The sequence below is a fragment of the Streptomyces sp. NPDC058469 genome, assembly GCF_042721125.1.
In the GTDB taxonomy this organism is placed as follows: Bacteria; Actinomycetota; Actinomycetes; order Streptomycetales; family Streptomycetaceae; genus Streptomyces.
Map to the genome: position 1 here is coordinate 1 of NZ_JBHXME010000069.1, position 50,457 is coordinate 50,457.

General features: G+C 69.6%; 49 protein-coding genes. 18 read left to right on the forward strand and 31 right to left on the reverse strand.

What is annotated here, in order from left to right:
• Window positions 1-106: 106 nt before the first annotated feature.
• A complete protein-coding gene (locus tag ACFWP5_RS26985) occupies window positions 107-985 on the forward strand; it encodes an alpha/beta fold hydrolase (RefSeq protein ID WP_384161662.1) in 879 nt (292 codons plus the stop codon).
• An 8-nt stretch (window positions 986-993) separates the two neighbouring features.
• Here ACFWP5_RS26985 and ACFWP5_RS26990 read toward each other — a convergent pair whose 3' ends face one another.
• The gene (locus ACFWP5_RS26990; RefSeq protein ID WP_384161665.1) at window positions 994-1,887 is read right to left on the reverse strand and encodes an NYN domain-containing protein; all 894 of its coding nucleotides are present in this window, start codon (window positions 1,885-1,887) and stop codon (window positions 994-996) included.
• A gap of 195 nt (window positions 1,888-2,082) precedes the next feature.
• On the opposite strand from ACFWP5_RS26990, the gene ACFWP5_RS26995 reads away from it, so the two are divergent.
• A complete protein-coding gene (locus tag ACFWP5_RS26995; protein WP_019058373.1) occupies window positions 2,083-2,235 on the forward strand; it encodes a hypothetical protein in 153 nt (50 codons plus the stop codon).
• Between the two features lie 142 nt (window positions 2,236-2,377).
• Here the strand turns inward: ACFWP5_RS26995 and ACFWP5_RS27000 are convergent, their stop codons facing one another.
• The 3 genes from ACFWP5_RS27000 to ACFWP5_RS27010 all read right to left on the reverse strand — a co-directional run bounded on the left by ACFWP5_RS27000 (window position 2,378) and on the right by ACFWP5_RS27010 (window position 4,717).
• Complete coding sequence (locus tag ACFWP5_RS27000) at window positions 2,378-2,983, reverse strand: MarC family protein (RefSeq protein ID WP_365305195.1); 606 nt, start codon at window positions 2,981-2,983, stop codon at window positions 2,378-2,380.
• 62 nt (window positions 2,984-3,045) lie between these two features.
• A complete protein-coding gene (locus ACFWP5_RS27005) occupies window positions 3,046-3,903 on the reverse strand; it encodes a PHP domain-containing protein (protein ID WP_384161774.1) in 858 nt (285 codons plus the stop codon).
• A gap of 172 nt (window positions 3,904-4,075) precedes the next feature.
• On the reverse strand, window positions 4,076-4,717 hold the full coding sequence (locus tag ACFWP5_RS27010; protein ID WP_384161669.1) for a DUF6758 family protein: 642 nt from the start codon (window positions 4,715-4,717) through the stop codon (window positions 4,076-4,078).
• A gap of 196 nt (window positions 4,718-4,913) precedes the next feature.
• On the opposite strand from ACFWP5_RS27010, the gene ACFWP5_RS27015 reads away from it, so the two are divergent.
• Entirely contained in the window at window positions 4,914-6,146 is a 1,233-nt protein-coding gene (locus ACFWP5_RS27015) for an MFS transporter (protein ID WP_384161672.1), read from the forward strand.
• Between the two features lie 54 nt (window positions 6,147-6,200).
• Here the strand turns inward: ACFWP5_RS27015 and ACFWP5_RS27020 are convergent, their stop codons facing one another.
• Window positions 6,201-6,797 carry a suppressor of fused domain protein gene (locus ACFWP5_RS27020; RefSeq protein ID WP_384161675.1) on the reverse strand — a complete coding sequence of 199 codons (597 nt, stop codon included), beginning with the start codon at window positions 6,795-6,797 and terminating at the stop codon, window positions 6,201-6,203.
• A 502-nt stretch (window positions 6,798-7,299) separates the two neighbouring features.
• On the opposite strand from ACFWP5_RS27020, the gene ACFWP5_RS27025 reads away from it, so the two are divergent.
• Both ACFWP5_RS27025 and ACFWP5_RS27030 read left to right on the forward strand, forming a co-directional pair.
• Window positions 7,300-8,418 carry a magnesium and cobalt transport protein CorA gene (locus ACFWP5_RS27025; RefSeq protein WP_384161678.1) on the forward strand — a complete coding sequence of 373 codons (1,119 nt, stop codon included), beginning with the start codon at window positions 7,300-7,302 and terminating at the stop codon, window positions 8,416-8,418.
• 23 nt (window positions 8,419-8,441) lie between these two features.
• The gene (locus ACFWP5_RS27030; RefSeq protein WP_384161681.1) at window positions 8,442-8,957 is read left to right on the forward strand and encodes a hypothetical protein; all 516 of its coding nucleotides are present in this window, start codon (window positions 8,442-8,444) and stop codon (window positions 8,955-8,957) included.
• A gap of 14 nt (window positions 8,958-8,971) precedes the next feature.
• Here ACFWP5_RS27030 and ACFWP5_RS27035 read toward each other — a convergent pair whose 3' ends face one another.
• Window positions 8,972-9,691, reverse strand: coding sequence for a hypothetical protein (locus tag ACFWP5_RS27035; protein WP_384161684.1), 720 nt, complete (start codon window positions 9,689-9,691; stop codon window positions 8,972-8,974).
• 210 nt (window positions 9,692-9,901) lie between these two features.
• On the opposite strand from ACFWP5_RS27035, the gene ACFWP5_RS27040 reads away from it, so the two are divergent.
• Genes ACFWP5_RS27040 through ACFWP5_RS27050 form a run of 3 tightly spaced genes read left to right on the forward strand, consistent with a single transcriptional unit; the run spans window position 9,902 to window position 12,993 of the window.
• Window positions 9,902-11,233 carry a magnesium transporter MgtE N-terminal domain-containing protein gene (locus ACFWP5_RS27040; RefSeq protein WP_384161687.1) on the forward strand — a complete coding sequence of 444 codons (1,332 nt, stop codon included), beginning with the start codon at window positions 9,902-9,904 and terminating at the stop codon, window positions 11,231-11,233.
• A complete protein-coding gene (locus ACFWP5_RS27045) occupies window positions 11,223-11,816 on the forward strand; it encodes a DUF1003 domain-containing protein (RefSeq protein ID WP_384161689.1) in 594 nt (197 codons plus the stop codon). The genes ACFWP5_RS27040 and ACFWP5_RS27045 overlap by 11 nt, the downstream gene beginning before the upstream one ends.
• Before the next feature lie 43 nt (window positions 11,817-11,859).
• Entirely contained in the window at window positions 11,860-12,993 is a 1,134-nt protein-coding gene (locus ACFWP5_RS27050) for an Mrp/NBP35 family ATP-binding protein (RefSeq protein ID WP_384161692.1), read from the forward strand.
• A 101-nt stretch (window positions 12,994-13,094) separates the two neighbouring features.
• Here the strand turns inward: ACFWP5_RS27050 and ACFWP5_RS27055 are convergent, their stop codons facing one another.
• The 5 genes from ACFWP5_RS27055 to sigE form a co-directional block, all read right to left on the reverse strand.
• Window positions 13,095-13,754, reverse strand: a complete 660-nt coding sequence (locus ACFWP5_RS27055) for a hypothetical protein (RefSeq protein ID WP_384161695.1) — start codon at window positions 13,752-13,754, stop codon at window positions 13,095-13,097.
• 279 nt (window positions 13,755-14,033) lie between these two features.
• Window positions 14,034-14,474 carry a sec-independent translocase gene (locus ACFWP5_RS27060; protein ID WP_384161698.1) on the reverse strand — a complete coding sequence of 147 codons (441 nt, stop codon included), beginning with the start codon at window positions 14,472-14,474 and terminating at the stop codon, window positions 14,034-14,036.
• A gap of 201 nt (window positions 14,475-14,675) precedes the next feature.
• Window positions 14,676-16,475, reverse strand: coding sequence for a trypsin-like peptidase domain-containing protein (locus ACFWP5_RS27065; RefSeq protein ID WP_384161777.1), 1,800 nt, complete (start codon window positions 16,473-16,475; stop codon window positions 14,676-14,678).
• A gap of 791 nt (window positions 16,476-17,266) precedes the next feature.
• Window positions 17,267-18,259 carry an anti-sigma factor family protein gene (locus tag ACFWP5_RS27070; protein ID WP_384161701.1) on the reverse strand — a complete coding sequence of 331 codons (993 nt, stop codon included), beginning with the start codon at window positions 18,257-18,259 and terminating at the stop codon, window positions 17,267-17,269.
• Window positions 18,256-18,957, reverse strand: coding sequence for an RNA polymerase sigma factor SigE (sigE, locus tag ACFWP5_RS27075; RefSeq protein ID WP_019072074.1), 702 nt, complete (start codon window positions 18,955-18,957; stop codon window positions 18,256-18,258). The genes ACFWP5_RS27070 and sigE overlap by 4 nt, the downstream gene beginning before the upstream one ends.
• Before the next feature lie 271 nt (window positions 18,958-19,228).
• On the opposite strand from sigE, the gene ACFWP5_RS27080 reads away from it, so the two are divergent.
• Window positions 19,229-19,927, forward strand: coding sequence for an O-methyltransferase (locus ACFWP5_RS27080; RefSeq protein WP_078652869.1), 699 nt, complete (start codon window positions 19,229-19,231; stop codon window positions 19,925-19,927).
• A gap of 109 nt (window positions 19,928-20,036) precedes the next feature.
• Here ACFWP5_RS27080 and ACFWP5_RS27085 read toward each other — a convergent pair whose 3' ends face one another.
• Window positions 20,037-20,204, reverse strand: a complete 168-nt coding sequence (locus ACFWP5_RS27085; protein ID WP_003966491.1) for a DUF3117 domain-containing protein — start codon at window positions 20,202-20,204, stop codon at window positions 20,037-20,039.
• A gap of 375 nt (window positions 20,205-20,579) precedes the next feature.
• Here ACFWP5_RS27085 and ACFWP5_RS27090 point away from each other — a divergent pair, with 375 nt between their 5' ends.
• On the forward strand, window positions 20,580-21,383 hold the full coding sequence (locus ACFWP5_RS27090) for an enoyl-CoA hydratase/isomerase family protein (RefSeq protein ID WP_384161704.1): 804 nt from the start codon (window positions 20,580-20,582) through the stop codon (window positions 21,381-21,383).
• Between the two features lie 7 nt (window positions 21,384-21,390).
• Here the strand turns inward: ACFWP5_RS27090 and ACFWP5_RS27095 are convergent, their stop codons facing one another.
• Window positions 21,391-21,972 carry a DNA-3-methyladenine glycosylase I gene (locus ACFWP5_RS27095; protein WP_384161707.1) on the reverse strand — a complete coding sequence of 194 codons (582 nt, stop codon included), beginning with the start codon at window positions 21,970-21,972 and terminating at the stop codon, window positions 21,391-21,393.
• The gene (locus ACFWP5_RS27100) at window positions 21,969-22,319 is read right to left on the reverse strand and encodes a DivIVA domain-containing protein (protein ID WP_384161710.1); all 351 of its coding nucleotides are present in this window, start codon (window positions 22,317-22,319) and stop codon (window positions 21,969-21,971) included. Before ACFWP5_RS27100 ends, ACFWP5_RS27095 begins: the two co-directional genes overlap by 4 nt.
• 135 nt (window positions 22,320-22,454) lie before the next feature.
• Between ACFWP5_RS27100 and folP the strand changes: the two genes are divergently transcribed.
• On the forward strand, window positions 22,455-23,315 hold the full coding sequence (gene folP / locus ACFWP5_RS27105) for a dihydropteroate synthase (protein WP_384161713.1): 861 nt from the start codon (window positions 22,455-22,457) through the stop codon (window positions 23,313-23,315).
• A gap of 14 nt (window positions 23,316-23,329) precedes the next feature.
• Here folP and ACFWP5_RS27110 read toward each other — a convergent pair whose 3' ends face one another.
• Together ACFWP5_RS27110 and dapE are read right to left on the reverse strand one after the other, a co-directional pair.
• Window positions 23,330-24,088, reverse strand: a complete 759-nt coding sequence (locus ACFWP5_RS27110; protein ID WP_033286802.1) for a TIGR00730 family Rossman fold protein — start codon at window positions 24,086-24,088, stop codon at window positions 23,330-23,332.
• 76 nt (window positions 24,089-24,164) lie between these two features.
• The gene (gene dapE, locus ACFWP5_RS27115; RefSeq protein ID WP_384161716.1) at window positions 24,165-25,244 is read right to left on the reverse strand and encodes a succinyl-diaminopimelate desuccinylase; all 1,080 of its coding nucleotides are present in this window, start codon (window positions 25,242-25,244) and stop codon (window positions 24,165-24,167) included.
• Window positions 25,245-25,329: 85 nt separating this feature from the next.
• On the opposite strand from dapE, the gene ACFWP5_RS27120 reads away from it, so the two are divergent.
• Together ACFWP5_RS27120 and ACFWP5_RS27125 are read left to right on the forward strand one after the other, a co-directional pair.
• Window positions 25,330-26,316 (forward strand): heavy metal transporter, encoded by a 987-nt coding sequence (locus tag ACFWP5_RS27120; protein ID WP_384161719.1) that lies wholly within the window; start codon window positions 25,330-25,332, stop codon window positions 26,314-26,316.
• A gap of 297 nt (window positions 26,317-26,613) precedes the next feature.
• Window positions 26,614-27,066, forward strand: coding sequence for an ATP-binding protein (locus tag ACFWP5_RS27125; protein ID WP_262055831.1), 453 nt, complete (start codon window positions 26,614-26,616; stop codon window positions 27,064-27,066).
• Window positions 27,067-27,226: 160 nt separating this feature from the next.
• On the opposite strand, the gene ACFWP5_RS27130 is transcribed toward ACFWP5_RS27125, so the two are convergent.
• Both ACFWP5_RS27130 and fdxA read right to left on the reverse strand, forming a co-directional pair.
• Window positions 27,227-28,321, reverse strand: coding sequence for a bifunctional succinyldiaminopimelate transaminase/glutamate-prephenate aminotransferase (locus tag ACFWP5_RS27130; protein WP_384161722.1), 1,095 nt, complete (start codon window positions 28,319-28,321; stop codon window positions 27,227-27,229).
• A gap of 140 nt (window positions 28,322-28,461) precedes the next feature.
• On the reverse strand, window positions 28,462-28,782 hold the full coding sequence (fdxA, locus tag ACFWP5_RS27135; RefSeq protein WP_019058397.1) for a ferredoxin: 321 nt from the start codon (window positions 28,780-28,782) through the stop codon (window positions 28,462-28,464).
• 140 nt (window positions 28,783-28,922) lie between these two features.
• Here fdxA and ACFWP5_RS27140 point away from each other — a divergent pair, with 140 nt between their 5' ends.
• Window positions 28,923-29,990, forward strand: a complete 1,068-nt coding sequence (locus tag ACFWP5_RS27140) for a GNAT family N-acetyltransferase (protein WP_384161725.1) — start codon at window positions 28,923-28,925, stop codon at window positions 29,988-29,990.
• A gap of 17 nt (window positions 29,991-30,007) precedes the next feature.
• Window positions 30,008-30,859, forward strand: a complete 852-nt coding sequence (locus ACFWP5_RS27145; RefSeq protein WP_384161728.1) for a transglutaminase-like domain-containing protein — start codon at window positions 30,008-30,010, stop codon at window positions 30,857-30,859.
• A gap of 131 nt (window positions 30,860-30,990) precedes the next feature.
• Here ACFWP5_RS27145 and ACFWP5_RS27150 read toward each other — a convergent pair whose 3' ends face one another.
• From ACFWP5_RS27150 to ACFWP5_RS27185, 8 genes are all read right to left on the reverse strand, one after another.
• A complete protein-coding gene (locus ACFWP5_RS27150) occupies window positions 30,991-31,605 on the reverse strand; it encodes a response regulator (protein ID WP_384161731.1) in 615 nt (204 codons plus the stop codon).
• Window positions 31,602-32,819 carry a sensor histidine kinase gene (locus ACFWP5_RS27155; protein ID WP_384161734.1) on the reverse strand — a complete coding sequence of 406 codons (1,218 nt, stop codon included), beginning with the start codon at window positions 32,817-32,819 and terminating at the stop codon, window positions 31,602-31,604. Before ACFWP5_RS27155 ends, ACFWP5_RS27150 begins: the two co-directional genes overlap by 4 nt.
• Complete coding sequence (locus ACFWP5_RS27160; protein ID WP_384161737.1) at window positions 32,816-33,556, reverse strand: ABC transporter permease; 741 nt, start codon at window positions 33,554-33,556, stop codon at window positions 32,816-32,818. The genes ACFWP5_RS27155 and ACFWP5_RS27160 overlap by 4 nt, the downstream gene beginning before the upstream one ends.
• Window positions 33,553-34,500 (reverse strand): ABC transporter ATP-binding protein, encoded by a 948-nt coding sequence (locus ACFWP5_RS27165; protein WP_384161740.1) that lies wholly within the window; start codon window positions 34,498-34,500, stop codon window positions 33,553-33,555. Before ACFWP5_RS27165 ends, ACFWP5_RS27160 begins: the two co-directional genes overlap by 4 nt.
• A gap of 168 nt (window positions 34,501-34,668) precedes the next feature.
• Window positions 34,669-37,314, reverse strand: a complete 2,646-nt coding sequence (locus ACFWP5_RS27170; protein ID WP_384161743.1) for a hypothetical protein — start codon at window positions 37,312-37,314, stop codon at window positions 34,669-34,671.
• A 150-nt stretch (window positions 37,315-37,464) separates the two neighbouring features.
• The gene (locus ACFWP5_RS27175; RefSeq protein WP_384161746.1) at window positions 37,465-37,881 is read right to left on the reverse strand and encodes a DUF6113 family protein; all 417 of its coding nucleotides are present in this window, start codon (window positions 37,879-37,881) and stop codon (window positions 37,465-37,467) included.
• Window positions 37,881-38,738 (reverse strand): N-acetyl-1-D-myo-inositol-2-amino-2-deoxy-alpha-D-glucopyranoside deacetylase, encoded by an 858-nt coding sequence (mshB, locus tag ACFWP5_RS27180; protein ID WP_384161749.1) that lies wholly within the window; start codon window positions 38,736-38,738, stop codon window positions 37,881-37,883. The genes ACFWP5_RS27175 and mshB overlap by 1 nt, the downstream gene beginning before the upstream one ends.
• A gap of 23 nt (window positions 38,739-38,761) precedes the next feature.
• Window positions 38,762-38,956, reverse strand: a complete 195-nt coding sequence (locus ACFWP5_RS27185; RefSeq protein ID WP_327401497.1) for a hypothetical protein — start codon at window positions 38,954-38,956, stop codon at window positions 38,762-38,764.
• Between the two features lie 216 nt (window positions 38,957-39,172).
• On the opposite strand from ACFWP5_RS27185, the gene ACFWP5_RS27190 reads away from it, so the two are divergent.
• On the forward strand, window positions 39,173-41,290 hold the full coding sequence (locus ACFWP5_RS27190; RefSeq protein ID WP_384161752.1) for a prolyl oligopeptidase family serine peptidase: 2,118 nt from the start codon (window positions 39,173-39,175) through the stop codon (window positions 41,288-41,290).
• 150 nt (window positions 41,291-41,440) lie between these two features.
• On the opposite strand, the gene ACFWP5_RS27195 is transcribed toward ACFWP5_RS27190, so the two are convergent.
• From ACFWP5_RS27195 to ACFWP5_RS27215, 5 genes are read right to left on the reverse strand one after another with little or no spacing between them, the layout of a single operon-like run.
• Entirely contained in the window at window positions 41,441-42,514 is a 1,074-nt protein-coding gene (locus tag ACFWP5_RS27195; protein WP_384161754.1) for an ABC transporter ATP-binding protein, read from the reverse strand.
• Complete coding sequence (locus ACFWP5_RS27200) at window positions 42,507-43,481, reverse strand: ABC transporter ATP-binding protein (protein WP_384161757.1); 975 nt, start codon at window positions 43,479-43,481, stop codon at window positions 42,507-42,509. Before ACFWP5_RS27200 ends, ACFWP5_RS27195 begins: the two co-directional genes overlap by 8 nt.
• A gap of 9 nt (window positions 43,482-43,490) precedes the next feature.
• Window positions 43,491-44,471 carry an ABC transporter permease gene (locus ACFWP5_RS27205; RefSeq protein ID WP_384161760.1) on the reverse strand — a complete coding sequence of 327 codons (981 nt, stop codon included), beginning with the start codon at window positions 44,469-44,471 and terminating at the stop codon, window positions 43,491-43,493.
• Window positions 44,464-45,387, reverse strand: coding sequence for an ABC transporter permease (locus tag ACFWP5_RS27210; protein ID WP_384161763.1), 924 nt, complete (start codon window positions 45,385-45,387; stop codon window positions 44,464-44,466). Before ACFWP5_RS27210 ends, ACFWP5_RS27205 begins: the two co-directional genes overlap by 8 nt.
• A 54-nt stretch (window positions 45,388-45,441) precedes the next feature.
• Window positions 45,442-47,079: an ABC transporter substrate-binding protein gene (locus tag ACFWP5_RS27215; protein WP_384161766.1), complete on the reverse strand. Its 1,638-nt coding sequence runs from the start codon at window positions 47,077-47,079 to the stop codon at window positions 45,442-45,444.
• Between the two features lie 449 nt (window positions 47,080-47,528).
• Here ACFWP5_RS27215 and ACFWP5_RS27220 point away from each other — a divergent pair, with 449 nt between their 5' ends.
• Both ACFWP5_RS27220 and ACFWP5_RS27225 read left to right on the forward strand, forming a co-directional pair.
• Window positions 47,529-48,554 carry an ABC transporter permease gene (locus ACFWP5_RS27220; protein WP_384161768.1) on the forward strand — a complete coding sequence of 342 codons (1,026 nt, stop codon included), beginning with the start codon at window positions 47,529-47,531 and terminating at the stop codon, window positions 48,552-48,554.
• A gap of 93 nt (window positions 48,555-48,647) precedes the next feature.
• On the forward strand, window positions 48,648-50,378 hold the full coding sequence (locus tag ACFWP5_RS27225; RefSeq protein ID WP_384161771.1) for an ABC transporter substrate-binding protein: 1,731 nt from the start codon (window positions 48,648-48,650) through the stop codon (window positions 50,376-50,378).
• Window positions 50,379-50,457 lie beyond the last annotated feature (79 nt).

Here is a 50,457-nt window from a genome sequence, read left to right on the forward strand (position 1 = left end):
GTGCAAGGGGGCCGGCCATCCGGCGTTCCGCCTCCCACCACCGCGTCAACCCCGGTTACACCCTCCCGTCCCCGTCCCGCTCAGCCTCGCCGGTTAACCTCGACCCATGAGTAGGCCCCCCTCCTTCACCCCGCCCCCCGGCGCTCGCGCATACCCCCTGCGGACCGCTCGCGGTGAGTTCGCCGTCGTGGACTCGCCCGTGGGCGACGGTGTCGAGGCGAAGGGGGCCGCTCTGCTGCTGCCGGGGTTCACCGGGAGCAAGGAGGACTTCAACCCCCTGCACGAGGCACTCGCCGCGCGCGGGTATCGGACCGTGGCCGTGGACGGGCGGGGCCAGTACGAGACGGACGGGCCCGCCGAGGACGAATCCCCCTACGCCCAGGACGAGTTGGCGCGGGACGTGCTCGCGCTGGCCGAGACCGTGGGCGCGCCGGTGCACCTGCTCGGGCACTCCTTCGGCGGGCAGGTCGCGCGGGCGGCCGTACTGCTCGACCCCACGCCGTTCGTGTCGCTGACGCTCATGGCGTCGGGGCCGGCGGAGATCTCTGTCTCCCAGCAGCAGCGCGTGAAGCTGTTGCGGGACGCGCTCGCCGTGATGTCGATGGCCGAGGTGTGGGACGCGATCCAGGCGATGGAGGCACCCGAGGAGACCGAGACCGGCGGTGCGCTGGACGAGGGGCTCGACGACCGGGCCGACCTGCGCCGCCGTTGGCTGGGCACCAAGCCGGCCCAACTCCTCGCCGCGGGACGCCAGTTGTGCGTCGAGCCGGACCGGGTCGCCGAACTGGCCGCCGTACCGCTCCCCGTCCACGTCCTCTCGGGCTCGCGCGACGACACCTGGCCGGTGCCGCTCCTGGACGACATGGCCGTACGGCTGAAGGCGCGGCGGACGGTCATCGCGCGGGCCGAGCACTCACCGAACACGGACCAGCCGGCCGCGACGGCACGGGCCGTAGCCGACTTCTGGGACGCCACCACCCCCTGAAACGGGGATCAGTACTGCGCCTGCAGGTGGTCCCAGAACCCGTCCCGCAGCGCCCGCCGCAGATCGGCCTGGCCGCGCAGGGAGTACTGCAACAGCCCCTCCGCCTCGACCAACAGGTCCTGGTCGACCGACCCCGGCAGATACGGATGCCCGGGCAGCAGGTCGACCAGCGCCTCCCGTCCCCGCGCCGCGAGCCACTTCGCCGCGATCTGCGCGCCCACGAAGCGGACGTCGTCGCGGGTGGGCCGGGTGGCGGCGGCCTCGTAGACGGCGGACGCGCGCCGGGAGACGTACGGCTTGAAGAAATCGAGGTCGAAGGTGCGCTGACTGTCGACCTCCCAGAGGAGCGGCTCCGCCTGGTTACGACCCTCCGGGGCCTCGATGCCCCACAAGTGGACGCGGGCGCCGTACCCTTGCGCCGCCTCGACCGCCGAGACCAGGTCCTCGTCGCCGCCGATGAGGGCCGCGTCGCTGATGGCGCGGTGCCGGGCGAGGGACTCCAGGTCGGAGCGGATGAGTGAATCGACGCCCTTCTGCTGGTTGTTGGCGTTCAGATTGCCCAACCGCACCTTGACGTCCGGGAGTTCGGCGATGGACTGCTGCTCGCCGGTGTGGATGCGGCGCCGGGCACCGTCGTACCAGTAGACGCGCAGCAGCCGGCTGTCCGCGAAGATCGTGCGGGCCTTGTCGATGAGCGCCTCGATGAGGCCCTCGGTGTCGAGATCGAAGGTGCGCCGGTCCTCGGTCCCGGAGACGAGCCGGCCCGCGGCTGCATACAAGTACCCGGCGTCGACGAAGATCGCATGCGTCGAGGGCGTCTTCGCCACTTCGGCGAGCATGCGCTGCAGCAGCTCGTTCGTGCGGTCGATGCGGGCGCTGAGGGCCGCGAGGTCGTCGTTCATCGCCTCCATTGTCCCGGCGGTCACGCTGCGAACACAACCGGTCCCGGTCAGTCTCGCGGCGATCTCTTACCAGTCAGTAATTAGGCGTGCGAAAAATTTCCTTAGCGTAGGGAATGTTTGTAACACGCATCCCGTTGACTACATCAGTAACCAAGTAGTTCTCCTCAGGAGGATGACCAGACGAAGGGAGAAGCCATGCGCTTCGAAATCATGCGTCTCGACGAGGTCGACGGCACCACCGTGGACAGCACCGTCGTGGACGCCGCCTCCGTCAATCGGATCGTGCAACAGGCCGCCGCCATTGGACAGCGCCTGTGGATCCGCCCCGCCGAGACCAAGGCCTCGTAACACTCAAGGCCGCGTAACGCCTACGACATTCACCCGCGACCCTTACGCGGATCGCAACCACACTTCAGAGCCCCGCACGGCACCGACGCCGTGCGGGGTTCTGCGTGTACGGGCTTGCGCGCGTACAGGGCGTCTACGGCGATCAGCTCGCCCGGATCACCTGGGTGATCCCGTTGATGATCTGCTGCACGGCGATGGCGGACAGCATCATCCCGGCGAGCCGCGTCACCAGCACGACACCGCCGTCCTTGATGACCCGGATGATCAGCAGCGAGTACCGCATCACCAGCCACAGCACGACGTGGATGGCGAGGATCGCCGTCCACACCGACACCTGCGTGGCCACACTGTCGGCCTTCTGCACGGCGAGGATGACGGACACGATCGCACCGGGCCCGGCGAGCAGCGGCATGCCCAGCGGGACGAGCGCGACGTTCACGTCCTTGGTCTGCTTGGGCTCGTCGGTCTTGCCGGTGAGCAGGTCGAGCGCGATCAGCAGGAGCAGCAGCCCGCCCGCGATCATCAGCGCGGGCACGGAGACGTGCAGATAGTCGAGGATCTGATGCCCGAGCAGCCCGAAGACGGTGATGACACCGCCGGCCACGCACACGGCCTGGAACGCCATGCGCTTCTGCACCTTGGACGGTCGTCCGGCGGTCAGCGCGAGGAAGATCGGGGTGATCCCGGGGGGATCCATGATGACAAACAGGGTCAGGAAGAGGGAGCCGAAGACGGCGACGTCGAACATGGGTGAGCCACGAGCCTTGCAGAGAGGTGAGCGGAGACAGCCGGACGGGATCGGTTCGGGCGTCAGGCTCCGCCGGTCCCCGGCACCGGGAACGCCCCGGTAGCGCGCCGCGTGATCTCGCCGTACACCTCGGGATCGGTCGTGTACTCCCCGAGCTGCACGCTCTTACGGCTCCCGTGATAGTCGCTGGACCCGGTGGCCAGCAGCCCGAGCTCCTTCGCGAGCCCCCGCAACCGCACCCGCGTCTCGGCGTCATGATCCATGTGCTCGACCTCGATACCGTCGAGCCCGGCGGCGGCCATCTCGGCAATGGCAGCCTCAGGCACGGTGTGCCCACGCTTGCTGGCGCCGGGATGCGCGAACACGGTCACGCCCCCCGCAGCCTTCACGAGCCGAATCGCCTCGAACGGATCGGTCTCGTGCTTGGCCACATGAGCCCGCCCACCGTCGGCGAGCCAGTCCTCGGTGAACGCGTCGTTCACCGTGGGCACAACACCCAACTCGACCAGCGCGGTGGCGACATGAGGCCGCCCGACGGACCCTTCCCCGGCGATCCGGGCAACCTGTTCCCAGGTCACCGGCACACCCAACTCCTGAAGCCGCCCGACCATGGCCCGAGCCCGAGGCACCCGATCGTCCCGCACCAGCTCCCGCTCGGCGAGCAGAGCCGGCTCCACCGGGTCGAAGAGATAAGCCAGCATGTGCATGGACACCCCGTCGATCCGACAGGACATCTCAGCCCCGGTGACGAGAGTGAGCCCCAAAGGCAGAGCCTCGATCGCCTCCGCATACCCACGACTGGTGTCGTGATCGGTCAGCGCGACAACGTCCAGACCGGCAGCGCCGGCATTCCGCACCAGCTCGGCGGGCGTGTCCGTACCGTCGGAGGCCGTGGAGTGACAGTGCAGATCGATACGCACGACACAGACTCCAGGGCGCAGATAGTACGGATGCGGACCACTCAAGGGTAACGGCACCTCCGGGGCCACTTCGAACACCCTGCAGTCGATGCCCTTAAGGGGCGCGGGGAACTGCGCGACCAGCCACAACGCACCCGTACCCGCCGAACAACCGAACCCGGCACCCTAGGCGCTACGGCTCCAGCAAGCGCGGCGAAAGCGCACCACAGGGCACCAGGTCAACCTCGGCCCCCGCATCCCGCAAATCCGTCAACACCAACTCGTCGTACATCAACAACCCCGACTGCTCGGGCCACACCACAGCCCACAGCCACAACCCCAACGCCTCCCCCGCAAACACCGCCCGATCATCCGGCGCCGTGGCGACATGCCACAACGGCGTAGGCCGCCCCGCAGCCAGCAGCTTCGCCTGAGGAGGCTTCTCAACATTCATATAAGGCCCAGGATCCGGCCCGTCGATCCCCGCATACCGCGCCCCGAGCCCAACCCCCAGCTCCTCGGCGACAAGGATCAGCTCGCCGACACCCCCGAGCGGCCCCGGCCCGGAACAGGCCACCGCCGTAGCACGCCCACCGCTACGGTCATCGCCCGCACAGGCCACGCCGGTGAACAGCCATCCGACCGGCAGGGGCCACGGCATCCACACGGGCACCTGCGTGCGATGCACGACAACGCTGAGGGCCTCGACGCTGGGCGGGATCACGGGCTGCAGCGGATGCACCGTCCCGTGGACATCGCACTGCCAGGAATCGGCGAAGAGTCCGGGAGCCCTGACCCGGCCACCACACTTCGGGCAACTGGGTTCGCCCCTCATAGGGCCCCACGGTCCTACCCTCGCACCCGCACGTCAAGGACGATCACCCGTCCGGCCGGAAGCCTTGACGCAACCCTCGTGGAAACCCCTGCGGGAACCCCCACCAGGCGAAACTAGATGTAGCTTGCATTTATTACCCTGCCTAACTTACTATGTGCATATACCAACCATCTGCTCGTCGTGACCAGGAGGAAGCGTGGACAGCGCGGACACATTCGACGCGGGAGCCGGCAGCATCCTGCGACAGCCCAAGGCGGTCTGGGCCACCGCCGGCGCCTCGGTCGTCGCCTTCATGGGCATCGGACTCGTCGACCCGATCCTGCCGTCGATCGCCAAGGGCCTGGACGCCACGGCCGGCCAGGTCTCGCTGCTCTTCACCTCGTACTTCCTGATCACCGCCATCGCGATGCTGGTGACCGGCTTCGTCTCCAGCCGGATCGGCGGCCGCAAGACCCTGCTGCTCGGCCTCGCCCTCGTCGTGGTCTTCGCCGGTCTCGCCGGCACCTCGGGCTCGGTCGGCGAACTCGTCGGCTTCCGCGCCGGCTGGGGTCTCGGCAACGCGCTGTTCGTCTCAACGGCCCTCGCCGTCATCGTCGGCGCGGCGGCCGGCGGCAGCGCCGCGGCGATCCTGCTCTACGAGTCCGCCCTGGGCCTCGGCATGGCCTGCGGCCCGCTGCTCGGCGCCCTGCTGGGCAACCAGAGCTGGCGCTACCCCTTCTTCGGCACCGCGTTCCTGATGGCGATCGGCTTCCTGTGCATCACGGTGTTCCTGAAGGAACAGCCGAAGCCCGCGCAGAAGACCTCACTGCTCGACCCGCTCAAGGCGCTCGGCCACGGCGGACTCGCCTCGGCCGCGGCCTCGTCGTTCTTCTACAACTACACGTTCTTCACCGTGCTGGCCTTCACCCCGTTCGTGCTCAACATGACCCCGTACAAGTCCGGCGCCGTGTTCTTCGCCTGGGGCCTGCTGCTAGCCGTCTTCTCGGTCTTCGTCGCCCCGCGCCTGCAGGCCCGGTTCGGCTCCCTGAAGGTGCTCGGCGGTTCGCTGGTGCTGCTCGCCGTCGACGTCCTGATCCTCGGCTACGGCAGCCACACCACCGCCATCGTCTGCACGATCCTGTCCGGCGCCTTCATCGGCGTGAACAACACCGTCTACACCGAGCTGGCCCTCGGCGTGTCGGACGCGCCGCGCCCGGTGGCGAGCGCGGGCTACAACTTCGTCCGCTGGTTCGCCGCCGCTGCCGCTCCGTTCTTCGCCCCGAAGATCGAGGGGTGGAGCAACATCCACATCCCGTTCGTGGTCGCGGCGGTCACCGCGGCGCTGGGCGCGCTGGTGGTCCTCGTACGACGGAACGCGCTCACCCACGAGGCCGAGGAGCTGGAGCCGAGGCACGCGACGGAGGACAGTGTCACGGTGTTCGCCAACTGACGGATTCCGGCCGGGCGTTGGTGACATCGGTCACGCGCGCGGCCGGTCAGGCGGTCAGTCCAGCGGGACGGACCTGCGGGAGGGATCCCGTAGGTCCGTCCCGTTCGTCAGCCAGCGTTCCTGGAGGGCCTGGGCGCCGTGGACGCGTTTCCAGGCGGCCTCATTCGGGGTCATGGGGAGCAGCGGCAGGAAGCGGACCGGGTCGAGGGGCTCGTCGAGTTCCAGGTCCTCGACCAGGCCGCCCGGCTCGGCGACCAGCACCGAGGTGAACGGGGCGCCGGGCCACAGCGGTTCGCCCACGTCAAGCGAGGCGCCGGGGGCCACGACCACGCCCTCGACCTGCGGGGACGCGGCGAGCACGGCAAGGGGCCGTAGAACCTTGTCGGTGTCGGCGAGGCCGCCGCGGACGGAGAGGACCAGCTCGGCGCGCGGGCCCGCGACCGGGTCGGCGAGCATCGCCGTGGGGTCGCTCATCGGCAGCGCGGACATGCCGAGGGTGGCGTAGCGGACGACGGTCCCGTCCTGGTTGTCGCCTTGGAAACGCAGTACCTCGACGCGGTCCGTGCCCAGGAAAGTGACCGCGGCGCGGGCGTCCGGATCTCCCAGCGCGGTACGCAACCGTGCCTCGACCAGAGCAAGAACATCAACCATGCGGCGAGCATAGAACTCGTCAGTACCGGGCAAAGCAGCGCCTTGACACTTCTGCCGACTGATAGCCTGGGCCGGTCGTTCGGGCAGCACGCAGAAGCGTCGCGATCAAGTCCCGACGCCGTTGAGACTCCCCCACGGGGGACCGGCCGGAGGAGGTGGGGCTGCAATGGACCGAAGTCGGCCTGGCAGTACCACCCGCTCTTCCGGCCGCTGATGTCGTCGCTCTGGCTCTAGCCTCCCCAGACGGCTGCCGCCTCTCGCACTTCTTCACTGTCGCGGAAGAGCACTTCGTTTCTTTTTCCTGATCTGCCTGATCTGTCTGATCTGCTCGATCTGCCTGTTCCGAAGTCAGTGCTTGTATCAGTAGCGAAGCTCGCCACCGCGACGGAGCGGTGCTCCCCGCTTTGTGGACGTGCCAAACATCCGCACTCAGGACGTCCCCATTCCGGGCAGTTCCAACCGTCGTTGGCGCCTTTCGTTGCTCGTCGCGAAGGAGCCCGCCATGTCGATGATCCGCGACCTGCGTGCCGTGGTCCGCCCGTCCCGTCCCTCCCTGCGCAAGGACGGCGGCGCGTACGACACCACCCGCGACCCCGGCACCCCCTCGGCCGTCGTCGACTGCGCCGTGTACCGCGACGGTGCCCGCGTCGACGCCGGCAAGCCGCTGACCCCGCACGAGGCGATGCGTCTGGTGCGCCGCGACGGGGGCTTCGTCTGGATCGGCCTGCACGAGCCGACCGAGGCCGAATTCGCCGTCATCGCCCGGGAGTTCGGGCTCCACCCGCTCGCCGTCGAGGACGCCGTACAGGCCCACCAGCGGCCCAAGCTGGAGCGCTACGACGACTCCCTGTTCACCGTCTTCAAGACCATCCACTACGTCGAGCACGACCAGCTCACCGCCAACAGCGAGGTCGTCGAGACCGGTGAGGTCATGTGCTTCACCGGGCGGGACTTCTTCATCACCGTCCGGCACGGCGGCCAGGGCTCGCTGCGGGCGCTGCGGCACCGACTGCAGGACGACCCCGAGCTGCTCGCCCGCGGTCCCTCGGCGGTGCTGCACTCGATCGCCGACCACGTCGTCGACGGCTATGTCGCGGTCGCGGACGCGGTGCAGGACGACATCGACGAGGTCGAGACCGAGGTGTTCACGCCGGGCCGCAAAGGCGGGGTCTCGCGCGGTGTCGACTCGGCGCGGATCTACCAACTCAAGCGCGAGGTACTGGAGTTCAAGCGCGCGGTGTCGCCGCTGCTGCGCCCCATGGTGCTGCTGAGCGAGCGGCCGATGCGGCTGATCGACCCGGACATCCAGAAGTACTTCCGGGACGTCGCCGACCATCTCGCCCGGGTCCACGAGCAGGTCATCGGCTTCGACGAGCTGCTCAACTCGATCCTCCAGGCCAACCTCGCGCAGGCGTCCGTCGCGCAGAACGAGGACATGCGGAAGATCACCGCGTGGGCCGCGATCATCGCCGTACCGACGATGGTCACGGGGGTGTACGGCATGAACTTCGACAACATGCCGGAACTCCACTGGAAGTACGGCTATCCGCTGGTGCTCACCTTCACCGTGACCGTCTGTCTGACGATCCACCGCACGCTGAAGCGCAACGGCTGGCTGTGACGGGCGTGGATAGGCTGAGCACCATGACCAGCGAGCTGTTCGACCAGGCCCTCGTCGAGGAGGCCACGAAGAAGTCCGGCCTCGTCTGGGTCAACGGCCCGGGCGTCCCGGCCCGCGCCCTGTGGCACGTCTGGCACGAGGGCGCGGCCTGCCTGATCGGCGACGGACCGGGCGAGCAGCCGCTGCCCGGGCTGACCGACGGCGGCCCCGCCGAGGTCACGGTCCGCAGCAAGGACAAGGGCGGCCGGCTGGTCTCCTGGACCGCGAAGGTCGTCGAACTGGCGCCGGACTCCGAGGCCTGGACGGCGACCGTCGCCGAGCTGAAGGGCAAGCGCCTCAACGCCCCCGACGGCGAGGCGATGACGGCACGCTGGGCACGCGAGTGCCGGGTGCTGCGCCTGGAACCGACGGGAGCGACGGCCGACCTGCCGGAGGGGTCACTGGCCGAGGCTCCGTTGCCAACCCCGGCGACTACCCGTCAGCCGATCCCCGCCGGGCTGCCGCGCCTGCTCCTGAAGAAGAAACGCAAGCAGCGATAAGTAAGCAACTACCGCTAGGAAGACGGCAGTTGCCTGCCGTAGTCGACAGTGTCGTCGTCCTTCGGCTGCGTCACCGTGAAGCTCTTGCCCCAGTCCGAGAAGGTCAGGGTGCCCGCGCCGCCCGCGCGGACCAGCCGGAGGGGGTACGGCTTGCCCTCCAGGGAGACGTCGAGGGTGCCGCCGGAGCCGTCGTCGCCGGTGATGCGGATCGTCCGGACGCCGTTCTGCGCGTGGTGTCCGTCCGTCGCGAGTGAGCCGTGCAGGGTCAACAGACCGGAGAGGAGGACGTCCTTGTCCGTGAAACCACTGAACTTCTTGTACGAGGGGTCGCCCTGCGGCACCTTCACGTACTTGCCGTGGAGCGTGTCGCCGGCGCCCGTGTCCCCGTTGCTGTTCCAGAAGTCCGCGTCGGCCTTCAGGTACAGCTGCTCGCCGATCCGCAGCAGCCCGAAGGTCGACCCCTTCGAGGTGACCGACCCGCTGCCGCCGTCGGACTTCAGCCGCATGTCGAGCGTGTACGTCCGCCCGCTGGTGACGACGGTCCCGGACAGCCGTACGGCGTCGGCGGCGCCCGCGGCCGTACGGGACTTGGTCTGGATCTTGTCGGCGGCCAGCTTGCCGACCCCGTTGGTCCCCGCGTCCGGATCCCCGCCGCCGCACCCCGTCAGGACCAGGACACAGACCGCGCCGAGCAGCGCCGCACGACGGTTTCGGACCTGGGGGATCGCAGTCACAGGTGGGTTGCCTTCCGTGCGGGGGGGGCGATGGCGTACGGCAGCGTACCGGGGCCGCGAGGCGGCGGTGGAGCCAGTCCGTCCGGACCGCCCACCAGCGCGGATCACATACGGACGGGCTAGCCTGAAGCCCATCCGAGCAGGCAATTCGGAACATCCGGGAACCAGAGAATCCATCGGCGGATCAGCAGGAAAGAAGGAGGTGCGGCCATGGCAGCCGGCGCTCCCCGGGTCTTCGTGTCGCACCTCTCCGGTGTCGCCGTCTTCGACCCGAACGGCGACCAGGTGGGCCGCGTCCGCGACCTCGTCGTCATGCTCCGCGTGGGCCGGCGGCCCCCTCGGCTGCTCGGCCTCGTCGTCGAACTCTCCACCCGGCGCCGCATCTTCCTGCCGATGACCCGCGTCACCGGCATCGAGTCCGGCCAGGTCATCACCACCGGCGTGCTGAACGTCCGCCGCTTCGAGCAACGGCCCACCGAGCGGCTGGTGTTCGGCGAACTGCTGGACCGGCGCGTCACACTGGTCGAGACCGGCGAGGAGGTCACCGTCCTCGACCTGTCGGTGCAGCATCTGCCGGCCCGCCGGGACTGGGAGATCGACCGGATCTTCGTACGGAAGGGCCGGAGCGGCGGAGCCTTCAGGAGGGCCAAGGGCGAGACGCTGACCGTGGAGTGGTCCGCCGTCACCGGTTTCTCCCTGGAGGAGCAGGGACAGGGCGCGGAGAGCCTCCTGGCCACCTTCGAGCAGCTGCGCCCCGCCGACCTGGCCAACGTCCTGCACCACCTCTCCCCCAAGCGCCGGGCCGAGGTCGCCGCCGCCCTCGACGACGACCGCCTCGCCGACGTCCTCGAAGAGCTCCCGGAGGACGACCAGATCGAGATCCTCGGCAAGCTGAAGGAGGAGCGCGCCGCGGACGTCCTGGAGGCCATGGACCCGGACGACGCGGCCGACCTCCTCTCCGAACTCCCCGAGGACGACAAGGAACGCCTGCTGAACCTGATGCAGCCCTCCGAAGCGGCCGACGTACGCCGCCTGATGTCGTACGAGGAGCACACCGCCGGCGGCTTGATGACCACCGAGCCGATCGTCCTACGGCCCGACGCGACCGTCGCCGACGCGCTCGCCCGGGTCCGCAGCGCCGATCTCTCCCCCGCTCTCGCCGCGCAGGTCTACGTCTGCCGCCCGCCCGACGACACCCCGACCGGCAAGTACCTCGGCACGGTCCACTTCCAACGGCTGCTGCGCGACCCCCCGTACACCCTGGTCAGCGCGATCATCGACGACGACCTCCAGCCGCTCGACCCGAACGCGACGCTGCAGCTCATCGCCGGGTTCTTCGCGACGTACGACATGGTCGCGGCGCCCGTGGTCGACGAGACCGGGTCGCTGCTCGGGGCGGTGACCGTGGACGACGTGCTGGACCACATGCTGCCGGAGGACTGGCGGGAGACCGAGTTCCATCTCGACGAGGGCGAGAACGAGGCAGCGGCATCGGAAGAGACATCGGCAGAGGCGGAGGAGGTGGCGGCTCATGACTCCTGAGCGCGAGTCCACGCGTGAGCGGACACCGGCGGGCGCGACCGCCACCACCCGGACGCGGGCCCGGCTCGACCAGCCGCGCCCGCCCCGGCGCCGGTTCCTGCCCGAGTACGACCCGGAGGCCTTCGGACGGCTGTCGGAGCGGATCGCGCGCTTCCTGGGCACCGGGCGGTTCATCGTCTGGATGACGGTCGTCATCATCGCGTGGGTGCTGTGGAACATCTTCGCGCCGCGGGACGTGCGGTTCGACAACTACCCGTTCATCTTCCTGACGCTGATGCTGTCGCTCCAGGCCTCGTACGCGGCCCCGCTGATCCTGCTCGCGCAGAACCGGCAGGACGACCGCGACAAGGTCAACCTGGAGCAGGACCGCAAGCAGAACGAGCGGTCGATCGCCGACACCGAGTACCTCACCCGCGAGATCGCCGCCCTGCGCATCGGCCTCGGCGAGGTGGCGACCCGGGACTGGATCCGCTCCGAACTCCAGGATCTGGTGAAAGAGCTCGACGAACGCGGGGACGGCCACCACAAGCACGTCGTATTCCCGGCGGAACGGTCGCACGGACGTGACGTAGACGACCGGTGACGGGCTTACCTGGGGCCCCGCGCGGCGCCGTACCATCGACCCTATGGCTACGGAAGACGCGGTGCGTGAAGCGCTGTCGACGGTGAACGACCCCGAGATCAACCGACCCATCACCGAGTTGGGGATGGTCAAGTCGGTGGAGATCGGTGCGGACGGAGCGGTCGCGGTGACCGTGTACCTGACGGTCTCCGGCTGCCCCATGCGCGAGACGATCACGCAGCGCGTGACGGAGGCGGTCCTGGGCGTCGAGGGCGTCACCGGTGTCGACGTGACCCTGGACGTGATGAGCGACGAGCAGCGCAAGGAACTCGCGACCGCCCTGCGCGGTGGCAAGACCGAGCGCGAGGTCCCCTTCGCCCAGCCCGGCTCCCTCACGCGCGTGTACGCGGTCGCCTCCGGCAAGGGCGGCGTCGGAAAGTCCTCGGTGACGGTGAACCTCGCGGCCGCGATGGCCGCCGACGGTCTGAAGGTCGGTGTCGTCGACGCCGACATCTACGGCCACAGCGTGCCGCGCATGCTGGGCGCCGACGGCCGTCCCACCCAGGTCGAGAACATGATCATGCCGCCGTCCGCACACGGCGTGAAGGTCATCTCCATCGGCATGTTCACGCCGGGCAACGCACCGGTGGTGTGGCGCGGCCCGATGCTGCACCGCGCGCTCCAGCAGTTCCTGGCGGACGTGTACTGGGGCGACCTGGACGTCCTCCTCCTCGACCTCCCGCCGGGCACGGGCGACATCGCCATCTCCGTGGCCCAACTCGTCCCGAACGCCGAGATCCTGGTCGTGACGACCCCTCAGCAGGCGGCGGCCGAGGTCGCCGAGCGGGCCGGCTCCATCGCCGTGCAGACCCACCAGAAGATCGTCGGCGTCGTCGAGAACATGGCGGGCCTGCCGTGCCCGCACTGCGGCGAGATGGTCGACGTCTTCGGCACGGGCGGCGGCCAGTCGGTGGCGGACGGCCTGACGCGCACGACGGGCGCCAACGTCCCGGTGCTGGGCAGCATCCCGATCGACGTCCGCCTCCGCGAGGGCGGCGACGAGGGCAAACCGGTCGTCCTGACGGACCCGGACTCCCCGGCGGGCGCGGCACTGCGCGCGATCGCGGGGAAGCTGGGGGGACGTCAGCGGGGTCTTTCGGGACTGTCGCTCGGGATCACTCCCAAAAACAAGTTCTAGAGGTCCCACCAGGGGCGCGGGGCCGTGTCAATGTGCGGCTCCGCCGCGTGGGCGCGACCAGCCACAAACGGCTGGCCGCTCCCCGCTCGCCCCACCTCGCCTCAGGCGGCGTACGTAGTGATGTCCTTGATCACGGCGAAGCCGAGCCCGTACGCGCTCATGCCCCTGCCGTACGCGCCCACGTGCACGCCCTCCTGAGTCGACCCGGCGAGGACCCAGCCGAACTCTGACTCACGGTAGTGGAAGGGCGTCGGCACGCCGTCCACGGGGAGGGACAGGGTCGACCAGTCGTCGCCGGCGAGGTCGTCGGCCAGCACCCACGCCGTCTCGGTCTGCTGCTCCAGCCAGTCGTCGCGCAGGGTGTGGTCCATCTGGCCGGGCCAGGTGAAGGACAGCAGCCCCACACCGGCGAGCCAGGCCGCCGAGGAGACCGAGGTGGCCTCCAGGAGGCCCGTGCCGTCGGCGGTGCGCCGGGCGGGGTTGCCCGCGACGGTGACGACCACCGCGAACTTCTCCTTGTCCTCCGTGCCTTCGTTGCGTACGGAGGGCTCGTCGCCGTGCCCGATCGAACCGTGCTCGACGGCTCCGTCCGCCGCCATGCCCACCTGCATCAGCCAGCGCGGTCCCGTGAAGGCCTCGTCGAGGCCGTACCACGGGAAGGGCGCCAGCAGGTAGCCGTCGACCGTGCGCCGGGCGGAGGGGAGCGGTTGTCCACCCTCCGCGGCCGGCGCCTGCGTGCCTACCCGACTCGTCGTCTCCATGCTCCGGACGCCTCCTCGTTCTCGTCGGACCGGGGCGGCCCGCCCCCCTTCGGGCGACTCGCCCGGTCCGCACAACAACTCGGCAGCATAGCCACCTCGTGCGAGGCAGCCCGGAAAGCGCCCGGCGCGCGAGGCGCACGGGGGCCGTGTTCAGGCCGTACGGAGGTGTGGAAGGGGGTGGAGACGTATGAGACGCGTCACGTACGACGCGATGGGGCGACTGTCCGCTTACGGCTCGGACGGCGTCCGCTTACGGCCCAGACGGCGTCCGCTTACGGCTCAGGTGGCGTCCGCGTCGAAGGGCGGGCGGTCGTCCTTCTCCGGGCCCTCGGGCTTCTTGGTCATGTCGAGACGACCGCTGCCGGAGGAGGAAGACGGCGAGGAAGAGGAGGGGGTGTCCGCGTTCTGGACCGCCTCCGTGACCTCGGCCATCTCCTTCTTCAGGTCGAAGCCGTTGCGGATCTCCTTGAGCCCCAGTTCGTCGTTGTCCAGCTGCTTGCGCAGGAACGTCTTGGGGTTGAGGTCCTCGAAGTCGAAGTCCTTGAACTCCGGACCCAGCTCCTCGCGGATGTCCGCCTTGGCGCTCTCCGAGAACTCTCGGATCTTCCGGATCGTCCGCATGACGTCCTGGATGACCTTCGGGAGCTTGTCCGGACCGAAGACGAGCACGGCGAGCACAATGATCGTCACCAGCTCGAGCGGTCCTATGTCATTGAACACCTGAAGCTCCTTGCGATGTCCTCGGTCCTCGGCCCTCGGTGGTCTGTGCGCGTCTTCCGTGGTCCGGGCCGGGTCCACGGTACCCGCCGATCCCACCCGACCGGTACTGTCCCGGGGGCTACGAGTGGGTGTACACGACCGGTTTTCCGGGTTGTTTGCCTAGTGGGACGGGGCGCGGGGCTCTCACCTGTGACGTTTCTGTCAATCACCGGTCGACGAGCCGAGAACGAGCGACAAGGTCATGTCCTTGCCGCCCCGCCGCAGAGTCAGCCGCAGGTGGTCGCCGGGCCGATGAGCACGCGTCCTGACGATGAGTTCGTCACCGGAGTGGACCCGCTCGCCGTCGACCTCGGTGATGACGTCGCCCGGCTTGAGCCCTGCCTTGGCACCGGGACCGCCCGCGGTGACGGCGGGCCCGTCGCCGCCACCCTTCGTGGCGACACGCGCCCCGTCTCCCGTGTAGTCCATGTCGAGGGTGACACCGATGACCGGGTGGGTCGCCTTCCCGGTGTTGATCAACTCCTCGGCAACACGCTTGGCCTGATTGACAGGAATGGCGAACCCCAGCCCGATCGACCCGGCCTGCCCGCTCTCCGTCCCGCCTCCGGCCCCGTCATCGGCGGACCGGATGGCCGAGTTGACCCCGACGAGCCGCCCCTGCGCGTCGAGCAACGGCCCACCGGAGTTGCCGGGATTGATGGGCGCGTCGGTCTGCAGAGCATCGACGTACGACACATCACTCCCGTCCGACGCCTCACCCCCGGCCGTGATGGGCCTCTCCTTGGCGCTGATGATCCCGGAGGTCACGGTGTTGTCGAGATCAAAAGGCGCACCGATAGCGACGACAGGATCACCCACCCGCACGTTGTCGGAGTTCCCGAGCGGCATCGCCTTCAGCCCACGCACCCCAGTCACCTGCACGACGGCAAGGTCGTACCCGGTGTCGTGCCCGACGACCTTGCCCTTGGTCGTTTGCCCCCCACCGAAGCTGACGGATATCGCCCCATCGCCGCCGGCGGGCTGCACAACATGGTTATTGGTGAGGATGTGCCCCCGGGTGTCCAACACGATCCCGGTACCGGTCCCCGACTCCTCATCACCGCTCACATGCAGCGTCACAACACTGGGCAGAGCCCGAGCGGCAATCCCGGCAACGCTGTCGGGCGCGCGCCCGCTGTCCTCTTTCCCGGCTTGCGGCAACACGATGTCCCCTCCTCCACCGTCCCGCTCCAGGTGCGCTCCTACGACGCCACCGATGCCGCCGGAGAGAAGAGCTAGGGCGAGGGCGGAGGCGGCTAGGAGCGTGCGGGTTCGGGTGCGGTGCTGGTCGGGGGTGGGGGTTGGGGTGACGGGGCCGGTTTGCTGGAGGGGGGCGGGGGAGGTCCAGGGGTCGTAGCGGTGCCAAGGGTTGGGGGGTGGGGTGGGTTCCGGGACGGGAGTGAGTGCGGGGTCCGAGACGGGGGCGGGAGCGGGAGCGGAGGCCTGGTCCGGGGCAACAGCAGCGCGGGTGAGGTCGGGCGGGGTGAGGGGGGTGGAGGTTGAGGCGTCGGAGAGGGGCGGTGCAGGGGGAGCGAGGGGCGCCGGTGTCGTGCCGGAGGGCTCGGAAGGGCCGGGACCTGAGGCGTCGGCGACAAGCGCGGGCGCAGGGGTACCGGGAGGCGCGGTATGGGTGAAGGGCGGTGCAGGAGGAGCAAAGGACGCCGAGGTTGTGACGGAGGCGTCGGCGATAGGTGGTGCGGGACTGCCAGGAGGCGCAGTTTCGGCGAACGGCGATGCCTGAGTGTCGGGAGACGCGGTGTCGACGAAAGGCAGTGCAGGAGTGTCAGCAGGCGCGGGAGCGGTGTACGGGACCGGCGAGACGGGAGTGCCGGGAGCCGCTGTGGGGGCCTGTGGGGCCGCGCCGGACGCAAAAGTGACCGCGGGGTGCTGAACGGGCGGCGCGGGCGCCCAGGGGCCCGGCTCGCCGTACGGCGGGGTGCTGTAGGGGTCGGGGTCATGCAGGGGCTTGGGTCGATCGGCGGTCGGGAGGACCACGCCGGGGGTCGTCGGGAGTTCGGACGCGGGAGGTCCCGGTTCGAAATCAGCGCCGGCGCCTACCGACGCGGCCCCGGTCGGGGAGACCGACGCGGGGTGGTCCACCTCGGAAACACCGTCGGCGTCTACGGCCACGCCGTCGGCCGGGGCCACCGGCACCGGATGACCCAGATGGAAACCAACGTCCGCTGCCGCAAAGCCAGTTGAAGACTCGACCACGAAACAATCCGGCTCTGAGCCACCATCCCCACCCACAACCTCACCGCCAGACGAGGACGCCAACACGGGACGCCCCAACTCGAAGCCACCGTCAACACCCGCGACCCCACCGCCGACCGGGGCCTCCGGCACACGGCGACCCGAGGCGACGTCAGCGTCAACACCGGTAGCCACAACGCCAGTCGGAGACTCAGCCACAGGACGACGCGCCTCGGCATCACCACTCGCACCCGCGACCCGGCCGTCGGCCAAGGCCCCCGATGCAGGAGGCCCCAACTCGAAGTCGCCCCCACCGGAAGCCACCTCACCGCTCAGCCTCTCAACAGGCGGCCGCAACTCGAAGTCCTCGTCACCAGCGCCCCGCAACGCATCCGGAATCGGATCCCCCGGCACCGCCGGACCCCGGACCCAACCCCACCACTTCGCCTTCGTGGACCTCGGTTCCCGCGTCCCCTCGTCCATGGTCCCCCCACAACTGGCCGCGCCACCCCGTACTCCCCGGATTCAACCAGGTTCGCGGGCCGTGGTGCAGGGGCCGGTCAGTGGAGTGGGTGGGGCGGGGGCGAGGGGGTGGAAGAGGGGGACGAGGTGGTGTCGGGGGACGGTGTGCGGAGCAGGCCGGGAGTCATGACCTCGGGGGCCGTGGACCAGGACGCGAGGGCTACCGGCGGGTTCGCGTTCAGCGGGCGTATCAGGGGGGACATGACCGCCGCCCCGGCCATCACCGGCGCGGTGAGCGTGTGCAGGACCTCGTCGTCCTGGACGGCCGCGGGCGACGGCACTCCGGGGAGGAGGGGGGCGGAGACCGAGGTCGGCGGCGCTGCGGTGTCGCCGAGCATCGATCGCTGGCTCGTGCCCTGGGCGAGCAGGGGGCCGACCGCACGGCGACGCCCCGCGTCGGCGGTCGCCGCCGCGCCCGTGCCCTGGGTACGCGCCGGCGTCACACCCGTACCGCCCCGCGCTTCCGCGGCCGTGTCGCCTGGCGCGACCGTGGCCACCCCGCCCAGCGCGATCGCGGCCAGCGACACCGCCCCGGCGGCGACGAACGCGAACCGCATCCCGCGTGAGGCGGAGCGGTCGGCGTCGTGCCGGCTGACGTCATGGATACGGAAGCCTTCGCGGGCGGACCTGGACGAAGGCGAAGACGAAGGCGTCAGGGCCGTGGCGGCATGTGGGCCCGCGGGGACGTAGCCGAACTCGAACGCGTCGAGCGGCCCGTCTCTTTTGACGCCGAATACACCGATCCCGGCGGCGAACAGTCCCCCGGGCGGCTCCTCGCCGTCCGTGTCACCGCCTCCCCCGGGGAGCCCCTGCAGACGGGCCAGGAAGCTCTCGGAAGGGGGCGGTGGGGCCATTTCCGCGAACACGCTCTTCAGTCGGCGCTGCGCGTCGGCCTCCACCTTGCACTTCGTACAGGTGGCCAGATGCGCCAGTACACGCTCGCGCGACTCATGACCGAGCTCCCCGTCCACCAGGGCGGAAAGTCGGTCTCCCAGATGCTGCTCCGCAGGCGTAGGACGTGATCCACTCACGCGGTCGCGCCCCCTCCCCCCAGCGCGGGCACACGCGCCACGAAGGAACGGCGCTCGGCCCGTGCTTCCGGCGAGCGGTGCGCGAGGGCCTTGCGGAGCTGGGAGCGGCCGCGGTGGATCCGGGAACGGACCGTACCGAGCTTGACGCCCAGGGTCGCGGCGATCTCCTCGTAGGAGAGGCCCTCGATGTCGCACAGGACGACCGCCGCCCGGAACTCCGGGGCGAGGGTGTCCAGGGCCTGCTGGACGTCCGCGTCGAAGTGCGCGTCGTTGAAGACCTGCTGGGGCGACGGCTCGCGGCTGGGCAGTCGCTCGGCCGCGTCCTCCCCCAGCGCGTCGAAACGGATGCGCTGCTTGCGGCGGACCATGTCCAGGAAGAGGTTGGTGGTGATGCGGTGCAGCCAGCCCTCGAAGGTGCCGGGCGTGTACGTCGACAGGGAACGGAAGACCCGGACGAAGACCTCCTGAGTGAGGTCCTCGGCGTCGTGCTGGTTCCCCGTCAGGCGGTACGCGAGCCGGTACACACGGCCACTGTGGGTGCTGACGATCTCCTCCCAGGTGGGCGGAGTCCACGCCTGCCCGTCCGCGTCGGTGGAGAAGGTCGCGGTCTGGGCATGGTCAGCGGCGTGGCTGTGGTCAGCAGCGGTGTCGTTCACGGATTTCGGCCTGCCCGCCGATCCGAGAAAGCGCCGGAGCACTCCTCCCCGATCCACAGGTACAGCCGCACCTCCCCTGTCGGCTCTGGTGGTGTCCAGTGGAGCCCCTACCATAGCCACCTCGCCCGTTAGCTCCGGATAAGCGGTTTTACGAGAATTTGATACACGCTCATACCGACCTGGCGGTGGTGTGAGCCGATGCCCGTGACCTTGCTCGACGTCCTGCCCGACAACCTGATCCATCGTCATCCCCCGCTCTTCCCTCCGGCCGCGTCCCCCAGTGCTTTCCTCCCCCCTCTAAACGCCCGGTCCCATCAGCAGGTTCCCGGCACCAACGGATACAGTCACGCCCAGGCAACCACGGGGACAGGAGAGGGTCATTACCGGCAACCGGCAGACGAGCTGGGCGTTCGCCGACGCCTATGTCGCCGAGGACGAAGCACTGCGCTGGGCCCGTGACCGGGCCCGCGAGGCAGGGCTGCGCTCGGTGTCGCCCGGCACGGGCGCCGCGCTGCGGATGCTCGCCGCCACCGTGGACGCGAAAGCGGTGGCGGAGATCGGAACCGGGACCGGCGTCTCCGGGATGCATCTTCTGTACGGCATGCGGCCGGACGGGGTACTGACCACGGTCGACCCCGAGCCGGACCACCAGCAGTTCGCCCGCCAGGCCTTCCGCGCCTGCGGCTTCGCCAGCAACCGGGCCCGCTTCATCCCGGGCCGCGCCCTGGACGTCCTGCCCCGGCTCGCGGACGCGGGCTACGACCTCGTGTTCTGCGACGGTGACCGGCTGGAGTTCCTGGACTATCTCGCTGAATCGTTGCGCCTGCTGCGTCCGGGTGGCCTCGTGGTCTTCGAGGGCGTCTTCGCCAACGGCCGCACCGTCGACTCGGGCCCCCAGCCCACCGAAGTCCTACGGCTGCGCGAACTGCTGCGCGCCGTGCGCGAGAGCCCCGAACTGGTGCCGTCGCTGCTCCCGGTGGGCGACGGCCTGCTGTGCGCCGTCAAACGGTAGACCTGCCGCGGAACACGGTGGACCTGCCGTAGAAATCCGGGAAAGCAGCGACCCCGGCACCGTCTCGGGTGCCGGGGCAGCTGAAGGGGTATGGTCGCGTTCCGCCGCGTCAGCCGACGACCTTCTTGAGGGCGTCGCCCAGTGCGTCGGCCTCGTCAGGGGTCAGCTCGACGACGAGCCGACCGCCGCCTTCGAGCGGAACGCGCATGACGATGCCCCGCCCCTCCTTGGTCACCTCGAGCGGGCCATCGCCCGTCCGCGGCTTCATGGCCGCCATGCTCGTTCCCCTTCCTGAAACCAGCTCATCGTCGCCGACGGCCCCATGGAGGGCACGCGCGGCCCCTAATGAGACACGCGTCACCGGCATCGAACACATTGCTTCCAAGCCATTATCCCGCATCTCAGGACCCGATGACCAACATCAGTCGGCATCGCTTGGGCAACGCGCGCGAGCAAAACCACTCAATTCGCCGATGTGACTGCGATACTCCGCCGCCGCACCGACCCCGGCGGACCGAATCCGGAGCGGAATTCTTTGACGCAGGTCACACGTCCGGTCCGGCCCGTGGACGGTGATCTCCGCCATGCTGTCCTACGGACGTACGGCGTACCGACCGGTACGCCGGAGCCGCGACACCCGAGGGGATACGCCATGGCCGACACCGTGCTCTACGAGGTGACCGACGGACTCGCGACGATCACGTTGAACCGCCCCGAGGCGATGAACGCGCTGAACATCGCGACCAAGGTCGCCCTCCGGGACGCGGTACAGGCCGCGGCGGACGACGACGCCGTACGGGCCGTGCTGCTGACCGCGGCCGGGGAGCGGGCGTTCTGTGTGGGCCAGGACCTCAAGGAGCACATCACGCTGCTGGCCTCCGACCGGGAGGCCGGTACCGGGGCCACGTTGACCACGGTGAAGGAGCACTACAACCCCATCGTGCGGGCGCTGGCCCGGATGGCGAAGCCCGTGGTCGCCGGGGTCAACGGGGTCGCCGCGGGCGCCGGTTTCGGGCTCGCCCTGGCGGCGGACTACCGGGTCGTGGCGGACACGGCCGGCTTCAACACGTCCTTCGCGGGCGTCGCGCTGACCGCGGACTCCGGCATCTCCTGGACGCTGCCCCGGGTCGTCGGCCCGGGCCGCGCCTCCGACCTGCTGCTTTTCCCGCGCACGATCAAGGCCCAGGACGCGTACGACCTGGGGATCGCCAACCGTCTCGTCCCCGTCGGCGAGCTGCACGCCGAGGCGGAGAAGGTGGCCCGGCAGCTGGCGGACGGCCCGACGGTGGCGTACGCGGCGCTCAAGGAGGCGGTGGCCTACGGCCTCTCGCACACCCTTGAGGAGACCCTGGAGAAAGAGGACGAACTCCAATCCCGGGCGGGCGCGTCGGAGGACCACGCGATCGCCGTGCAGGCCTTCGTCAACAAGGAGAAGCCGAAGTACCTGGGCCGGTAGGCGCCTACTAGGAGGCGCTTCTGACGACGCACCTCTTCAGGTGGTCGTTCACCAGTCCGCACGCCTGCATCAGTGCGTACGCCGTCGTCGGCCCGACGAATTTCAGGCCCCGCTTCTTGAGGGCCTTCGACAGGGCCGTCGACTCCTCCGTGACCGCCGGGACGTCCCCGAGGGTCTTCGGGGCCGGGCCCGGGGTCGGGGCGTGGGACCAGATGAACTCGTCGAGCTCCCCCGGCGCCCAGTCGGCCAGCACGCGCGCGTTGGCGATCGTCGCGTCGATCTTGGCGCGGTTGCGGATGATGCCCGCGTCGAGGAGGAGGCGTTCGCGGTCGGTGTCCGTGAAGGCGGCGACCTTGGAGATGCGGAAGCCGTCGAACGCGGTCCGGAAGCCCTCGCGGCGACGCAGAATCGTGATCCAGGAGAGACCTGACTGGAAGGCCTCCAGGCTGAGCCGCTCGTAGAGCGCGTCGTCGCCGTGGACCGGGCGGCCCCACTCCTCGTCGTGGTACGAGACGTAGTCCTCCGTGGACAGCGCCCAGGGGCAGCGCAGGGCGCCGTCCGCACCGGCGACGGCCGTACCGTCGCTCACTGGTGGTCGCCTTCCACCGGCTTCTGCATGGAGACGTGGGCGCTGGCCGTGGCGCCCGCGAGGGCGGACTCCAGGTCGGCGATCCGGGCGTCGCGCTCGGCGAGTTCGGCGGCGAGGCGGCTCAGTACGTCGTCCACCTCGTCCATGCGGTAGCCCCGCGCGGCGAGCGGGAAGCGGAGGGTCTCGATGTCGGCGTGGTTCACCGGCCGGTCCTGGGGCAGCGGGTCGTCGAGGCGCTCGGGCGCGGCGTCGGGCAGCGGGGCGCTCTCGCCGCCGCCGATCACCGAGAGGGTCACCGCGCCGACCACGACGGCGAGCGCGACGACCAGGAACAGGAACATGAACATCGCTGGGGTCTCCACGGGCGTCGATGTCGGACGTGCCGAAGCCGAATGTGTCAGGGTCCGATCGTGCCATGCGACGCTGACAGTTAGGGTCACAGGCGGCTGAAGACCGGTACGTACTAGGAGAGGTCACAGGGGATGCTCAGGCTGGGCAGGCGTGAATTCGACGCGCACGAGCCGGTGATCATGGCGATCGTGAACCGGACCCCGGACTCCTTCTACGACCAAGGGGCGACGTTCCGCGACGAGCCCGCCCTCGCGCGCGTGGAGCAGGCGGTGGCCGAGGGCGCCGCCATCGTCGACATCGGCGGCGTCAAGGCCGGTCCCGGCGAGGAGGTGACCGCCGACGAGGAGGCGCGGCGCACGGTCGGCTTCGTGGCCGAGGTGCGGCGGCGCTTCCCGGACGTGATCATCAGCGTCGACACCTGGCGGCACGAGGTCGGCGAGGCCGTCTGCGAGGCCGGCGCGGATCTCCTGAACGACGCGTGGGGCGGCGTGGACCCCCACCTCGCGGAGGTCGCCGCGCGGTACGGCGTGGGGCTGGTGTGCACGCACGCGGGCGGCGCCGAGCCCCGCACCCGGCCGCACCGGGTGACGTACGACGACGTCATGGCGGACATCCTGCGCGTGACCCTGGGCCTCGCCGAGCGGGCCGTGGAGCTGGGCGTGCCAAGGGAGTCGGTGCTGATCGATCCCGGGCACGACTTCGGGAAGAGCACCCGGCACAGCCTGGAGGCGACGCGGCGGCTCGGCGAGATGGTGGAGACGGGGTGGCCCGTGCTCGTCTCGCTGTCCAACAAGGACTTCGTGGGCGAGACCCTCGACAAGCCCGTCAAGGAGCGGGTCGTCGGCACGCTCGCGACCACCGCCGTGTCGGCGTGGCTGGGTGCCCAGGTGTACCGGGTGCACGAGGTCGCGGAGACCCGGCAGGTGCTGGACATGGTGGCGTCGATCGCGGGGCATCGGCCCCCGGCGGTCGCCCGTCGGGGGCTCGCGTAGCCGAGGAACGATCCCTACCGGCCGGCTTCCTTCGAGACGAGCGCTACCGCCTCTTCCACGTCGTCCGTGACGTGGAACAGGAGCAGGTCCTTCTCCGACGCCTTGCCCTGGGCGATCAGCGTGTTCTTCAGCCAGTCGACCAGGCCGCCCCAGTACTCGCTCCCGAAGAGCACGATCGGGAAGCGGGTGACCTTCTGGGTCTGCACCAGGGTGAGCGCCTCGAAGAGTTCGTCGAGGGTGCCGAGGCCGCCGGGCAGGACCACGAAGCCCTGGGCGTACTTGACGAACATCATCTTGCGGACGAAGAAGTAACGGAAGTTCAGCCCGATGTCGACGTAGGCGTTGAGCCCCTGCTCGAAGGGCAGCTCGATGCCGAGGCCGACGGAGATGCCCTTGGCCTCCAGGGCGCCCTTGTTGGCCGCCTCCATGGCGCCGGGGCCGCCGCCGGTGATCACGGCCCACCCGGCCTCCACGAGGGCGCGTCCGAGCCGTACGCCCGCTTCGTACTCCGGTGAGTCCGGCTTGGTGCGGGCCGAGCCGAACACGCTGATCGCGGGCGGCAGTTCGGCCAGCGTGCCGAAGCCCTCGATGAACTCCGACTGGATCCGCAGGACGCGCCACGGGTCGGTGTGGACCCAGTCCGAGGGGCCGCCCGCGTCCAGGAGGCGCTGGTCGGTCGTGCTCGCGGTCACCTGGCCGCGCCGCCGGAGGACCGGTCCCAGGCGCTGCTCCTCCGGTGGCTGCTGCTTGCCCTCAGGGTTGCCTGTAGCCATGTGCGCTCCCTCCACTTGCAGGTGTTTCCACCTCAGCGTAGGTCTACGCGGGTTACAGCGGGGGGACGTACGGATGTCAGCCGGTCAGCCAGTCCACGAGGCGTCGTTCGGCCTCCGGGATGAGGGCCGCCTCGACCCGCTCGTCGACCTTGTGGGCGAGGAGTTGGGCGCCGGGGCCGTAGTTCACCGCGGGGACGCCGAGCGCGCTGAAGCGGGCCACGTCGGTCCAGCCGAACTTGGGGCGGGCCTCGCCGCCGACGGCCGCCATGAAGGCCGCGGCGGCCGGGTGGGTCAGTCCGGGGCGGGCCCCTCCGGTGTGGTCGTCGACGACGAACTCGTCGACCCCGCAGTCGGCGAAGTAGTCGCGCACGAAGGCCTCGGCCTCCTCCTCGCTACGGTCGGGCGCGTAGCGGAAGTTGACGACCAGGGTGCACGCGTCGGGGATGACGTTGGTGGCCACGCCCCCTTCGACGCGCACCGCGTTGAGGCCCTCGTGGAACTGGAGACCGTCCACGAGGGGCGTGCGCGGCTCGTACGCGGCGAGCTTGGCCAGCGCCCGGGAGGCCGCGTGGATCGCGTTGGAACCCATCCACGCGCGCGCGGAGTGCGCTCGTTCACCCTTGAACTTCAGGAACACCCGGAGCGTGCCCTGGCAGCCGCCCTCGACCTGACCGTCCGTCGGCTCCAGAAGGACCGCGAAGTCGCCCTCCAGCCAGTCGGGATGGGCCTCGGAGACGTGCCTGAGGCCGTTGAGAGGGGCGGCGACCTCTTCGTTGTCGTAGAAGACGAACGTCAGATCGCGGTTGGGGGCCGGGACCGTTGCGGCGATGCGGAGTTGGACCGCGACGCCGGACTTCATGTCGCAGGTGCCGCAGCCCCACAGGACGCCGTTCTCGTCGAGGCGCGAGGGGACGTTGTCGGCGATCGGGACCGTGTCGATGTGGCCGGCCAGGACGACGCGTTCCGCGCGGCCGAGGCTGGTCCGTGCGACGACGTTGTTGCCGTACCGGTCGACCCTCAGGTGCGGCAGGGCGCGCAGCGCGGTCTCGATCGCGTCCGCGAGGGGCTTCTCGCTGCCGCTCTCCGAGGGGAAGTCGACGAGCTGCGCGGTGAGCCGTGCGGCGTCCAGCGTGAGGTCAAGTGCGGTGTCGGCCATGGCGTCGACCCTAACGCGAACAGCCTGTGCGCCGGCTGTCCACACCCGGCGCAGCGGTAACAGCAGCCTCCAGTACCTTGTGGGGATGCTGGAGTCCCCCACCCCCAAGAAGCGTCGACGCGGCCGCCTCTTCCGATTCTCCTCGGCGCTCGTGGTGCTGCTCGCGGTCGCGGGCTATCTGGTCGTCCAGTACGTCACCGGCGGCCGGGGCGGGCCCGGTTGCAAGGTGGTCTCCGGGAAGGACGACGGCCAGCAGTACGAGTTCTCGCAGGAGCAGACGATGAACGCGGCGACGATCGCCGCCGTCGGCACCGGGCGCGGGATGCCGGAGCGGGCCGTGACGATCGCGCTCGCGACCGCCCTCCAGGAGTCGCAGCTCGTCAACATCGAGCACGGCGACCTGGATTCGCTCGGCCTGTTCCAGCAGCGGCCCTCGCAGGGCTGGGGCACCAAGAAGGAGATCCTGGACCCGACGTACGCAGCGGGCGTCTTCTACGAGCACCTCTCCAAGGTGGACGGCTACCAGAAGCTCCCCCTCACCGTCGCCGCGCAGCGCGTGCAGCGCAGCGGCTACCCGGAGGCGTACGCCAAGCACGAGCCCGAGGCCACGCTGCTGTCCGCCGCCCTCACCGGGCAGGCGGCCGCCACGCTGACCTGCCAGGGCCTCCCGGACTCCACTCGGGCGGACACCGGCCCGGACGCCGTACGGGCCGCGCTGGTACGGGACTTCGGGCGCACGGTGCTGAAGGAGACCGGTGCGGAGGTGACCGGGGCCGGCTCGGCATCGAAGGACAAGTCCAAGGCGAAGGCCAAGTCCACGCCGGCGCCCAGCGCGAGTGCGACGGGCGGGAACAGCACGGTGACCCTGCCGGTGCGGTCCGGCAGCACGAGGACCGGGTGGCAGCTCGCGCACTGGGCGGTGGCCAACTCCTCGGTGCTGCACATCGAGCGCGTGTCGTACGCCGGCCGCGAATGGGCCGCCGGCAGCGCGGACGACCCGTGGCACGCGACCGCCACGAAGGCCGTCGGCGGGGTCCGCATAGTGACCGAGCGGCAGGCCGGGCAGAAGTAGCCGAGCACTGGTGACCGGGCAGTAGTACGGGTCCTCACCCGTAGGGGTTATGCGTGGTCGATCCCGGCCCGGGCGTGCGCAGGTCTTCGGGCCGTCACCCTCACATGCGCCGAAACCCTTGAGAACAAAGGGCTGTAAGCATTCTGCAGACTTTCAGACCGGGCGCTCTTTGTCCGTTTTTATCCGTAGCTGATAATGCGACGCATTACCAACTCTTTACGTTGCCGCTCCGCAACCTTCGCGCGCTTCGAGCGGTAGTCACTGCGTCCGAGCCCGGAGATCAACACAAGGAGCATCATGTCCCTCCCCCTGACCCGCCGGATCGCCCGTGCCGCGCTGCTCGTCGCAGCGGGAGCGGCAGCCGGGGTCGGTGCGGCCGGCTCCGCCAGTGCGGCCCCCTCCCTGCCGGCCACCCCGAACCTGGGCGCGCTGACCGCCCTGGACGGGGCGAGCGTCGGCAACACGGTCGACGGCGCGAGCCAGAACGTCACGGGGGTCGCCGGCAAGTCCGGTGGCCAGACGCTGGAGAAGGCGGTGCCGGCCGCCGGGAAGACCGGTGGGAAGGTTGCCAAGACGGTGGCGCCGGCCGCGCAGCACGTTGCCGGGGACACCGCTGGGCAGGCCGGGGGTCTGCTTGGTGAGACCGCGAAGACGGCGACTGCGGGTGGCGGGTTGCCGACGGACGCGGTGACCAAGGGCGGGTTGCCCACGGCGCAGGAGCTGCCGCTGAAGGGGCTGCCGCTCGGCTAGTTGCGCCGGCGTTCTAGTGCGCCTGCGTTGAAGGGGTCCAGGGAGTTCCCTGGACCCCTTTTCTACGTTGTTCGTCGGCTTGCGGCCGGTGGGGGCTGGTCGCGCCCACGCGGCGGAGCCGCACATCGATACAGCCCCGCGCCCCTAAAAACGAAAAGCCTCAGCTCAGCCTGGTTACAGCTGCCCGGACTCGCTCATCCGTCGCCGTCAGAGCCACGCGTACGAAGTTTTCGCCCGCCTCGCCGTAGAAGTCGCCCGGGGCCACCAGGATGCCGAGGTCGGCCAGGTGGGCAACGGTCTTCCAGCAGGACTCGTCTCTCGTTGCCCAGAGGTAGAGGCTGGCCTCGCTGTGTTCGATGCGGAAGCCGTGCTTCAGCAATGCCTCGCGCAAGGCCGTGCGGCGGGCCGTGTAGCGCTCGCGTTGGACCTGGACGTGGGTGTCGTCGCCGAGGGCCGCGACCACCGCCGCCTGGGTCGGGGACGAGGTCATCATGCCGCCGTGCTTGCGGATCTCCAGGAGCGGGGCGAGGACCGCCGGGTCGCCGGCCAGGAAGGCCGCGCGGTAACCGGCGAGGTTCGAGCGCTTGGAGAGCGAGTGGACCGCGACGATCCCGTCGTAGGAACCGCCGTTGACGTCCGGGTGGAGGACCGAGACCGGGTCGGCCTCCCAGCCCAGTTCGAGGTAGCACTCGTCGGAGAAGATCAGGACGCCGTGTTCACGGGCCCAGGCGACGATCCGGGTCAGCTCCTCCTTCGACAGGACCTTGCCGGTGGGGTTCGACGGGGAGTTGAGCCAGAGGAGCTTCAGCCCCTCCGGGTTCAGCTTCGTCGGGTCGTCGTAGACCTCGTACTCGGCGCGGGCCAGGCGGGCGCCGACCTCGTACGTCGGGTACGCGAGGCGCGGGTAGGCCACGCGGTCGCCCGGGCCGAGGCCCAGCTGGGTCGGGAGCCAGGCGACGAGTTCCTTGGAGCCGACGATCGGCAGGACGTGGCGGTGGGTCACGTCGCGGGCGCCCAGGCGGCGCTCCAGCCAGCCGGTGATCGCGTCGCGCAGTGCCGGTGTGCCCCAGACCGTCGGATAGCCGGGCGAGTCGGCCGCGGCGATCAGCGCTTTCTGGATCAGGTCGGGGACCGGGTCGACCGGGGTGCCGACGGACAGGTCGACGATGCCGTCCGGGTGCGCTGCGGCCGTCTTCTTGTACGGCTCCAGCTTGTCCCAGGGGAAGGTGGGCAGGCGGTCGGTGACTGCGGACACGATGACTGGCTCACTTTCTGGTGCGTGCGCCCCGTACAGCCGTCGTCAGGCCGTCGTACGGCAAACGCCTCGGCCCCGTACGGCGATCAGAGCTGATCTGGCCGTACGGGACCGAGGCGGCGCGTCTGTGCGGGCCGCTCTTACTGGTTCTGCGGCGGCAGCGCGGCGACGAAGGGGTGGTCGCGCTCGATCAGGCCCAGTTTGCTGGCGCCGCCGGGCGAGCCGAGCTCGTCGAAGAACTCGACGTTGGCCTTGTAGTAGTCCTTCCACTCCTCGGGAGTGTCGTCCTCGTAGAAGATCGCCTCGACCGGGCACACCGGCTCACAGGCTCCGCAGTCGACGCATTCGTCCGGGTGGATGTACAAGGACCGGGAGCCCTCGTAAATGCAGTCGACCGGGCACTCCTCGATGCACGCCTTGTCCTTGACGTCTACACAAGGCTGCGCGATGACGTAGGTCACGCTGTCGTTCCTCCTCGATAGGGCGCTGGCGGGCCTCCGTAGGCTCCGCCGCCCGGCGCGCGGGAGCGCGGCGTCGTCCATGCCCACACCTAGTATCTCCGTTCCGGGGCGTGATCCATACAGGAGGGGTGAACAGACCTGTGGAAATCTCTGCGGCTGGACGTCTTGAGGTCCGGATCACCGCTGCTGACGTGGGCAAACGGGTGTCCGTCAGGCGCTTGACAGGTGCTGAAGACACGACGGAGAAGTTCACCGACACGGTGGGTGTTCTCACATCATGGGACAGCGGTGTGCTGACGATCACACGGAAGGATGGCGGGTCCGTCCGTATTTCGGAATCCTCGCTGGTGGCGGGCAAGGTCGTCCCGGCCGCTCCGGCCCGCCGGCGAGGACCGTCCGCTTCGTACGCCGAACTCGCCCATGTCTCCGCGCGTGCCTGGCGGCCGCTGGAGAGCGAGCGGCTCGGCGAGTGGGAGCTGCGCGCCGCCGCCGGATTCACCCGGCGCGCCAACTCCGTGCTGCCGCTCGGCGATCCCGGCCTGCCCCTCGACGAGGCCCTGCCTGTCGTACGACGGTGGTACGGCGACCGGGGCCTGCCCGCGTACGTCCAGACCGCGACCGGCGCCGAGGGCACGCAGGAGCTGCTCTGCGCCGAGCTGGAACGGCGCGGCTGGACCCGCGAGGTCACGGCCGAGCTGTGGGTCGGCGCGCTGGCCCCTGTCGCCGACCGCGCCGACGCGGCCGGGGTCGCGCTGTCCAGGGCGGCCGACGAGGCGTGGCTGGCCCGCTATCAGCGCAAGGGGGTGAGCGAGGTGGCCCTGAAGGTGCTGGGATGGGGGTCCCCCCGCTCGAGCGAAGCCGAGAGTGGGGGAGGACCGTCGGTGTGGTTCGCGACGGTGCCCGGCGAGGGCACGGATTCGGCTCCCGCCGCGATCGGGCGGTGTGTCGTCGACGGGCGGTGGGCCGGTTTCGCCGCGGTCGAGGTCGATCCGGCGCTACGGCGGCGGGGGCTGGCCTCCCTCGTCATGGCCGCGTTGGCCTCGCGGGCGCTGGACGAGGGGGCGTCGGCAGCGTGGTTGCAGGTCGAGGCGGACAACTCGGGGGCGCGGGCGCTGTACTCCGGGATGGGGTTCTCGGCGCATCACGCCTATCACCACTATCGCGAGCCCGGGGTTCCTGATGGCTCCGGTCCGCACGGATCGTCGTGAGGGGGTTCGAGTTCGCCATGCCCGGTCCCTGCCCCCCGTCGCCCGAACGGGCCGCCGAGGTGCGTCGGCTGTTCGCCGAGGAGGCTCGGTCCGAGCGGCCCGATCTCGCCGCACTGTGCCTGCTCGTGGGGGCCGCGGCGGACGGGGCGCTGGACGACGCCGGCATCGACTCGGCCCAGATGGAACTGGACCGGCTGGCCGGGCAGGTGCCGTTCCGGCCGGGCGCGCCGCTGGCCTGGGCGAACGCGCTGCGTCAACTCCTGGGCGTGCGTTTCGAGTTCCGCGGTGTACCCGGTGACTACCAGCGGCTGGAGTCCTCGCTGTTGCACGAGGTGCTGCGGCGGCGGCGCGGGTTGCCGATCCTGTTGTCGGTGGTGTGGATGGAGGTGGCTCGGCGGGCGGGAGCGCCGGTGTACGGGGTCGCGTTGCCGGGGCACTTCGTGGTGGGGTTCGGGCCGGCGGAGGATCAGGTGCTGGCCGATCCCTTTGACGGGGGGCGGGTGTTGTCGGGCGGCGATGCGGAGTTGTTGGTCGCGGGGGCGACGGGGGCTGCGCTGGAGCCCTCGATGCTTGTGCCTGCGGCGCCTCTGGAAGTTGTGTCGCGGGTCCTGAACAACATCCGGGCGTGGGCTGCGGCTCGGCCTGAGCGGTCGGATGTTGCCCTGTGGGCCGTCGAGTTGGCGCTGTTGCTGCCTTCGCACTCGGCTCGGTTGCGGTATGAGCGGGCTCAACTGCTTGTGCAGCGCGGGGATTTCCTCACCGGGGCGGCCGAACTGGAGGCGTATGCCGAGGTGGTGGCTGTGGTGGATGCGCCCGCTGCCGATCAGGTCCGGAGGCAGGCTCATTCGGCTCGGGCCATGTTGAACTGACGTTCGCCCATGCGCCGTTGAGCTTTGGTCGTCTTGCGTCCGCCGGTGCGTTGTGGCTGCTCGCGCCCACGCGGCGGAGCCGCACATCGATACAGCCCCGCGCCTCTGGCGGAACTGCCGCTGGCCTGCGATTACAGCCAGCCCTTTTCCCTTGCGATCCTTACCGCCTCTGCCCTGTTCCTGACCGCCAGCTTCTGGATCGCTGTCGACAGATAGTTGCGGACCGTGCCCTGCGACAGATGAAGGGCCTTCGCCAGCTCCGCGTTCGTCGAACCGTCCGCCGCCGCCCGCAACACCTCGCGCTCACGGTCGGTCAACGGGTTCGCGCCCCCCGCCAGGGCCGCTGCCGCCAAGGTGGGGTCGATGACCCTCTCCCCCGCCAGTACCTTCCGTACCGCTTCGGCCAGTTGGGCCGCCGGGGCGTCCTTCACCAGGAAGGCGTCGGCGCCTGCCTCCATCGCGCTGCGGAGGTAGCCGGGGCGGCCGAAGGTCGTGAGGACGACCAGCTTCACCGCGGGCAGCGCCTTGTGGACCTGGGCCGCCGCCTCGATGCCCGTGCAGCCCGGCATCTCGATGTCGAGGAGGGCCACGTCCACGGCGTGCTGTCGTACCGCCGCCAACACCTCGTCGCCGCGCGCGACTTGGGCGACGACCTCGATGTCGTCCTCCAGGCCGAGCAGCGCGGCCAGTGCCTCGCGGACCATCGACTGGTCCTCGGCGAGCAGGACCTTGATCGTACGGCTCATGCGGGCGATCCTACGTCCGTCAAGGCGGCCGGAACGTCGGCGGGCACCCGTGCCACCAGCCGGAAGCCGCGCTTGAGGCGGGTCGCCTCCAGGGAGCCGCGGGCCTTCTCCAAGCGCTCGGTGAGGCCGGTCAGACCGTTGCCGGGGCCCTTGCCCGAGCCGCCCGAGCCGTTGTCCTCGACGGAGAGTTCGAGCATCGGGCCGTCCAGCGTCTGGCGTCGGACCAGTTCGACCACGCAGCGCTGGGCGCCGCTGTGCCGTACGACGTTGGTGATCGCCTCGCGCAGGGCCCAGGCCAGGGCTGACTCGCTGTGTTCGGACACGGCGGTGAGGTCCGGTTCGGCCGGGAGGTCCGCGATTACTCCCGCCGCCGTCAACGCGACCTGCGCGCCCGCGAGTTCGCCGGCCAGGCGGGGGCGGCGGTAGCCGGTGACCGCCTCGCGGACGTCCACCAGGGCCTGGCGGCTGACCTGTTCGATGTCGGCGACCTGCTGGGCCGCCTTGTCGGGGTGGTCGGGGAGCATCCGGCCGGCGAGTTCGCTCTTCAGGGTGATCAGTGAGAGGGAGTGGCCCAGCAGGTCGTGCAGGTCTCGGGCCAGCCTCAACCTCTCCTCGTTCGCGGCCAGTTGAGCCACCGTGGCGCGCGCCTTGCGCAACTCGACCGTCGTGCGCACCAGTTGCCGTACGCCCGTCATGGAGTAGCCCACCAGCAGCACGATCAGGAACAGGCTCCAGGCGTCGTCCAGGTCGTCGACGAACCAGCCCGCCAGCATCATCGCGACGGTGGTCAGCGGGATCGTCCAGTACGCGGCACTCAGGGGGAGGGTGACCCCGCAGGTGACGGAGACGTACACGAAGAGGCCGAGCCAGGCGCTGCCGAGGGAGAGTGCCAGGGCTACCGCCAGCACCCACAGGACGGCGACCAGGGCGGTGACGATCCAGCCGGCGTAGGGGCGGCCCATGGTGCGGAAGACGACTGCCAGGTAGATCCCGGTGAAGGCCACCAGGCCCACCCAGCCGGCCGTCGTGGCCGCGGTGGTGTGGTGGCCGGCCGCCAGATCCTGCACGGGCGCGCCGAGGAAGACCAGCCAGGGCAGGATCCACACCAGCTTGCGCAGCACCTCGCCCCGGTTGCGGGGCGGCTGTCCGATCCGCACCAGCCGCTCCGCCCGGGCCTCCTCTTCGGACCGCGGGTCCTCGGTCATCGCGCTCACGCCTTCAGCGTGTCCTTCCGGTACAGCCACGCCGCCCCGCCCGCGAACAGGGCGAAGTAGACGACGAGGAGGGTGACGTCCTTGGCGTGGGGCGACTGGCTCTGCTCGATCGCCTGCCCCAGGGCAGCGTACGCGTGCGTGGGCAGCCACTTCGCGATGTCCTGCAGCCACTGCGGGAAGGTCGTGGCCGGCATCCACAGGCCGCCCAGCATCGACAGGCCGAAGTAGGTGATCATCGTGATCGGGCGGACCGCGTCCCCGCTCGCCATGTACCCGATGGCCACCCCGAGCGCGGCGAAGACCAGGCTGCCGGCCCAGATCGCGCCGGTCAGCGCGAGCCACTGCCAGGCGTCGAGGCGTACGTCCTTCACGGTCGCGGCGACGATGAAGACGACGACGATCGACGGCAGGCTGACCACGGCGGCGCTGGCCGTCTTCGCGATCACATAACCGCGCCCCGGCAGCGTGGTGAGCCTCAACTGCCGTACCCAGCCGCTCTCCCGCTCCTTCGCGATGCGCTCGCTGTTGCCCATCAGGACGGCGGTCAGGGCGCCGAAGGAGGCCATCGAGACCATCATGTAGGTGGCGACCGTGAGGCCCGTGCCGTCGATCTTGTCGGTGCCGCCGGCGTTGCCCGCGATCAGCAGGAACAGGGCCGAGGGGTAGATCACCGAGAAGAACAGGAACTTGCGGTTGCGCAGGGCGCGGGTGAGTTCCAGTTTGATCAGGCTGTTCATGACTGCTTGGCCTCCTCGGCGGCGGTGATGGCGACGAAGGCCTGCTCCAGGCCGAGCCCGGCGACTTCGAGGTTGCGGGGGTAGACGCCGAGGCCGTAGAGCGCGTGGACGGTCGCGTCGGCGTCGGTGGACTGGATGCGGATCGTGGAGCCGCTTCCCGCGGCGGAGCCGCTATGAGACACAGTGATCGTGGTGAGGAAGGGGAGGGCCCGCAGCGGGGCCTCGTCGATCTCGCCCTCCAGGTCGAAGGCGACCTTGCGCGCGCCCGCCTTCGCCTTGATCTCGGCGGCCGTGCCGTCCGCGAGCAGCTTGCCGCGGTGCAGGACCAGCACGCGGTCCGCGATGGCGTCGGCCTCTTCGAGGTAGTGGGTGGCGAACAGGACCGTACGGCCCTGGTCGGCCTGTTCGCGCATGGTGGCCCAGAAGGCCTGCCGGGCGGTGACGTCCATACCGGTGGTCGGCTCGTCGAGGACGATCAGGTCGCTGTCGCCCGCGGTCGCCAGCGCGAAGCGGACGCGCTGGGCCTGGCCGCCGGAGAGCTTGTTGACCTTGCGGTCGGCGATCTGCGCGACGCCCGCACGGGCGATCACGTCGGCGACCTTGTACGGCTTCGGGTGCAAGTCGCAGGCCAGCCTGACCAGTTCACCGACCGTGACCTCGTCCATCAGCCCGCCGCTCTGCAGCATCGCGCCCACCCGCCCGGCGACGATGGCCTCGCGGGGACTGGTCCCGAAGACGCTGACCGTGCCGGTGTCGGCCTGCTTGAGGCCGAGCAGCAGATCGAGGGCGGTCGACTTGCCGGCCCCGTTCGGACCCAGCAGGGCCACCGTCTCCCCCGGGTGCAGCACGAGCGACAGCCCGTCCACGGCCCGGACATCGCCGTAGCTCTTGCTCACCTGATCGAACCCGACCACCGAGGTGGTCGTCGCCGCTGTTGTCGTCATGACACCCATCGTGACCGCCGGAGGCCGCCGCCCGGCAGTGTCGGCAATCCGGTGTGCCGCATGACAGATGTCATACGGCGGAGCGGATGTCCTACGGCGGAGGCGGTCGTCCTACGACGAAGGGGCACCCGGCGCTGTGCCGGGTGCCCCTTGTTCGGTCGTCGGGCGCTAGCTGGGGTTCGTGACGATGGTCCCGACCCGGTCGGTCTTGCTGATCAGTGCCTGGCGCAGGGCGCCGTAGACGTCCTCGGGGGTGACGGCCGTCTTCTGGCCGGTGCCCCGGGTGATCTTGACGCCGTCGAAGGTGCTGCCGTAAAGCGTCTTGAGGGCGGTGAGGTCGGGGCTGTCGGTGAGCTTGCCGTTCACGGCCTTCACCCTGAGGAACTTCCACAGCGATTTGTTCGGGCTCAGCGGCAGCGTGACGCCGGTGTCCGTCTTCACCGTGACGAGCCCGGACATGGCCGGTTCCGCGAAGGCCTTCATCTCGCGGTCGACCTCGGCGTTCGTGACCGTCGGCTGCTTGGTGGTCGTCGGGACCGTCACCGCGGTGGCCGTGCCGGTCTCCACCTCGCTCCGGTACGCCTCCTCGACGGCGCCGGTGGACGCGGCCGCGTCGATCGCCTTGCCCGCCTTGCCGTAGACGGCGACGGCCTTGCCGGACGTGAACTGGATCGTGCCCTCGGTGACCGCGCCGGAGCCGGAGCCGCCGCCGAGGTCGGTGAGGGCGGCGTGCAGCTTCTCCTCGTCGACCGGCATGTCGGGGTCGACGACCCGGTGCTGGCCGAAGAGCGAGCCGATCACGGAGACCGGGTTGTAGTCGCTGGTGGCCGCCTTGCTGACGGTGGACGTGGTGTCGAACTGCAGCCCCGCCTGGTCCGGCTTGAGCGAGACCGTCTTGCCGCCGACCGACAGCTTCAGCGGCTTGTTCACGCGGTCGCCGAACGCGTCGTCGAGCTTCTTGACGGCGTCGTCACGGGTGCCGCCGCCGATGTCGACGCCGAGCACGGTGGTGCCCTTGGGCACGTCGGTGTGGTTCATCAGCAGCCCGGCGCAGTAGGCGCCGCCCCCGATGACGACCACGCCGACGCAGAGCAGGACCAGCTTGCTGCGGCCCTTCTTCTTTTTCTTCGCGCTCTTGCCGGTGTTCTTGGCCGCGGCGGGCGCGCTCTGCGCCGCACCGGGGTCGGGCAGCTTCGGGGGCGTGTGCGGCAGCGGTCCGTCGGGGTGGGTACCCGTGCCGAACGGCGAGTTCCCCGCGCCGGGGATGACCGGCATACCGCTGGTGACGGTGTGTCCGGAGACCTGGTCGGCGGGGGCGCCGTAGCCGGGGCCACCGGGCTCGGGGGCCGGCTTCTGCGGGGTGAGGATCGCGGTGTCGTCGCTGAGACCGCCGCCGGGGATCTTGCCGGGGAGACTCGCGCCGCCGGGGGTGCCGGGGCCCATACCGGGGCCACCGGGTCCCATGCCGGGACCGCCAGGACCCGTACCCGGGCCGCCGGGACCCGCGCCGGGACCGCCAGGACCCGTGCCAGGACCAGCAGGGCCCCTGGCGCGACCGCCGCTGTGTCGTCCGGAAGACGCACCCGGGGCGCCCGGCCCACCGGGACCACCCGGTCCGGCAAATCCACCGGGACCGCCAGGACCTCCGGGACCACCGGCGCCGTTCGTGCCGCCAGGCCCGTCGGCGTAGCCGCTCAGCGCGCTGGGCGCGCCCGGTGCTCCGCCCATGGGGCCGGGCGGCAGCATCAGGCCGTTGCCGGTGACCGGACCGCCGGTCGGGCCCGCGGGGCCCTCGGGACCGCCCTGACCGCCGCGCCCGTTCGGGCCGTTGAAACCGTTGGGTCCGCCGGGACCGCCCGGACCGCCGGGGCCCATGCCCTGGCCGTTGGGACCTGGGAACTGTTCGGCTCGCCCGCCGGGTCCGTTGGGACCGGGGAAACCGCCCAGCTCGTCCTGGCCGTTGGGCCCGGGATAACCACCCTGGCCGCCCTGGCCGTTGGGCCCGGGGTAACCGCCCTGCTGCCCGTTGTCCGAGAAGTACGGCAGGTCGTCGCGGCGCGGTTCGCCGGGGCCGCCGTTGGGGCCGGGGTTCGGGCCGCCGCCGTTCGGACGGGACCCGTTGCCCAGCGGTCCCGCCGCCAGTGCCTCGGTCACGTCGAAGGAACCGGTGCCGCCACCATGCCCGGGGGCGACGGGTCCGGCGCCGGTGGCGCCGCCGATTCCGGCGCCGTTCGTGCCGCCGTTCGCGGCGGCCTGACGGGCGGCGCCCGTCACGCTCATGCCGCCGACCACACCACCGGGACGGCCACCGCTCGGCCGGCCACCACCGGGCGCACCCGGAGCACCGGCGGCCGGCGCACTCGGGGTGCCCGCGGCCGAACCGCCGGGAATCCCGGCGCCGTTGGTGCCGCCACCGCCCTGACCGCCCTTCGCGGGGCCGGACTTGCGGGGTGCGAACCAGTCGCTCGTCTTCTCCTCGGCGCCGGGCAGCGCGAGTTCGGTGCTCGGCTCGACGACGCCCGTGGGCAGCTCGGAACTCGGCAACTGCACCTCGGCGGTCGTGGACCCCTCGGTGTCCGCGACGGGCGTGCGCACGACGACAGGCGGAATGGGCCGCGAACCGGGGATGTTGATCCGGATCCGGGTCGTCAGCGTCGTCTCGGTCTTGCGTTCCTCCGGCTGCGCGGCCGAACGCCCCGCATCCGTACGGTCGTCGGAAGCCGCAGGCGTCCCGTACGGCGGGGTCCCCGAGGGGTAGGCGGCTCCGCCGCGCCCGTCGGGCCCGGAGGACGGAGTGTCAGTTTCACGACTCAAGGCAGGTTCTCCCGGTTGGCTCCGCCGCCCGACACCCACGGGCGACTCGGCGGCGCGCACCACCATACTGGCCACTTCTTGGCGGTATCCCACGGCCGCTGGGGAAACCCACACCGGACTCGCACGCGCGCGTCACCGCGAAGTGGTACGTCACTTGCCAAGTCGGACGTCAGGGCTGGTTGGTTGCCGCCCCAAACCCAACGTGGCGCACATCACAGCTACGGCCATCCCACCGAGCAGGAAGAGATAGGAACCGACTCCCGCGCCGAAGAGGAAGTCGCCTTCCGGACGGCTGGCGGTGAGCAGGATGACGGCGACCATCCAGCCGGCGGCGGGCGCCACGGCGCCGCCCCGGCCCTCGGTCGCTCTCGCGCCGCCGACGAACGCTCCGGCCGCTCCCACGAGCGCGAGCAGCAGCCCGCCCGGGAACCAAGCGGCCTGCACCAGCGCCCCGGCCGCCCCGACGACCGCGCCGAGCACGAAGAGCCCGACGTAGGCCAACACCCGCAGCCCGGACGGCCGTTGCAGCGGCTGGGCGAGCAGGCTCCCGCCGTTGGTGGCGCTCATCACAGGTCCAGCCCTTCGAAGAGGTCGGTCTCGGGCGCCCCACCGGGTACCCCTTGGACCAACTCGTAGTACTCGGTGGTGAATACCGGCTGCGCGAGGTAGTTCGACAGCGCGAAGTACGGTGCGTCCGGGGCCACTTCGACCTGCGTGGCGTGCGCGCGCAACGCGGCGGTCTTGGCGGCGGCGTACGCGGTGCCGTCGATCACGGTGGTGATCCGTCCGTCGTCCACGACACCCGGGACCTCGTCCACGGCGGCCGTCTCGGCGAAGGGCAGCTCCGGCAGCGCGTCACGGAGCCGGGCGAAGCCCTCCTCGACGACGGTCCGGGGTACGCGGTTCCAGTAGACCTTGGCGATCGACTGCCCGGCGTCGGCGGCCAGTTCGGCGGCGCGCATGGCCACGCGGTGGGCCTGGATGTGGTCGGGGTGGCCGTAGCCGCCGTCGGGGTCGTAGGTGACGAGGACCTGGGGGCGCAGCTCGCGGATCACCTCGACGAGTTGTCCGGCGGCCTCGTCGACGTCGGCCTGCCAGAAGCAGGACGGGTCGTCGTTGTCCGAGGTGCCCATCATCCCGGAGTCCCGGTATCTGCCGGCGCCGCCCAGGAAGCGGTGGTCGGCGACCCCTAGCGCCTTCATGGCGGCGGTGAGCTCGCGCTCCCGCTCCTCCGCCAGTCCGGCGCCCGACAGATGCCGCAGTGCGGGCGGGATGACCTCGCCGCGCTCTCCGAGGGTGCACGTGACCAGCGTCACGTGGGCACCCTCGGCCGCGTACTTGGCCATCGTCGCGCCGTTGTTGATCGACTCGTCGTCCGGGTGCGCGTGCACCAGCAGCAGACGACGGCCGGGCAGTTCCGTCATGGACCCACCCTAAAGGCGAGCCGTCAGAACTTGATGCTGCCGATCATGCTCGCGATGTTGGTCGTGAGATCGCTGATCGTGGGCGCGATGGTCGAGGAGGCCAGATAGAACCCGAGGAGGACACAGACGACCGCGTGTCCGCCCTTCAGCCCTGATTTCCTGACCAGAAGGAAGACGACGATCGCCAGCAGCACCACCGCCGAAATCGAGAGTGCCACGGCGGCTCACCTCCAATGATCCCAGGGACTCGGGGGGGTCGGACTATGGGGGCAACGGATCCATGGGGTGGATCCCTAGAGCAAATCGGTACAGCAAATCCATACAGGAGCCAGCAGGTTCATACCCACGCAGCGCTAGTGATCATAACTATCCGCGCTCGCGCATCGCTCGGCGCACAGCCGCACAAGGGGGCGCATGGCCAATATGGTCGGGGCATGACGACCGAGGCTGACTCCTTCCCCCGACGGCACGCCCGTACCCAGCGGTTCACGCTCGGCGCGCCGCGCGCGTTCACCGTGTCGCCCGACGGTTCGCGGGTCGTGTTCCTGCGCTCCTCCTCCGGCACGGACCGGGCGAACGCGCTGTGGGTCCTCGATCCGGCGGCCGGCGAGGAGCGCGTGGCGGCCGACCCGCGCGCCCTCCTGGGCGGCGCCTCGGAGCGCCTCTCGCCCCAGGAGCGGGCACGCCGCGAGCGCACCCGCGAGGGCGGTGCGGGGATCGTCGGCTACGCCACCGACAGCGAGGCCGAGTTGGCGTCTTTCGCCTTGTCAGGGCGGCTTTTCACGGCCGAGCTGCGAGCCGGTACCGCACGTGAACTCCCGGTGCCCGGACCGGTGATCGACCCCCGCCCGGCCCCCGACGGACGGCACATCGCCTACGTCACGGGTGGCGCCCTGCGCGTCGTGGGAGCCGAGGGTGACGGTGACCGGCCGCTCGCCGAGCCGGAGTCGGAGCAAGTCACCTACGGGCTGGCCGAGTTCATCGCGGCCGAGGAGATGAGCCGTACGCGCGGCTTCTGGTGGTCGCCGGACTCGGACCGGTTGCTGGTCGCCCGCGCGGACGACACGCCCGTACAGCGCTGGTGGATCGCCGACCCGGCCCATCCGGAGCGCGAGCCGCAGCGGGTCGCCTACCCGGCGGCGGGCACGGCCAACGCGGACGTACGGCTGTACGTGATCGGTCTGGACGGGACGCGCACGGAGGTCGTCTGGGACCGGGCGCGGTACCCGTATCTGGCGCGAGTCCACTGGTCAGCGGCGGGTGCGCCGCTGCTGCTCGTGCAGGCCCGGGACCAGCGCAGCCAGCTGTTCCTCGCCGTGGAGCCCGACTCGGGGGCGACCCGGATGGTGCATGCCGACGAAGATCCAATTTGGCTTGATCTTTTCCCTGGCCTGCCGTGCTGGAGCCCTTCGGGACGCCTCGTGCGGATCGCCGACGAGGGCGGCGCCCGGGTGCTCGCGGTGGGTGAACGCCTGCTCACGGGGCCGCAGTTGCACGTCCGCGCGGTGCTGGACGTCTCCGACGACAACGTGCTGGTCTCCGCGTCGGCGGGCGAGGACGCGCCGACCCCGGAGACCGGCGAGGTGCACGTCTATCGCGTCAACGAGCTCGGCCTGGAGCGTCTCTCGCAGGAGCCCGGCGTGCACTCGGCGGTACGCGCCGGGGGCGTGACCGTGCTGATCTCGGCGGTGCCGGACCGGCCGGGCATCCAGGTGCAGGTGCTGCGCGAGGGCAAGAAGGCGGTGACGATCGCGTCGTACGCCGAAGATCCCGGTATGTCCCCGCGCATCACGTTCACCGAGGGGGGCGCACGGCGCGTCCCGTGCGCCCTGCTTATGCCACAGGACTACGACGGCAGCAGCCCGCTTCCGGTTTTGATGGATCCCTACGGCGGTCCGCACGGCCCGCGCGTGGTCGCCGCGCACAACGCGCACCTCACCTCGCAGTGGTTCGCCGACCAGGGTTTCGCGGTGCTCGTCGCCGACGGCCGCGGCACCCCGGGCCGTTCACCGGCGTGGGAGAAGGCCGTCCACCGCGACTTCACGGTCTCCCTGGACGACCAGATCGACGCCCTCCAGGACCTCGCGAAGTCCCACCCGCTCGACCTCTCCCGGGTGGCCATCCGCGGCTGGTCGTACGGGGGTTGGCTCGCGGGGCTCGCCGTGCTGCGCCGCCCGGACGTCTTCCACGCGGGCATCGCGGGCGCCCCGGTCACCGACTGGCGGCTCTACGACACCCACTACACGGAGCGGTACCTGGGCGACCCGGCCAAGGACCCGGAGTCGTACGCGAAGAGCGGTCTGGTCACCGACGACGGGCTGTCCTCGCCCGCCGGCCCGCACCGCCCGCTGATGGTCGTGCACGGCCTCGCCGACGACAACGTGGTGGTCGCGCACACCCTGCGGCTGTCCTCCGCCCTGCTGGCCGCCGGCCGCCCGCACGAGGTGCTGCCGCTGTCCGGGGTGACCCACATGACCCCGCAGGAACAGGTCGCGGAGAATTTGCTGCTGCTTCAAGTGGACTTCCTGAAGCGGGCGTTGGGGCTGGCGTAGGTACGGCAACGGACCGGGGCGACATGGCGCGCCCCGGTCCGTTTACGGCACCCGCACGGCCGTACGTCACTCAGGTTGACGCGTCCATATATCGAGACCGGGTCGGCCGAGTTGCCTGTGTGTTAACGCGGTTGATGCCTGTTTGTTCGGTTATTCCGCCCCCTGATCAAGATCGTCCGTCGGTTCCGCGGGGGCCGCGTCCTGGGGTACGACCGTCTTCTCCTCGGCGAAGTGACAGGCCGAGTCGTGCGCGGCGGGCCCGCTCGCGAGCCGGAACTCGGCCGGCACGGCGAGCAGCGGCACCTCCAGCGAGCAGCGCTCCCGCGCCTTCCAGCAGCGGGTACGGAAGCGGCACCCGGAGGGGATGTTCGTCGGCGACGGCACGTCACCCGCCAGGATGATCCGCTCCCGATGGTCCCGCGCGTCCGGGTCGGGCACCGGCACGGCGGACAGCAGCGCCTGGGTGTACGGGTGCGTCGGGTGGTCGTAGATCTCCTCGTCCTTGCCGATCTCCACGATCCGGCCGAGGTACATGACCCCGACCCGGTCCGAGATGTGCCGGACGATCGACAGGTCGTGCGCGATGAAGATGTACGACAGGTCGAACTCGTCCTGCAGCCGGTCGAGGAGGTTGATGACCTGGGCCTGCACGGACACGTCGAGCGCGGAGACCGGTTCGTCGGCGACGATGACCTCGGGGCGCAGCGCCAACCCCCGTGCGATGCCGATGCGTTGGCGCTGGCCGCCGGAGAACTGGTGCGGATACCGGTTGATGTACTCGGGGTTGAGCCCGACCACGTCCAGCAGATCCTGAACCCGCTTGCGCCGGTCGCCCTTTGGCGCCACTTCGGGGTGGATCTCGTACGGCTCCCCGACGATGTCGCCCACCGTCATCCGGGGGTTGAGGGAGGTGTACGGGTCCTGGAACACCATCTGGATGTTGCGCCGCGCGGCCTTCAGGGCACGGCCGGACATCTTGCTGATGTCCTCGCCCTTGAACTTGATCGACCCTTCGGTCGGCCGCTCAAGGTTGACCAGCATCTTGGCGACGGTCGACTTGCCGCACCCGGACTCCCCGACGATGCCGAGGGTCTCTCCTCTGGTGAGCGTGAAGTCCACACCGTCGACGGCCTTGACGGCACCGACCTGTTTTTTGAAGAGGATGCCCTGGGTCAACGGGTAGTGCTTGACGAGCCCGGTCACCTCCAGGATCGACTCAGCCATTGAGGCACTCCCTCCAGAAGTGGCAGGCGCTGCCCCGGTGTTGATCCACCTCGTACAGCTCGGGTTCATCGGTCCGGCACACTTCCTGGGCCATCGGACAGCGGGGGTTGAAGGCGCAGCCGGGCGGGATGTGCATGAGGTTCGGCGGCAGGCCCTTGATGGCGTAGAGCTCCTGGCCCTTCTGGTCCAGGCGCGGGATGGAGTCCAACAGGCCCTTGGTGTACGGGTGGGCGGGCGCCTTGTAGATGTCGTGGACGGGGGCCGACTCGACGATCCGGCCCGCGTACATCACGGCGATCTTGTCGGCGACGTCCGCGACGACTCCGAGGTCGTGGGTGATGAGGATGAGCCCCATGTGCAGCTCGCGCTGCAACTCGGCCAGCAGGTCCATGACTTGGGCCTGGACGGTGACGTCGAGGGCGGTGGTCGGCTCGTCGGCGATGATGAGCGCCGGCTCCAGGGCGAGCGCCATGGCGATCATGATGCGCTGGCGCATACCGCCGGAGAACTGGTGCGGGTAGTCACGAACACGCTGCTTGGCGCCCGGAATCCGGACCCGCTCCATCAGCTCGATCGCCTTGGCCCGCGCGTCCTTTCGGGACATCCCGCGGTGCACGATGAACATCTCGCCGAGCTGGTCGCCCACGGAGAGCACGGGGTTGAGCGAGGACAGCGCGTCCTGGAAGATCATCGCCATCTCGGCGCCGCGGACCTTGCGCCGTTCCTCTTCCTTGAACTTCAGCAGGTCCTTGCCCCGGAAGAGGATCTCCCCGCCGGTGATCTTCCCCGGCGGCACATCGAGAATCCCCATGACGGCCTGCGCGGTCACGGACTTCCCGGACCCCGACTCCCCCAGCACGGCGAGGGTCTCCCCCTCGTCCACGCTGTAGTTGACCCCGTTGACGGCCTTGGCGACCCCGTCCCTGGTCCTGAACTCCACATGCAGATCCCGCACTTCGAGCAGCATGACGCCGCCTCACCTCAACTTCGGATCGAGGGCGTCGCGCACCGCGTCGCCGAGCATGATGAACGCGAGGACGGTGATCGCCAGGGCTCCGGCGGGCCAGAGGAGCATGTGCGGGGCGTTGCGGATGTACTGCGAGGCTGCCGAGATGTCGATGCCCCAGCTGACCGTGGGCGGCTTCAGGCCCACGCCGAGGTACGACAGGGTCGCCTCCAGCGAGATGTAGGTGCCGAGCGCGATGGTGGCGACGACGATCACCGGGGCGACCGCGTTCGGGGTGATGTGGCGTAGCAGCAGGCGGGAGTTGGAGGCGCCCAGCGCTCGCGCGGCCTGGACGTAGTCGTTCTGTTTGGCGGTGATGACCGAGCCGCGGGCGATGCGGGAGATCTGCGGCCAGCCGAGCAGGACCATGAACCCGATGACCGGCCAGACCGTGTTGCTGGTCACCACGGACAGGAGCACCAGGCCGCCGAGGACGACCGGGATCGCGAAGAAGATGTCCGTGACCCGGGACAGGATCGAGTCCCACACCCCGCCGAAGAACCCGGCGAGCCCGCCCAGCACCGACCCGAACACCGCGACACCCAGCGTGGCGAGCACGCCCACCGTGACGGACGTACGGGTGCCGTAGACCGTGCGCGTGTATACGTCGCAGCCCTGGCCGTCGTAGCCGAAGGGGTGGCCCGGCTGGGAGCCCTCCTGGGCCTTGGCGAGGTCGCACTTGAGGGGGTTGCCGGAGGCGATCAGGGAGGGCCAGAGGGAGATGACCACCAGGAAGAGGATGACGAGCGCGGAGATGATGAAGACGGGGTTGCGGCGCAGGTCGCGCCAGGCGTCGGACCAGAGGGAGTGGGGCTTGCCGGCCGGGCCGGTGCCTTCGGGCCCTCCCGGTGTCTTCTCCAGGGTCTCCGCCTCGCTCGTCGCGAGGTCCATCGCGCCGCCCATGCCGGTCCCGGCGATGGCGCGTTCGGGCTCGAACGGCTGCTCAGGCATAGCGGATCCTCGGGTCGAGTACGGCGTAGAGGAGGTCGACGAGCAGGTTGGCGACCAGGAACACCAGGACGAGGACGGTCACGAAGCCGACCACGGTCTGGGTGTTCTGGCGCACGATCCCCTGGTAGAGCTGGAAGCCGACCCCGTGGATGTTGAAGATCCGTTCGGTGACGATCGCGCCGCCCATCAGGGCACCGATGTCGGTGCCGATGAAGGTGACCACGGGGATGAGGGAGTTGCGCAGCAGGTGGCGGACGATCACCCGGCGCCTGGGCAGGCCCTTCGCGACGGCCGTACGGACGTAGTCGGAGCGCCGGTTCTCCGCGATGGACGTCCGGGTCAGCCGGGTCACGTACGCGAGCGAGACCGAGGCCAACACCAGCCCGGGGACGATCAGTTCGCTGAAGGTCGCGTCCGGTGAGACGGACGGTTTGATCCAGCCCCATTCGACGCCGAGGAGCAGTTGCAGCAGCAAGCCGGTGACGAAGGTCGGGATGGAGATGACGACGAGGGTGAGCAGCAGCACACCGGTGTCGATCGGACGGCCGCGCTTGAGACCGGTGATCACACCGAGCGCGATGCCGACGACGACCTCGATGACGATCGCCACGAGGGTCAGCCGGATGGTGACCGGGAACGCGGTCGACATCAGCTCGGTGACCTTCTGGCCGTTGAACGCCGTCCCGAAGTCACCGGTGAAGACGTTCCCCATGTAGGTCAGGTACTGCTGCCACACGGGCTTGTCGAGGCCGAACTCCCGCTTCAGCTGGGCGGCCGTCGACGGGTCGCACTGTCGGTCGCCGCACAGGCCCGCGATGGGGTCGCCCATCACGTTCACCATCAGGAAGATCAACAGTGTGGCGCCGATGAAGACCGGGATCATCTGCAGCAGACGCCGGATTACGTACCGTCCCATGGGGGCTCCGGGGTTCATGGGGGCGGGCCGCGCCGGGCCCGCCCCCGGTGCGGCTCAGCTGACCTTGATCTCGTTGTAGACGGGGACGCTGAACGGGTTGAGCGCCACGTTGGAGAGCCGGTCGGAGTAGCCCGCGCTGCCGTTCTGGTACCAGAGCGGGATGGCGGCCATGTTGTCGCGGACGACGCCCTCGGCCTGCTGGAAGAGCTTGATCGCCTTGCTCGTGTCCGTCTCCGCGTTGGCCTGGTTCACGAGCTTGTCGAAGTCCTTGTTGGACCACAGGCCGTCGTTGGAGGAGGCGTTGGTGTAGTACAGCGGCTGCAGGAAGTTCTGGATGAGCGGGTAGTCCATCTGCCAGCCGGCGCGGAAGGGGCCCGTCATCTTGTGCTGACCGATCTGGTTCCTGAAGTCCGCGAAGGTGCCGACCGGATTCCCGACGCACGCCTTGTCGTTGCCGAGCGCGTTGTTGATGGAGTTGCACACCGCGTCCACCCACTCCTTGTGCGAGCCCGTGTCCGCGTTGTACGTGATCTTGACCTGCCCGCCGGGGATCCCGCCGCCCTCCTGGACCAGCTTCTTCGCCTCGGTCGGGTTGTACTTGCAGGAGTCCCCGCACAGCCCGTCCTGGAAGCCGCCCTCGGTGCCGAGCACCGGTGAGGTCCAGTCGGTGGCCGGGGTGCGGGTCTTCTGGAAGATCGTGTTGGTGATCTGGTCCCGGTTGATCGCCATCGACAGGCCCGTGCGGACCTTCTCCGAGCCGCTCTTGTTCCAGTTCTTGTCGTAGTACGGGAACGCGAGGGTCTGGATGATGCCGGCGGGTGTGTTGATGTACCGGCTGCCGAGGTCGCTCTTGACGTTCTTCAGCTGCGAGGCCGGGATGTCGTCGACGAGGTCGAGGTTGCCGGCCATCAGGTCGGTGTAGGCGGTGTTGTTGTCGGTGTAGACCTTGAGGGTCACCCCACCGTTCTGCGCCTTGTCCGTCCCGGTGTACCCGGCCCACTTCTTGAGCTGCATCTGCGAGCCCTTGGTGTACGACGCGATGGTGTACGGCCCGTTCCCGACCGGCTTCTTCAGCCAGCCCGCGTGGTCCGAGAAGAAGGTGCTCGGCAGCGGCGAGTAGGCCGCGTACCCGAGGGTGTCGGGGAAGGTCGAGAACTTCTGGGTGAGCTTGATGGTGAAGGTGTCCGTGCCGGTCACCTTGAGCCCGGTGAGCGTGCTGGCGGACTGCGAACCGCTGTCGGGGTGGACCTTGTCGTAGCCCTCGATGTACCCGAAGAAGTACGCGTTCTTCTGGTTGTTCTTCAGGCTCGCCCCGTAGTTCCACGCGTCGACGAACGACTTCGCGGTGACGGCCTCGCCGTTGCTGAACTTCCAGCCGCTCTTCACCGTGACCGTGAAGTTCTGCGAATCCGTGGTCTCGATCTTGTCGGCGAGCATGTCCTGCGCCTTGCCGGTCTTCGGGTCGTACCGCTTCAGTCCGCGGAAGACCATGTCGAGGACCTTGCCGCCCTGCACCTCGTTGGTGTTGGCCGGCTCCAGCGGGTTCTGCGGATCTCCCCAGGAGGCGCTGAGCACCGCGCTGCCGTCACCACCGCCGCCGCCGCTACTGCTCCCGCCGCCCCCACAGGCGGTCGCCGCGAGGGCTACCGCCGCCGCGCAAGCGGCCCATTTGGCGTGCGTGGCTCCACGCATCGAGTGCCTCCTCAGGAAAACCGATCCATGCCGATCCGTTACCGGTCAATATCGACTGAAAAGGACCACATCGCCTGCGGGCCCACCCTTTCGGGGGACCCCTGACGTCCGTTCAGAGGATCTTCCGTGTAGCGCACAATGGATCACCGCGAAGCGATGCGGAACCGTTGGATTACGACGCCCCGGTGTACGCATTCCGATACAGAGGCGTCCGCATAACGAACTCATTGCCCGCTTCGCGTAGTTGGCCCGATGTAAAACACGGATCGATCACGGCACGCTACCCGCGTAGCTACGGACTGACCAAGAGATGGAAAAGAAGGTAAAGAGAAACCCAAGTCGGTCCAGATTTTATTGACCTTGCATGAATTGCGTTGAAAAAGTCCGGCGTAGCCCGTAGGGGAGTGCCCTGCGGAGTCATTCAGACCCGCCCTTGGGCCAGGAGCACCATGACCCCCCCAACTCCATCCGCGGCCCCGCTCGAGGTGACCGACGAGAGCGTCGAGAAGTCGATCACTTCTCCCGACTCGAAGGCCAACGAGAGCCGGTCCCCGGGTCAGCTCGCGTGGCGCCGTTTCAAACGGGACCGTACGGGCGTCATATCGGCGATCATCGTGATCTTCTTCTTCGCGATCGCGCTGGCCGCACCGCTGATATCCAAGCTCTACGGGAAAGATCCGTACACGACGTACGCGAGCCAGGACCCGGGTCTGCTCGACGCCTTCTCGTACCCGGCGGGCGCGAACGGCGGCATGAGCTCGCAGTTCTGGTTCGGCATCGAGCCACAACTGGGCCGCGACGTCTTCACCTTCCTGATCTACGGCATCCGGACCTCGCTGGGCATCGCCCTGGCAGCCACCCTGATCACGACCGCCCTCGGCGTGGTGATCGGCGTGACGGCGGGCTACCTGGGCGGCAAGACGGACTACTTCGTCGGCCGGATCGTCGACATCGTGCTGTCGATCCCCTCGACGCTGTTCATCATCGCCTTCATGCCGGTGGTGTTCGGTCTGTTCGTCGCCGCCGACGACAACATCCCGACCTGGCTGCGGGCCACCGCGCTCATCATCATGATGTCCTTCTTCGGCTGGGCGTCGATCGCCCGCCTGCTGCGCGGCCAGGTACTCGGCCTGCGCGAGCGGGAGTTCGTCGAGTCCGCCAAGGTGACCGGGGCGTCGCCGGCGCGGATCGTGTTCAAGGAACTGCTGCCGAACCTGTGGACCCCGATCCTCATCCAGTCCACGCTCATGCTCCCGGCCTATGTGACCGCGGAAGCGGGTTTCGCCTTTCTCGGCGTCGGCATGATCGACCCGACCCCCGACTGGGGCGTCATGATCCAGCGGGGCGCCCAGTTCTACACCCAGGACTTCACCTTCATGCTCTTCCCGGGCCTCTCCATGGTGATCTTCGTTCTGGCCTTCAATCTGCTCGGCGACTCGGTGCGCGACGCGCTCGACCCGAAGTCGAAGCGCTGACCCATCTCTCATCTCCGGCCCGGTCAATGTCGTCCGGCTGGTCCGTCCCACCCGTAAGGCAGGGCTACTGTGTCTTTTTCCCGTAGAAACTTCATGATCGCCACCGGTGTGGTGGCCGCGTCGAGCTCGGTGCTGACCGCCTGTGGCGGCGGCAACTCGACCTCGAACGACAAGGTCCCCTCGGTCAGCAAGGCCAAGCAGAGCAAGATCGCGGTCGGCACGAAGGCGGACTCGACGGGCCCCGCTCCCGAGGTCGCCGGCGCGGTCAAGGGCGGGACGATCTACGGGCTCGACCAGTTCGACATGGACCACCTGGACCCGGCGCAGATCTACGTCTCCACCGAGATCCTCATCACCACGCCGATCATGCGCGGCCTGACCGGCTACAAGCTCGACTCCAAGGGTGGCGCCACCCTGGTCGGCGACGTGGCCACGGACGCGGGCACGGCCAAGGACGGCGGCAAGACCTGGTCGTTCACCATCAAGGACGGCATCAAGTGGGAGGACGGCTCCGACCTCTCCATGGACGACGTCCGCCACACCTTCGAGCGCCTCTTCGCCTCCTTCGTCACCGAGGGCCCCCGCTACGTCCAGCAGTTCCTGGTCGGTGGCGACAAGTACAAGGGTCCCTACGACGGCAAGAGCCTCGACTCCATCGAGATCGACGGCAAGACCATCACCTTCCGCCTCAACCAGGCCCGCGGTGACTTCAACTTCACGCTCGCCGAGCGGGCGTACTCCTTCGTGAAGAAGTCGAAGGACACCAAGGAGAAGTACGACAAGAAGCCGTTCTCCTGTGGTCCTTACAAGATCGAGGCCCGCAGCATCGGCAAGTCCCTGACGTACACCCGCAACGCGCACTGGGACGCGGCGACGGACCCGATCCGCAACGCCTACCCGGACAAGTACCTCTTCCAGTTCGGCTTCGAACTGCTGGCCTCGACCGACCGCTACATCGCGGACAAGGGCAACGACCAGTACACGATGTCGATCTTCAACGAGGTCGCCGCCGAGCGGATCGCCACGGTCCTCACCAACGCGAAGCTCAAGAAGCAGGTGCTCACCGCCGTCGACACGGTCACCTACTACTGGCCGATCAACACCACGCGGATCACGGACGTCAAGGTGCGCCAGGCCATCAACTACGCCTGGCCGAACCAGCAGTTGCAGACCATCCGCGGCGGCGCGTCCACCAGCGAGATCGCGACCACCATCTTCAGCCCGGTCACGCCCGGTTACACGGACTTCGACCTGTACGGCAAGACCACGAAGCCCGGCGGCGACCCGGCCAAGGCCAAGGCCCTGCTGAAGGAGGCCGGCAAGACCGGTCAGAAGCTGGTCATCGCCTACCAGACGTCGGACAACGCGGTGAAGCAGGCCGTCGCGATCAAGAACGCGCTGGAGGCGGCCGGCTTCACGGTCGTCAACCAGCAGCTCGACAAGTCGACCTTCTACACCCAGATCGGCAAGATCGACAACAGCTACGACCTGTTCGCGGCCGGCTGGAGCCCCGACTGGCCGGGCGGCTACTCGGTGTTCTACCCCTGCTGGGACGGGGACAACATCGGCGACGGCCGCAGCAACTACGCGCAGCTGAAGAACGCCAGTGTCGACAAGGCCATCGCGGCCGCCTCGCTGATCACCGACGCGGACGCGGCCAACAAGGCCTGGGGCGCCATCGACAAGCAGGTCATGGAACTCGCGGCCTGTGTCCCCGACTACCACGCCATCCGCAACTGGATGCACGGTTCGAAGGTCGGCGGCTTCGTCTACGACGCCGGAAACACCGGCATCGCGCTCACGAGGCTCTACGCCAAGGCGTAGGCGCCACACGCCAACAGGGGGCGGCCCGTGTGATCTTCCCGGCGACCTCGGCGACCTCGTCCCGCCGGTCGGTCCAGGC

Bases quoted from the DNA above. Each gene is read 5' to 3' on its own strand.
- ACFWP5_RS26985 (WP_384161662.1), top strand. From the start codon at position 107: ATGAGTAGGCCCCCCTCCTTCACCCCGCCCCCCGGCGCTCGCGCATAC.
- ACFWP5_RS26990 (WP_384161665.1), bottom strand. From the start codon at position 1,887: ATGAACGACGACCTCGCGGCCCTCAGCGCCCGCATCGACCGCACGAAC.
- ACFWP5_RS26995 (WP_019058373.1), top strand. From the start codon at position 2,083: ATGCGCTTCGAAATCATGCGTCTCGACGAGGTCGACGGCACCACCGTG.
- ACFWP5_RS27000 (WP_365305195.1), bottom strand. From the start codon at position 2,983: ATGTTCGACGTCGCCGTCTTCGGCTCCCTCTTCCTGACCCTGTTTGTC.
- ACFWP5_RS27010 (WP_384161669.1), bottom strand. From the start codon at position 4,717: ATGAGGGGCGAACCCAGTTGCCCGAAGTGTGGTGGCCGGGTCAGGGCT.
- ACFWP5_RS27020 (WP_384161675.1), bottom strand. From the start codon at position 6,797: ATGGTTGATGTTCTTGCTCTGGTCGAGGCACGGTTGCGTACCGCGCTG.
- ACFWP5_RS27025 (WP_384161678.1), top strand. From the start codon at position 7,300: ATGTCGATGATCCGCGACCTGCGTGCCGTGGTCCGCCCGTCCCGTCCC.
- ACFWP5_RS27030 (WP_384161681.1), top strand. From the start codon at position 8,442: ATGACCAGCGAGCTGTTCGACCAGGCCCTCGTCGAGGAGGCCACGAAG.
- ACFWP5_RS27040 (WP_384161687.1), top strand. From the start codon at position 9,902: ATGGCAGCCGGCGCTCCCCGGGTCTTCGTGTCGCACCTCTCCGGTGTC.
- ACFWP5_RS27045 (WP_384161689.1), top strand. From the start codon at position 11,223: ATGACTCCTGAGCGCGAGTCCACGCGTGAGCGGACACCGGCGGGCGCG.
- ACFWP5_RS27050 (WP_384161692.1), top strand. From the start codon at position 11,860: ATGGCTACGGAAGACGCGGTGCGTGAAGCGCTGTCGACGGTGAACGAC.
- ACFWP5_RS27055 (WP_384161695.1), bottom strand. From the start codon at position 13,754: ATGGAGACGACGAGTCGGGTAGGCACGCAGGCGCCGGCCGCGGAGGGT.
- ACFWP5_RS27085 (WP_003966491.1), bottom strand. From the start codon at position 20,204: ATGGCGGCCATGAAGCCGCGGACGGGCGATGGCCCGCTCGAGGTGACC.
- ACFWP5_RS27090 (WP_384161704.1), top strand. From the start codon at position 20,580: ATGGCCGACACCGTGCTCTACGAGGTGACCGACGGACTCGCGACGATC.
- ACFWP5_RS27100 (WP_384161710.1), bottom strand. From the start codon at position 22,319: ATGTTCATGTTCCTGTTCCTGGTCGTCGCGCTCGCCGTCGTGGTCGGC.
- folP (WP_384161713.1), top strand. From the start codon at position 22,455: ATGCTCAGGCTGGGCAGGCGTGAATTCGACGCGCACGAGCCGGTGATC.
- ACFWP5_RS27110 (WP_033286802.1), bottom strand. From the start codon at position 24,088: ATGGCTACAGGCAACCCTGAGGGCAAGCAGCAGCCACCGGAGGAGCAG.
- dapE (WP_384161716.1), bottom strand. From the start codon at position 25,244: ATGGCCGACACCGCACTTGACCTCACGCTGGACGCCGCACGGCTCACC.
- ACFWP5_RS27120 (WP_384161719.1), top strand. From the start codon at position 25,330: ATGCTGGAGTCCCCCACCCCCAAGAAGCGTCGACGCGGCCGCCTCTTC.
- ACFWP5_RS27125 (WP_262055831.1), top strand. From the start codon at position 26,614: ATGTCCCTCCCCCTGACCCGCCGGATCGCCCGTGCCGCGCTGCTCGTC.
- ACFWP5_RS27145 (WP_384161728.1), top strand. From the start codon at position 30,008: ATGCCCGGTCCCTGCCCCCCGTCGCCCGAACGGGCCGCCGAGGTGCGT.
- ACFWP5_RS27150 (WP_384161731.1), bottom strand. From the start codon at position 31,605: ATGAGCCGTACGATCAAGGTCCTGCTCGCCGAGGACCAGTCGATGGTC.
- ACFWP5_RS27160 (WP_384161737.1), bottom strand. From the start codon at position 33,556: ATGAACAGCCTGATCAAACTGGAACTCACCCGCGCCCTGCGCAACCGC.
- ACFWP5_RS27165 (WP_384161740.1), bottom strand. From the start codon at position 34,500: ATGACGACAACAGCGGCGACGACCACCTCGGTGGTCGGGTTCGATCAG.
- ACFWP5_RS27175 (WP_384161746.1), bottom strand. From the start codon at position 37,881: ATGAGCGCCACCAACGGCGGGAGCCTGCTCGCCCAGCCGCTGCAACGG.
- mshB (WP_384161749.1), bottom strand. From the start codon at position 38,738: ATGACGGAACTGCCCGGCCGTCGTCTGCTGCTGGTGCACGCGCACCCG.
- ACFWP5_RS27190 (WP_384161752.1), top strand. From the start codon at position 39,173: ATGACGACCGAGGCTGACTCCTTCCCCCGACGGCACGCCCGTACCCAG.
- ACFWP5_RS27195 (WP_384161754.1), bottom strand. From the start codon at position 42,514: ATGGCTGAGTCGATCCTGGAGGTGACCGGGCTCGTCAAGCACTACCCG.
- ACFWP5_RS27200 (WP_384161757.1), bottom strand. From the start codon at position 43,481: ATGCTGCTCGAAGTGCGGGATCTGCATGTGGAGTTCAGGACCAGGGAC.
- ACFWP5_RS27205 (WP_384161760.1), bottom strand. From the start codon at position 44,471: ATGCCTGAGCAGCCGTTCGAGCCCGAACGCGCCATCGCCGGGACCGGC.
- ACFWP5_RS27210 (WP_384161763.1), bottom strand. From the start codon at position 45,387: ATGGGACGGTACGTAATCCGGCGTCTGCTGCAGATGATCCCGGTCTTC.
- ACFWP5_RS27215 (WP_384161766.1), bottom strand. From the start codon at position 47,079: ATGCGTGGAGCCACGCACGCCAAATGGGCCGCTTGCGCGGCGGCGGTA.
- ACFWP5_RS27220 (WP_384161768.1), top strand. From the start codon at position 47,529: ATGACCCCCCCAACTCCATCCGCGGCCCCGCTCGAGGTGACCGACGAG.
- ACFWP5_RS27225 (WP_384161771.1), top strand. From the start codon at position 48,648: ATGATCGCCACCGGTGTGGTGGCCGCGTCGAGCTCGGTGCTGACCGCC.